The organism is Bacillus swezeyi (genome assembly GCF_030908325.1).
Lineage (GTDB): Bacteria > Bacillota > Bacilli > Bacillales > Bacillaceae > Bacillus > Bacillus swezeyi.
Window position 1 is genome coordinate 225,892 of record NZ_CP133085.1, and the last position, 57,671, is coordinate 283,562.

Below are 57,671 nucleotides of genomic sequence, written 5' to 3' on the forward strand. Positions count from 1 at the left end.
CGGGACTAAGTATAACTGCGCTCTTCACTCTCTCTGACGCACGTAAAATAAAATTCATGGTATGAAGCCCGCCAAGCGAAAGTCCAATGATGTGTGACTTTTCGATCCCTAGATTCTCAAACACATCAAGCAGCCAGTCGGCGTAACCCGTTCTCGTACCACATAAATCGGCGGGAATACTTTTGTTCTTATCACCTATGATATCAATTGCATAGGTTCGGTATTTGCTGCTCCAATCGGCAATATTGGGATGCCACATGGTGGAGCTGAATAGTGCCCCATGAAGCAATACAAGCGGCGGGGCATCCTTTGGTCCGCTTGCTATAATATGTGTTTGGCCGAAACGAGTAGGAACGTAGAATGTTTTGCAGGGGACTGGCCAAAGAGCAAGGCTTTCATCATAGGTTTGAAAATAGTGAGTGCCGCTGTCACTTAATTTTGGAATAAAAGGTGAATGGTTAGTCATAAAACTTTCCCTCCCAATCCCGTTTAAATTAATTGCCTCTGCGTGCAGGTGAGCCATTATATATTATTACAGAATTTTATTATAATATAATACAGATTTAATTAAAAGGGAAATGATCATTAAAAATAAGGGTTTAAATAAATGAAACATTATTAATGATATTAATATAACAGATTGCTAGTCTCTTGCCGCTTGCTTCTGAACAATAAATTCCATTGCTCTGTGATTGTTTTGGATTGACACAATGTATACATTTGTATACAATAAGCGTCAAATATACAAGGGAAGGTGATTCATCATGAAACATAAGGATTTTAAGAAGGAAGGACATCATCGCGGTGAGCGTCACAAAGGAAAAGGCGGGCCGAAAACGTTCCGGCGGGGGAGGGCGATTGCTTTCTTGGAGATGATAAATCTTAAGCGCTCAACCATTAAGCAGCAGTTGGATCAACCAGAGTTTCAGTCGATTCAGCCGATTTTAGTCGGTGAATTAAAAGCGATTGATATGGTCATCAACGAATTTAGTCAATTATTTGAAATGCACGAAAGCGAAGCAATGGAATTACCCGATAAGAAACATGAAGAAACGAAAGCTTTTGTATCGGAAAGTGAAGCGTCTATAGATAAAGGTGAGAATGATGAAACAAATTAACAGTTATATCGATTCGGTGTTTTCTAACCAAGATGTTCTCTTGGAGGAAGTCATTTCATCGATACAAGAAAACGGAATGCCCTCCATCTCGGTATCTCCCTCATCTGGAAAGCTTCTAACGATGCTTGTATCCATTTCAGGGGCTAAAAATATTCTTGAAATTGGCGCTCTTGGAGGCTATAGCGGGATTTGCCTTGCGAGAGGCTTCGGTAAAGAAGGAACATTAACTTCCCTTGAATTAAAAGACAGCTATGCAAAGCTGGCGCACAGCAATCTCTCTAAAGCCGGCTTGGGAGAGCAAGTATCATATATGACAGGGCCAGCTTTAGAGAGCCTTAAAAAACTGGCCGGCGATCAAAAACGATTTGATTTTTTCTTTATCGATGCTGACAAAGATAATTATGAAAATTACTTGAGGTATTGTGTTGAACTGGCGGAACCGGGCGCTTTAATCGTTGCCGACAACGTACTAGCGGGCGGCAGCGTGGCAGACCAGGGTGCTGCACCTAAACGCCATACTGAATTCATGAAGGCATTCAATAAAACTGTGGCCGGACATCCTCAATTAGAATCCCTGCTGATTCCAATCGGTGACGGGATGACCGTTTCAAAGATAAAGAAATAAAGATATATGTGAAAATCCCTTGCTAGTTGCCGATTCGTGACTAGTTTCTTTTTTACCTTTATAGATATCCTATCGAACTCCCTCAATTAAATACGATCATAATGCTCATTATGATGAACTTCATCAACTAAAGCCGGAATATAGATAGATTCAATTCATAAAATGTTGAGGAGGCCATTAAAATAATGGCCTCCTCAACATTTTGGAAAAACGAAATTGACAAAAGGTTCTTTTGTAGTAAAATTCAACTATTCATAAACGAAAGAGTTCACCAGAATAGGCTGAAGTACAAGGTTCAAGTTTGCAGAAGCTTTAGTAAAAAGTGCAAATATGTCTCCACATTTAAAACTCTTTTTCATTCAGGATTGCTGATGCTGTTTTTATACCTAATGAAAAATGTGAAAATAACCGCATATGCGGATCTAATGCCAACAAAAGCTGCATAAGGCGGCTAAAGGCATCAATGCACTGTGATGAAGAGGAGAACATCTTGAGAGAAAGGGCGGTGGAGAGATGATCAAATTTTTGATAAGAAGGTGTTTAAAGTGACGAGCTATTCTGATAGTAACGCTAAGAGTTACATAGATTCACCGGAAAAATTAAAGAAATTATATAAAAGAGTATTAATCATTGTGAGCATATCACAAATTTTTGGGGGTGCAGGGCTGGCCGCAGGGATTACAGTAGGTGCCCTTTTAGCACAGCAAATGCTTGGGACGGATGCATTTTCAGGTGTGCCTTCCGCTTTATTTACTTTAGGTTCAGCAGGAGCTGCTTTGATCGTAGGAAGATTGTCTCAACGTTATGGACGCCGTACAGGTTTAGCTGCCGGCTTTATTGCGGGGGGATTTGGCGCAATTGGGGTTGTTGCTGCAGCTATGATCAACAGCATTATTCTGTTGTTCGTTTCCCTGTTTATTTATGGAGCAGGTACAGCGACAAACTTACAAGCCCGGTATGCAGGTACAGACTTGGCTGATAAGAAACAGCGGGCTACTGCGATAAGCGTCACAATGGTGATGACAACATTTGGAGCAGTTGCAGGCCCCAACTTGGTCAATGTAATGGGGGAATTTGCTTCAATGATCGGTGTTCCGCCGCTTGCAGGACCGTTTATTTTATCAGCGTCAGCTTTTATCTTGGCAGGGCTTGTACTTTATATAATGCTTCGGCCGGATCCATTAGAAATCGCGAGTAAAATCGAAACCTATAAACAAGCAAATGAAGCAGAGGACCATTCGAAATCTGTTGGTGCTGCGGATGATAAAAAGGGTATTACAGTGGGCGCAACAGTGATGGTACTTACTCAAATTGTGATGGTTGCCATTATGACCATGACCCCGGTTCATATGCAGAACCACGGACATAGTTTAGGTGAAGTCGGGGTTGTGATAGGTTTTCATATAGGTGCAATGTATCTTCCTTCACTTGTAACAGGGGTCCTTGTTGATAAAATTGGCCGGACAGCCATGAGTATTGCTTCTGGTATTACATTGCTGCTGGCTGGTGTAGTAGCAGCACTGGCGCCGAGTGATTCAATGGTGCTTTTAATCGTTGCTCTTTCTTTGCTTGGATTAGGGTGGAATTTTGGATTAATCAGCGGTACTGCTCAAATTGTTGATTCGACAGAGCCTTCAACACGTGCAAAAGTTCAAGGAACACTTGATGTTTTTATTGCGTTAGCAGGAGCATCCGGCGGGGCTCTTTCCGGAATGGTTGTCGCTCATTCAAGCTATGCCGCATTATCTTTGACAGGAGGGCTGTTATCCTTAGCTCTTATCCCAGCTGTCATTTGGTCGCGAAGAAAGATGAGATGAAAAAAGGATAGGCAAGAGCCTACCTTTTTTGTTTTTTCTATAAAAATAGCAATAAAGTTCTTTAATAGAAGTATTTATAACCATGAAAGGAACGATTGTAGGCGGAGGACTACTGGTGCTGCGGCATCTTGTTTTGAATAACTGTTAAAAACGAGAGGAAATGAAAATTCCCTCGTTATTTTAATCTAATATGTTAAAAGGTGATGTCATATGAATAAGTTAATATTGCCTTCTGTAATCGTCATTTTTATGTTGTGGATTCTATTGCAGCTAGCATTACATATGAGCATTTTTAAAAACCCTTTAAATTACTGTATCGCAATCGTGATTTTTTTCTTATTTATAAAGTTAGCAAAAGAAAAATGACTTTGATGAAGCAGGCGAAGCCGCCTGCTTTTTTATTGATCTTGAATTCTTAAAGGCTTTCTTAATTTAAAAACGATAAAATCAGGGCACCGCAAATCTTCTTCAAATGAAGGGTATAGTTTCAGCATCTCTTTTGATGGTTTCGGTTCTATGATGCCTTCCAAATGGAAGCCTGTTTTGATGATCGTATTGATATAGCTTGTCAAGGTTCTATGGAAGAACAGCATTTTTTCCTGATCACCCAGCCTCTGTTCGTATGCATCTTCATAAAAATACTGATCTACATTCCAGTGCAGTTTTTTACCGTCGTTTGTCTTCTCCCAGCCGCTGTCTGGCGTAACAAAACAAGGGTGTAAGATTGAAAAAATAAAACATCCCCCGTCTGCTAATAGCCGATACATGTCTTGAAAGGCTTTTTCGTAATCGGCGAGGTCTTGAATGACCATATTCGATACGATCAAATCAAAGCTATTATCCTCTAAAAAATGCAGGTTCTCACAATTGCCCTCTCTGTAATGAATGGGCAAGTCATTCGGCGTTCTTTCCTTGGCGATTTCTATCATTCGCGGTGAGTAGTCCACTGCCGTTACATGAGCTTCCGATTTGGCCAGCATTCTGCTTAAATACCCTTCGCCGCACCCGGCATCCAGCACATTTTTATTCTTTACGGTTCCCATTAAGCTCAATAAAGCGGGGTTTAAAAGTACTTTCTTATGAATGTCGCCTTGTTCTGTATGAAGTGCGGAATATGTATCAGCGAATCTATCCCACCTTTTAATAGCTTCTTCCGTGCCGAGGTTTTTTCTCACATTTTTCCCTCCTTTCACGTCTGATTTGATATTAACACAATATATGTAAAAAATTGCGCATAAATATAACGCATGACGATCTGCACCAGTCAACAATCTGTTGACAAAGGGCTCATTTGTAATTATTATAGTTACATATTGGTGTAACATTTTTTGTTACAGATTGCGACAAATTATTCAGGAGGAATAAAACATGAAAATGCTAGTAACAGGGGCAACAGGAAAATTAGGTTCAAAAATTGTAGAAAGATTGCTTGAAACAGTACCTGCTGATCAATTGGCTGTCAGTGTGCGCAATCCGGAAAAAGCGGAAGGCTTAAGAGTTCGCGGGGTAGATGTGCGCCAAGGAGATTTTGATCGTCCTGAATCATTGGATTCGGCGTTTAGAGGCATCGACCGTTTGCTGATGATTTCTGCGGATGGAGACAATGAAACAAGAATCCGGCAGCACGGCAATGCGGTAGCTGCCGCAGAGCGCGCCGGGGTCAAGTTTATCGCTTATACGAGCATCGCGAATGCGCGCGAAAGCAAAAACTTCCTTGCGCCGACGCATAAGGCGACAGAAGAGGCCATTCTAAAAACAGGAATACCGTATTCTTTCTTGCGCAATAACTGGTATTTGGAAAATGAAACGTCAAGCATCCAAGGCGTTCTGGCAGGAGCTCCTTGGGTGACATCGGCAGGCAATGGAAAGGCAGGCTGGGCGCTGCAGCAGGACTATGCAGACGCAGCGGCAGCGGTGCTTTCCGGCAATGGCCACGAAAATACCGTCTATGAGCTTTCCGGCAAATTATTGACTCAAGAAGAATTCGTTTCAGCCCTTGCCGAGGTATTGGGCAAAGAAGTGCCTGTTCAACAGGTAGATGATGCTGCCTATGCCGATGTGATGAAAAACGCCGGCTTACCCGACTTCCTTATTCCAATGCTTGTTGATATCCAAAAAGGCATTCGCGAAGGCACACTCGCAGTCGAGAGCGATGATTTCGAAAAAGTCTTAGGCCGTCCATTAACACCGATTAAAGAAGGATTGGCGAAAATCGCAGATAGTATTTCTGAGAAATAAGAAAACATGAAGCGGCCTGACCAAGCGGCGCTATCATAAGCTTTCCGCCTTAGAAGAGCCTGTAAATGATTACACAATCATTCAGGCTCTTTTTGTTTATAACGGCAAAACATTCAGCCATTTTTATGTCTAAATACGATATTGACACCATATAGTTTAACGGTATAAACTATATGGCATATTAGCAAGTTTAGCGGTATAAACTAATGCAGAGGTGAAAACTGTTGGATGAAAAGAAATTGTGCCGGGCAATCGATCTCTTCGCGGAAGTATTGTTTGAAGGCACGGAGTTTGTGCAGCGTGAAATCAACCAGGATGTATTTCAACACATTTCCAGAGAACAGGCCGACTTGTTAACGATTCTAAAGATAAAAGGCCCTACTTCTCCAGGCAGCTTGGCTTTAATACAAAACGTACATAAAAGCGCTGTTTCCAACAGGCTGAAAAAGCTCTTAGAAAAAGGATTTGTGGAATGGGATGAATCCCACATCAATCATGATAAACGCTCTAAGCATATTAAAATTACGGCAAAAGGCGAACACATTATGGCAGAACTCGATTCAGCCATTTTTCAGGCTTTAAGAAAACTGATTGATGATGCCGATGAGGAGCATTTAGATTCCTTTATTGCTATTTTCACCATTTTAAAAAGAAAATTTAAAGGAGACCATACGGAATGAGATTTATCGTCAAATTTAAATGGGTCATCGCGGCGGTTGTTTTAGCATTGACGGTCATATTGAGTCTATTTTCGCCAAACTTGACTGAGCTGGCCAACGAAAAGGGGCAGGCTCAGCTTCCGGCGGATTCGATGTCGGAAAGAGCAAGTGCGATTTTAAAGGATGCAGGGGAAAACCATAATGTGATAAGCGTTGTCGTCACATTAGACCACGCTTTAAAGAAAAACGAAAAAGATCAGCTGCGCGAATTCATCACTGAAACAAAAAAAATCGATGGTGTAGAAGGTGTGACATCTCCTTTATCAGGCGATCGGGAAATTCGCGATCAACTCATGTCAAAGGATCAGAAAACAATCCTGATTCCTGTCACTGTGACGGGATCTGATCAACAAGTGGAAAAGATTGCGGATCACATTTATAAGGCTGTTCCCGATGATTTGACTGCATACATTACAGGAGCATCCCTCATCAATCAAGACTTCGCCCACAGCTCAGAGGAAGGGTTGAAGAAAACAGAAGTCATCACGGTCATTTTAATTATCGGCTTGCTGCTGGTCGTTTTCCGTTCAGTCGTCACGCCTTTCGTACCAATTATCGTTGTCGGTTTTTCCTATTTCATCAGCCAATCCTTATTAGCGATTTTAGTCCACAATGTTGGCTTTCCGATTTCGACCTTCACCCAAACGTTTCTCGTCGCCATATTGTTTGGGATAGGGACGGATTATTGCATCCTCCTCCTCACACGTTTCCGCGAAGAGCTGGCCAACGGACATAACAAGGTCGAATCGACGCTGATCGCTTACCGCACGGCGGGGAAAACACTCTTTATCAGCGGTTTTGCTGTATTAGTTGGGTTTTCTGTTCTTGGTTTTGCAAAGTTTGCTGTATTCCAATCTGCCGTAGGAGTCGCCGTCGGCGTGGGCGTATTAATGATTATTTTATACACGTTGCTGCCGTTGTTTATGGTGACGCTGGGTGAAACATTATTTTGGCCATCGAAGAAGGTTCTTTCGCATAATGATAATAAATTATGGGGTTTTCTTGGAAAGCATTCGGTGGCGCGTCCATTCTTATTTATCGTCATCACAGCCATCATTACCGTACCGTTTATTCTGACGTATGATGATCAAATTTCCTTTGATTCTACTTCAGAAATCAGCAGCAGCTATCAATCGGTCAAAGGTCTTGAGGCGATTAAAGAAGGTCTTGGCGAAGGAAAAGCTTTCCCTGTGAATGTTGTGATGAAAGGAGAAAGCAAGTTAACGACAGCTGAAACAATCCCCTATCTCGGAAATATCAGCAAAGCCATCGAGAAAGTGGAACATGTTGATTCTGTCATGACCATCACACAGCCAACTGGAAAGGAAATCGAAGGTTTATCTATTGACCATCAGCTGGGGGCGGTAGCAGACGGGTTGAATAAGACAACGAAAGGACTTGGCGATGTTCAAAGCGGTTTAACAGATGTAGAAGAAGGGCTAAGACAAATAGCCGGACAGACCGCAGGTTCAAGTGCGAATGGCGACTCCGGCGGATCGCTTGGGGATGCGGCCGATGGGCTGGGAAAAATCAATAGCCAGCTGCAGCTTGTCAGCGGGCAGATGGAACAAACGGGCAACGCTTCACAGGCGGTGCCGCAGCTGACAGCCATCAGCGGCCAGTTGGGAAAAATTCAAAGCGGACTAGAACAGGCAAATCAACAGCTTGAAGCACAGCAAAAGCAAGCCGGAACGCTTACAGAAAGTCTGGGGCAGCTTGCAGACGGTGTAAAGAGTGCGAAAGACGGGCTGGCCAAAATTTTCGACGGCATCACGGCATCCAGTGATATGCTGGAGGACATGAGCAACAGTTCAACCGTGAAAGACACGGGGATATTTATACCGAATCGTGTCATGAAAAACAAAGATTTTCAAAAATCAATTGATAACTACTCCTTTTCAGACGGCAAGGGTGTTCAATTGAGCGTGGTATTGGACATCAATCCTTATTCAGAACAAGCCATTGAGACAGTCAATAAGATAAAAAAAGCCTTAGCTGACGAAGCAGCCGGTACACCTTTGGAAGATGCGGTGATCGTGTACGGCGGGGTGACCAGCCAGAATGCAGATTTAAAAGAACTATCGACAATGGATTTATCCCGTACGATGCTGATTATGGTCATTGGTTTGTTTGCGGTGTTAACCATTTTGTTCCGTTCCATGATCATGCCTGTCTATATGATTGCATCACTATTTATCACGTATTATACGTCGATGTCGATCACGGAATTCATTTTTGTCGATATCATGGGAAATGACGGGGTGAGCTGGGCCGTTCCATTCTTCAGCTTTGTGATCTTGATTGCTTTAGGGGTGGATTATTCGATCTTCTTGCTTGACCGGTTTAAAGAAGAGGTCCACCTCGGCATCCATCAAGGCGTCGTCAGATCAATGAGCAAGATGGGCTCTGTCATCATGACAGCAGCCATCATTTTAGCCGGAACATTTGCGGCGATGATGCCTTCAGGTGTCAATACGCTGATGCAGGTCGCCACCGTTGTCATTGTCGGCTTGCTGCTTTACGGACTCGTCGTCCTTCCGCTGCTTATTCCGGCCATCATCGTCACGTTTGGAGAAGGCAACTGGTGGCCGTTTGGCAGGAAGAAGATAAAGGAATAGAAAAAGAGAGTGATGGACGATTCATCACTCTTTTTCTTGTTTGTTATAAATAAATAACTAAAAAGCTAACAACAATAACCGCACAGACTTTATAGCCCATCTCCTTTTTATTGAAAAGGTAAAATAGGGACTGGATTCCGGAGCTAATTAAAAATGCATGAAAAAAATACTCAAATGTGAATTCAAATCCCCGAAAAACAAACTGCATGAAAAGGGCGATTCCAGACAGGTAAAACCAGCCATGGTCGTCTAAAATCTTTTTCATTTCTGATTTTGCTTCATCAGCTGAAGATATAGAAACAGATTCAATCGACAACTCTCTTTTTAAAGTTAAAAAGCCAGCTGCGAGAACCGATAATCCTAAAATTAGCAGAATAATTGCTTCAAACATACAATACCTCCATTTACAGTAATTGTATTTTATGTTAAAAATAAGTATACTATAAAATTACTTGTATAAGAAAGGAGACAAAAATGAGAAGTTTAAAGAAACGTTTATTTGTGTCTTTACCATTAATTTTGTCTTTGGCACTGGTCATTTGAGTTATCCAGCCAAAAGCATCAAGTGCTAAAACAACTGAGATTCATAAGGAAATTCAGCAAACAGCCCAGGATATTGAACATGTTACAGGAATTCAAAACATAATGAAATCAAACGAAAGTACCGATACATACTCAGTCATTAAAAATGAGACTGGAATCATAAAAATACCTAAAGATTCAAAAAAAGCAATACAATTGAATAACGTATCAACAAGCATCCATTTACCAGCTGAAAAAGTAAACGCACCGGGTGTTGCAACTAAAAATGGAACAATAGTTTTTGATCATCCAAATAGCAGTGTGGGTTTTGGCGTTCAACCAACAAAAGACGGAGTAAGAAATTTAATTAAAATAAAAAATAAAACGGCTCCTAAAGAATATAAATATGATTTGCAATTGCCTGAAGGCAGCAAACTAATGACTGCAGCAGAATACCTAGGTGAAGAGTTTGACACGGGAGAAGTGTTTGTTGTTGATTCTAATAACATTGTGACAAGTGTTTTCAGTCCAGCTTGGGCAAAAGATGCGAATAAAAATGATGTTCCTTCTCATTTTAGGGTCGAGGGAAACTCATTGATTCAAGTAATAGATTTCAATGAAAACACCGCATTTCCAGTTATCGCAGATCCTGATTGGGCTAAAATCGGAGCTTGTTCTGCAGCTATAGCGTGGTTCATTGGATCAAACTTGTTTGCAGCTGCAAAAATAATAAGAGTGAAGAAATATATAAAGGAACTTGGTGGACTTAAAGAAACTGCTAAACTTCTAGCCGGTGCTACGACATGGGAAGAAAAACTAAGGGTCGGAGGCAGTGCGTTTAAGAGTTTAGCAGCTGAAATTACAGGCGTCGGCGGATTGGCAGTATGCATCAATTGGTAATATAAAACTAATGAAGAGCATTCTACAACGGAATGCTCTTTTTTAATTCAAACGATAAAGCAATAACAACGTGCAGTGATCACTTTTCACTTTTCTTTCTCAACGCAGGCAAGAGGTGCGGGAATTGAGCCATGCTATAATGATTGCGGCCTGCGATTGTAAAGCTGCGGTTTTAATCCGCTGCTTTAAAGGTGACATTGACGACTTCGATCGGCTCCATTCGTTTGCTTTTTGATGATGTTTCCAAGGAAGAGACTGTTTTAATACGAAGCGAATAGGAAAAGGGCAGGTATATTAGCTGTCCGATTTTCGTTTCCTCCGTTAATTTTCTTTAATTTGTAGAAAATAATGGGGTCTGATGGATGGTTTTAAAAATATACTGCAGGGAGTATTGTATCTTACTTTGCTGCATGATATGGATGACAACTGGAACCAAGGTACCGAGTATTGTTACAGGCGAAAACCATTTGCCAAATCCGCTTCCTCAGCCTAAAGCGTTCGATTCCGATTCAAATAATATTAGAGAAAAAATGCATTTTTTAACCGGTTGATCAGTTTTCTGCCGAGCAAGTAGAACTGTGCGTTTGTTTCATTCAGGCGCTTTGGGTAGTTGAAATCTGGGGATGCCTCTCTAAGAATTGCATGAAAAGAATGATAAATAATCCAACACCGGGCAGAATGAGAAGCTCCCATTTTGAACCCCAGCGATCTACCACACCGAATGCATTGTAATGTGCAGGCACTTTATCGGGCAGTGTACCCCATACAGCAATCAAAAAAATGATTGATCCAATATAAAACAGATAGCCAAATACATCCCAAACCGATTCGCTTTTTGTCTTCGAGTTAGATTGTCCGGCTGAATTTGACACGGGTTACCCCTCCTTTCTTCTGCATACGGTTTAAACATGAAAAAGTTCGTGATTTTTGTCAATCGGATACCGCGTATATTCGCGATGAGAGGGGGCAATGTTAAGAGAATGTAAATCCTAAGCAGTTCAATGTTAAGTTATTGTAAATTTTTAATGTGAATCGTTTACATAAGCTCTGATCTCCATCATAATCATAGTGTTTGTAGATTTATGTCGAATTAGGGGGGCACGACTTTGGAAATAGATGTGCAGCAATTGCTTTTTGAATTTATAGGAGGTCTCGGTATCTTCCTCTTAGGTATTAAGTTTATGGGGGAAGGGCTCCAAAAGTCAGCAGGAGATAAACTGAGAGACATTTTAGATCGTTTTACAAGCAACCCGCTAATGGGTGTGCTGGCAGGTATTATTGTCACGGTTTTAATTCAAAGCAGTTCTGGCACGACCGTTATCACTGTCGGTCTTGTCAGCGCCGGTTTTATGACCCTTCGCCAGGCGATCGGCGTCATTATGGGTGCAAACATCGGAACGACGGTCACGGCCTTTATTATCGGCTTTGATGTCGGTGCATATGCGCTGCCGATCATCGCTGTCGGATCGTTTTTGCTGTTTTTCTTTAAGCACAAAAAGTCTCAACACATCGGACAAGTTTTGTTTGGGTTTGGTGCGCTTTTCTATGGATTGGAATTGATGAGCAGCGGTATGAAGCCGCTCCGGACGGTTGAGGCCTTTCATGATTTAACCGTCAGCATGAGTACGAACCCTGTTCTCGGTGTGCTTGTCGGTACTCTTTTTACAGTTCTTGTTCAAAGTTCAAGTGCAACCATCGGTATCCTGCAAGGATTGTTTGCCGATTCATTAATAGATCTAAACGGTGCTCTGCCTGTATTATTCGGAGATAACATCGGTACGACGATTACAGCTGTATTGGCATCTCTCGGCGCATCTGTTGCAGCAAGACGGGCTGCCGCCGTTCACGTAATGTTTAACCTTATTGGGACAGCGATTTTCCTCATCTTGCTGAAGCCGTTCACAGCTTTAATCTTGATGCTTCAATCCTCTTTGGGACTTGATCCTAAAATGTTGATTGCGTTTGCCCACGGAATCTTTAATACGTCAAATACGCTGATTCAGCTTCCATTTGTCGGAGTATTGGCTTTGGTCGTCACGAAGCTCATCCCCGGCAAGGACACAGTTGTGGACTATAAAGCAACACATCTTGATCCGCTGTTCATTCAGCAGTCACCTTCAATTGCTCTCGGCCAGGCGAAAGAAGAAGTGTTGCGCATGGGTGAATTTGCTGTGAAAGGGCTTGAAGAAACAAAGGAATTTTTAAGCACAAAACAGGCAAAGCATGCACAAAACGCTTTTCAGATAGAAGATGCAATCAACAATTTAGACCGGAAGATTACGGATTATTTGATCGAACTGTCAGCCACAACGCTTTCTGAACAAGAATCTGAAGAACATCATAAGTTAATGGACACCGTCAGAGACGTTGAAAGAATCGGCGACCATTTTGAAAACTTGGTTGAGCTGGGCGAGTACCAGCAATCCAACCGAGTGAAAATTTCTGAAGCGGCGATGGCGGATTTAACGGAAATGCTTGATCTGACCATTTCGACAGTCAAAGAATCCTTCACCGCTCTAGCGCAAAATGATGAAGAAGCCGCAAGAAGTGTGGTCGAAAAAGAAAATCAAATTGATAAAATGGAACGCAAGCTTCGCAAAAAGCATATTCTTCGCTTAAACGACGGATTATGCAGCGGACAAGCCGGCGTAATTTTCGTTGATATCACCAGCAACCTGGAGAGAATCGGCGACCATGCCGTCAATATTGCAGAAGCTGTTTTAGGCGAAGAAAAGCATTAAAAACCGGGGGATGACCCCGGTTTTTTTATGTAGGTCTATTTTATTACAGTGTGACATATTTACTAAATTGTGTGTGAAAAGGAATATCATTCTTCTTCTGGAGATGCAAATCAAGTATAATAGTTTTATTCTTTAGGAGGTATTAAGATGCAGAAATACAGAAGAAGAAATACAACGGCATTTACGATTATGTCATATTTCACATTTTTCGCGGGTGTCTTTTTGTTCGGCATCGGCCTTTACAATGCTGACAACTTGCAGCTCAATGAAAAAGGCTATTACATCGCAGTGATGATTTTAGTGGCGGTCGGCGCGATTCTGACGCAGAAAGTGACGAGAGACAATGCTGAAGATAATGAAATCATCGCTGAGCAGGAGAGAAGACAGAATTTGTCTAGTGGTGAGTGATCGTGGAGGAAGGCATCTTTAGGGATGCCTTTTTTCTTTATAAGAAAACGGACCGCAATTTGCAGTCCGATGTTATTAAGCAGTTTGTTTTAGATATGTTTGTACTTGTTATCTAAAATAAAATCGATCATTCCTATTATTTTTGCATATTCTGCTCTTTTAGCGAAGTGTAATATAGGCTGTATAAGCCCTTTTCTTGATATAAGTAAAAGAATAACAAGCCTGAGACAAGATAAAAAAAACAAAAAAGCTATCACGTAAAGGAAATAATTTTCTGTTTGTATAAAAGGAACTTGACCGGAAAATACAGTCGCTATAAATGCGGCTAGGAGGCTGCAGACAAAGGTCCATTTAATATAAAAAGGCAAGGTGAAAGTCGGATTTGAAAAGTAGACTTTCAACCGGCTTAAAACGGAAGAATCCTGTTCGGCGAGGTAAGCGAGCAGTTTTTCATCATTTTTACTGCTAATAGAAACCACGATGTCAGCAGCTTTTTTTGTTTCCTTAAAAAGTTGTTTATCGTTTTTCATAATGCTTTTCCTTTCTATGTTATGTATCTATTTAAGATTATATTTAAAAGCATCTTTGTATTTTTTATCTAAGACATAATCAATCATTTTTGCTATTCTGGCAAATTCGGATTTACGAGTGAAGTGTGAGGTTAATTGAATAGGCTTTTTTTGTGCTTTGAAAAAATTGAAGAGAAGCCATAAAATGCACGTTAATACAAATAGTAAGAAAATTAAAACGATGAATGGCATATTTGGAAAAAGTTTTTCCGCTTGTATTAAGAAGAAGGAAGTTAACGTCATTGCGGCAACACTGCAGGCCAAACCGGTTTTCATGAACAAATTTGATGTGAACCCAGAGTCTGTATAATAAATTTTCAACTGATTTAGCGTAAGAGAGTCCTGGCTGAATAAAAAATTCAGCATTTCTTCATCACTTTTATACTGCTTAACAGCGTCAGCCATTTTCTTTGTTTTGATGAAAACTTCTTTGTCTTTGTTCATTTTTACAAACCTCCAAATGAGAAACGATCCTTCTGAACGGTTTTTTTATCTAACAGAAAAGGGAAACTACAAGAATAAAATGTTAAACATGTAGTTTCCGAATAGCTCTGGGTATCTATTAGTTGTCGGCTTTGTTTCCGAATAAAGCTCCCAGTACTCCTGCGGCTCCCGCAAGCACCAAGTCTTCCGGCAGAGTGATGACAACAACTGCAACAATAGCAACTCCGCCTACAATGATTAATGGTTTTTTAATAGAATCCCACTCAAACGAAAATTCACTTTCTGGAGAAGTAACAGGTATTCCCTTATAATTTTAAATTTTAAACGTTATTGTAGTAGAAAGTCCAGTTGTAGAGCTTCCAACTACCGGAATTTCCGGCGTATACACTGTAAATGCCAGATCTAAAGATTCGGCGGTCGGTGTGATAGATACTTGGATGAAACCGTTCCGGACGGTCAATCCAATATTTTTAATAAGGTTTTCATAAGAATCGATTTGAGATGAACTGAGTGATGTTTTTGTATCACCCAACAACTCAGTAATCGACGCCCCGACCTTACCGTTTTTAACAGTTAATGTACCCGGTGAATTTTCACTTAGATTTTTAACTATCAGTGAAGTTGACAACGTAATATCCAAGTTTAACGACTCGTAAACTGTCTCAGTTGTATCAAAAACAAACATTGTTGTAAATAGTTCTGAAATACTGCTCAGTGCCGGGATATTTGCCAAAACATTTCTCAATGTCCTTAGACGTGCGTCATACACCGGATCTGAAGACGGGGTGACGCTTGCTGTTCCTTTGTCCCTGCCTGAATAAGCGTCTTTATCAATGCCGATGGCGCCGCCGCCGGTGCCTATTGAGTGTTCATAGAATTGGTCAAAGGCCCAGTTTTGCGGCATCGTGTAGCCGAGGTTGCCGCTAAAGCCGGTCGACATGTCAGCGACGAAGCTGTATTCCGTCAATCCTGCGTCGGCTGTTCTGATACAGATATTTCTTGGTCCGTAGACGCCGATCTTATATTTAGGCGAGTTCGGTATACTTTGCATTTTGTCAAACGCTGCTCTGATTTCATTAAAATACGGGATGATTTTGTCTGTTACTTCATAATCATACGCGTCGAAATCAACGGCAAAATAAATGGTTGTGCCGGATGGGAAGCCTAATCCCTGGGCTGCGTTGAAAGCGGCGTAAGCATCTGTCGTGCCTTGGTTTTTTACAAAATAAGAAGATTCATAGCCGCCGTCCTGATAAATCGGAAACACTCTCAAGCCTTCATTAAAAATGATTGAAAGCTCAGCGGGAGTCATCGCTTTTGATTTAAGGCCGCTGCTTGACCGCACATTACCTGTTAAATATCTGCCGACCACTTTGTATCCGTTGTTACGTAAAGTTTTCGCAGTGGCTGCCGTTAGGATCGTGGCAGTGTCACAGGCCGCGGCAGCACGCGAAGTATCGCCAGAGCTTGACAGTAAGGCCTTGATCGTTGCCATATTGGCAATTCCCGTTGCCGGCAAACACATGAAGCTTTGAAAACGTGAGACGGCAGATTCTACTTCTACATCATAGAAGCCGTCAAATTCACCTGAAGAATAGCCATTGCAATATAACGCGTATTGAAGAATCAGTACGAATTTGGTTCTGGAATCACCGGGTTTGAGTGTCGGGCATTTGCTTGTTGTACCTGGTCCAAAAAAGCCGTTTGCCACACTTGTACTCATGCCTTCTTCTTTTTGCAAAGCATAAATCAGCGCCTTATTTGTCTCTCGGGAATAAACGCCGTCACAAGGCATTAATCCGAAATAATCATTGTAATCCCGATTTAGATTTTGCTGAATTTGACGAATTTTAGTATCACCGTTTCGAACCAATGTAAAAGCACTCATGTTGAGCAGTGCTTTCATGATCTGTGCAGTGACAACGCCATCCTGTTTGGCCAGGCCCGCGGCTTTCTGAAATCTTTTCACGGCATCCTCTGTACCCTCAAAGAAGTTACCTGTTAATCCACCGGGATTAAATCCACTTCCTTTAACCCAAAAAGCGCCTTGCAGAATGTAATTTAGGTTTGTAGGTTTTTCATTTTTCTCCTGTCGTTTGAGTGGAACAAACTTACTCTCTGTCGCCGGTCCAAAATTATCAGCAGGCTCCGCGATTCCGAGCTCGATCTGCAATGCTCTTGTTAAACCGTAAATCGTCTTCCAGCTTGGTTTTCCGTTCTCTTCAACCTTGTTGTAACCGTGTTTTCCGCTGTAGGTTTTGTTTAGCCATTCCTGAGTTTTCAACACCATTCGATCCATAGATGATCCCTCTTTTCTTTATTTATGCTTTCACTATTAGGTGGCAAACGTACCACATAAAAAATACGGACATTGACTCACTCGGCAAATAAAGTAGAGTCAATGTCCGTATCTTGTTTATCTCAACAATCCCAAACTCCCGGTCAGCCGGTTGACCTTCTTCTTATCCCCGCATACGCCAATGCCAAAATAGCGGTAATCGGAAGAAGCGGTGCTTTGAAATTTCTCAGTGTATGCTTCATATGTATGAATGCTTTGCGCGACATCGGTGAAATCAACTGTTAGTATATCGTTGAAGTCGTCGGTCAGAAGCTTGTTTCTTAACTCATGAAGCAACTCGGCATTTCCTTTTAATATAGGAATGGGGACTTTGACGATTCCCAAGTGTTCGATTCCCGATCCGTCTGTGACATTTTCCCCGAGCAGGCCGGGTTTGTTTTTGCCGAGCGCAGCCCCCAGGATCGCCGCTGTATTGGCGATCAGTCCGAGAGGCAGGTTTTCATCAATAATCAGTGCGCATTTTGTTTCATTCATGAGATTTGTTCCTCCTTCAGCTGAGGTTTTGCTTTCATTTCTGAAATATACAAGCCTGTTAATGTAAGAACTCCTCCAAAGAGGGCAATCCACGTCATTTTTTCATGCAGAATAATGATGGACGCGGCAATCGTAATGACGGGCACCATGTAAATGTAGGCGCTCGTTTTTACAGCTCCCAGCACCCCGACTGACCAGTTCCACGTCACAAAGCAAAGAGCCGATGCACCCGCGCCTAAGAAAATGATGTTCAACAAATTGACGGGAGAGGTGAAAGGACTGAAGGAGAAGCGGAAATCAAACAGAAACAGAGCCGGAATCATAAACAGCAGTCCGTACAGAAAGATCCGCTGTGTGCATTGGATGGTATGATATTTGAATGTGCTGATTTTCTTCATTAAAATTGCGTATATTGCCCATACCAAAGCGGCGGCTGCGGCAAGGATATCACCGAGCGGGTTCAAATGGAGCATCGCGCTGCCATTGAAAGAAATGAGCAGGAGACCGATAAAGGCTGCCGCAAATCCTATGAAAAAGTGAGGCTGCAATCTTTCACCGTCAAGCAGAAAGTGAGCAAGTACAGCGGTGATCATTGGAATGACCGCCACAATCATCCCTACATTTGAGGCATAGGAAAGGGTAAGCGCGATGTTTTCCAGCAAAAAATATAACGTCACTCCGCACAGCCCGGCTCCGGCAAAAAGAGCCTCCCGCCGCCAGCTTGCCACTTTCAAAAAACGCGGATGGACAATGATCAGCACGATCAATCCGAGCAAAAAGCGGTAAAACAAAATGTCCATTGGCGAGAAATCCTCGAGCAGCACCTTTGTCGAAACAAAGGTCGTGCCCCAGATGAGAATGGTTAAAACAGCCGCAAGATGTCCGGCGGTTTCTCGTCGAGTATTCATCCTTCAATCTCCTGTCTGTCATATTCAAAGATTTTCATATATTGCTTCGGCGTCAGTCCGACCTGCCGTTTAAAAAATTTGGTCAAGTGGCTTTGATCGCTGAAACCCGTCTGAAATGCGGTTTCGATCGGCTTTACGCCTTGTTCCAACAGCTTTTTCGCATGGTTGATGCGCACGGTTTCCAAGTAGCTGTATGGGGAAAGCCCTTTCTGCTTTGTAAACGACCGCAGGAGATGGTACTTGCTCCAGCCCGTCAATTTGCTTAGATCATCAAGGGTAATGTTTTCCGTGTAATGGGCTTCTAAATAACCGCATACCGCTTTGACCTCATCGGACGGTTCAGGCGCGTTTTCGAGAAACGTGACATCAGAATACGTCCGGATCAGCTCTTCAAGAAGGTTTAGAAACAGCTCTTCTTTCTTAAGGGCTTTTTCTTTCTGCAAAATCTGTATGTGAAGCTCCTTCAAACTGGCGTTCAGCTCATGGCGGAACAAGACATTCTGTGTGAAGTATGGGAGGCTGTCAGTCCCGGTTATCTCCATCACGAATCTCTTCATAACGTCAGGCATTACATTAATGCAGCGGTAATCAAGCGCCTCACCGTCAATTTGTTCACAGCTGTGCGTGTCATACGGATTGAAAAGCACGAGATCGCCTGGGTTGATCATGTATTCCTGCCCCTGACAAAGCAAATAGCGCTGACCCTTTTCAATAAAGCCGATTACATAATATTCATGAAAGTGATTCGGAAATTTCTGCATGATGCCTTTAAAGCGATAAGCTTCAACTTGCAGATCGAGATCAAGGAAAAGGGTGCGGGTTTCGTTTCGCATGGCGGGCCTCCTGTCGGTATGATGATTTTTTTAGTTTAGCATGTTTTTGGGGGATTTCTTGTATGATGTTGCTGTTTTCATTACAGTCAATTATTGAAAAAAACAAAAAATGTAATATTGCACTAAAAGTAACAAATGGAGGTCTTTCATGGACAAAGACTACATAACAGAGCTCATCTCATCCAAATTAAGATTAATCCGGACAGAAAGCCGCTATACCCAAGAAAAAATGGCCAATGTGCTCGGGATTTCGAAAAAGACGCTTGTGCAAATTGAAAAGGGCAGGTCGACTGCCGTTGGGCGCATGTTGTGGCTGTGTGTGCGCTATTTCGGAACAGTGAGGTTTTGCAGTCTGTGCTTGGTGATGAGCCCTTGGAGGTTATTGAGCCTGTAGCTCATCGAAGCATTGACAGGTCGAAATGAAAATGAAGAGGTTGAAGGGTGAAAAAATTAAATCTCATATTGGACATCATCAGTTTGGTACTGCTGGTAGGCCCGTATGTTGTTTTATATGTACTTGAGCACGGCAATCCGATCATGAATGCGTGGATTCGCGCGGAAGCTGAGCAACATTAGACGGACATTGATAACGATTATTTCCATACACAATATATGGCTGTCTTTAAAGATGAGCTCATGTGACGTATTATGACGGGAACAAAAAGACGGGTGACATCATTCAATTTTGTGAGAAGGATGAACGCAATGACATGCGTGTTGGAAAGTCAATGTATAGTGAAAAACATTGTGCGTCCAATACCTAAGGACGTGCTTTCCGCCGCCCTTTTTTCACTCCAAAACATCATCAAGCAGCTTCCAAATCAATTCCCGCCGGTTTCCCGCTTCAGCCTTCAAAAAAATCGACTTCAAATGGTCTTGGACGGTATAAGCTGAAATGTGCAAGTCATCAGCGATGTCTTTTGTGGAAAGTCCGCGGATGATCTGGTATGCGATGTCCTTTTCCCGTTCAGACAGGCCGTACGCGTCTGCAATGAGCGGTATCGTTTCTGCGGATGAAGCCGGTTCGAATGAAACGGCGATTTGTTCTGACGGGCCTAAGCCGTCCAAGCGGCTCGCTTTGATGGAAAGGAAGCATTGGCCCGGAATCGAGATGACGGTTTTCGCCGGACTATCCGTTTCTGCCACAGCTCGTGAACAGACGGCACGGACGGGTCTTGGCAGTACCGCGATGTCGATTTTCTCCCAGCCTCGCAGGACGTTCAGCCAGTGAAGCGCCGCTTGATTACACGATAAGGGAATGAGGTCCTCCGACAAAATCAGTATGCCTCCGACATGTTTCATGTGAAACATGTCTTTTTTTGGCCGGTTATGTCTTAATCGCTGCAAGTGCCGGCCGATGATCGGAGCCAGTGAAGCGACCAAGGTGCGCTCCTTTTCATTAAATGGAGGCTGTCCGATTTTTCGAAGCAGTGTGAGATAGCCCCAGCATTCTCCTTTATTCAAAAGGATTGCTCGCAGTTCATCTCCAAAACCGGCCGGTTCGAGAATCATGCGATACCGTTTGCTTCGTTTGAGATCTTCTTTTACGGCTTCGCTTAAAATGGCGGCCGTTTGCGAGGTTTTGATTAATGTTTCGTATTGGTTGACATCGTCATCCGTATATTCGAGCTCAAATAGCTGTGGATGTATACTTTCAATTAGATCGTCTGTGACGGCTCCGATGGACAGGAGGGTTTTGGGATCGACCGCTGTACAGCATGATGCATCAAATGGAATGGCGCTTCGCAATGCGGAGATCACCGCTTCGATGTATTGCGGGGTAGTCTCAGATGTTCGTTCAAGTTCATTGACTATATCTTTTAACGGTCGGTTCACTATGGCCCCTCCTCATTAGAAAATCCCATATTTGTGGGATGGTGCTTTTGAAAATCTCCTTTATAATTGAGAACAATTCTTAATTAATTTTACTAAAAGGAGCACGCCTTGTCATGAATATGGATTGGAATCATCCTGATGTATATCAATATGAAAAAAAGATCGCTTTGAAAATCCCTTGCTATCACATGTTATACGAAATGATGGACCGCCTGCTGACGGTTCGGCTTGATAAGGATGCGGCCAATGTGATGGTTGTTGGAGCGGGGGGCGGACAGGAATTGCTGACACTCGGCAGGAGACATCCGGATTGGTCGTTTACAGGGGTCGATACATCAGCCAATATGCTTAATTTGGCGCGGCAAAGGCTGAAAATCGCCGGTATTCAGCTCAACGCCGACTTCATTGAAGGGGAAGTGAAGCAGCTGGAGCGGAAGCATCAATATGATGCGGCGACTTGTATGCTCGTCCTGCATTTTGTGCAAGATAAGCGCAAGTTTTTGCAGCATATCGCAGACCGTTTAGCTGAGGGGGCGCCATTTTTCATTGCGGCGATTCAAGGTGATCTTGATTCTGAATCATTTTGGTGGCAGATGAGGGCCTGGAAGGAGCATATGCTGGCAAACGGAATTGCTGAACAGGAGTGGGAGCGGTTTGCGGATTCAATCGGCAGGCATTCACATCCGATTCCGGCTGAAGAGGTGGAGGCTTTGCTGAAGGAAACAGGTTTTACGAATGTGACGCGGTTTTTCAGCGCTTATTTAATCGATGGCTGGTTTGCTGTAAAAGGAGGCGGTAAATGATGAAACAGCATATTGTCGTCATTGGCGGATACGGTCATGTCGGCGGTCACATCAGCCGGATGCTCGGAGAGAAGTACCCTGGGCTTGTGTATGCGGCAGGGAGAAATCTAGACCGCGCTCAGCGGTTTTGTCGGGAAACAGGAGATAAAGTGAAGCCGATGCGTTTCAATAGAGATGCGGAGGCTGATTGGGATTGGCTTGAACAGACGAAGCTTGTGATCGTATGTATTGATCAGGAGAATACGGTTTTAGCTGAGGCCTGTTTGGCAAACGGTGTGAATTATTTAGACATTACGGCAAACGGGTCGTTTCTGACACAGCTTGAAAGACTGAATAACGGACATTGTAGAGGAACAGGCTTGCTGAGCGTCGGTTTGGCACCGGGACTAACCAATTTGCTGGCGCAGGAAGCAGCGAAGGCGTTAGATGAGACGATCCGCATCAACATAGCGATCATGCTCGGTTTGGGAGACAGCCATGGAAAAGCGGCTATTGAATGGACGGTCGATCATTTGCATTCGGTGTTTGACGTCATAGAAAAAGGTGACATCAAAAAGGTAAGCAGTTTCACAGACGGCCGGCAAACAGACTTTGGCGGCCGTTTAGGATACAGGACCGCTTATCGATTTCCTTTTTCAGATCAGGCCACACTGCCACGCACATTGGAGGTCCCTTCCGTTTCCACCCGGCTTTGTTTTGATTCCAGGTTGGCGACTTTCGTGATTGCGGGGTTGAGAAAAAGCGGTGCTGTTCGCCTTTTAAAAAACAGCGTCATCCGCGGATGGACAGTCAAGCTGCTGGAATCGCTAAAAGTCGGTTCGGCGGAGTACGCGGTCAAAGTGGATGCGGAAGGCTTGAAAGACGGCCTGCATCGAGCTATCGGTCTTTCCGTGTATGGAGAAAATGAATCATTGATCACGGCCCGGGTCGCATTTGCCGCCGCTTCTGCTTTGTTTACCTGTACGTTCCCGCAGGGGATGTATCATTTGGAGCAGCTGTTTGAGCTGGAGCGAAAAGAGGGCTCGATGTATTTAAAGCTGAAGGAAACCGGTGAACGTTATATAATTTGACATATTTTCAAAGATAGTGAGATGATGAAAATTAGAAAATAATAGAAGGAGATGGGGATCATGCAGCCTGAAGATATCGTCAGAAGCGGCCCGAACCAATACATATGCAAAGAAGGGATCGCGAAAGAGCTGCCGTCATTTTTAGAAGGGTTTGACCGTCCTGTCATTATAACCGGTGTTCAATCGTTTGCGGCTTTTACAAATCACGCGAAGCTTCCCGCTGATTGGAAAGTCGTTCAGCATAAAGGCTACAGTTCGCTCGCAGGGATACGACATGCGGCGGAGCGCGCCGGCTCAGCCGATATTATCATCGGGATCGGCGGAGGCACTGTTTTAGATACGGCGAAGGCCGTCGCTGACCTGTTAAACATTGAAGTCATGACAATTCCGACGATTCCGGGGACATGTGCAGCGAGCACACCGCTAAGTGTGATCTATGATGATGAAGGGAACTTTTCAGGGGTGCAATACCATAAGCGCTCAAGCTTTTTGACGCTTGTTGATCCGCTATTGCTTCTTTCTTCACCGATCGATTATGTGAAAAGCGGAATCGGCGATACACTGGCGAAATGGTATGAAGCGGAAGCCATCATCAGAAATACGGCTGATTCGCTTTCCATTATGGTTCAGGCGGGACTCAGGCAATCCGTCTATATTCGCGATATCCTGTTGGAAGAAAGTCTGAAGGCTGTGGAAAGCATTGAAAAAGGCCAATCATCTTCATCTTTAACAAATGTTTTGGAAGCGGTCATTGCACTTGCGGGAACGGTGGGCGGCTATGCGGGAAGGTACGGCAGAATGGCCGGTGCCCACGCGATTCACAACGGCTTAACATTTATCAAAGAAACCCATCAAGTGCTGCACGGCCAGAAGGTTGCATATGGAATATTGGTACAGCTTGCTTTGGAAGGGCGGACAGATGAAATTCAGGAGCTGCTTCCATTTTACCAAGCGCTCGGCTTTCCGGTGACATTGAGTGATTTGGGAATTGTCGAACATGTAGAGCGGGCCAAACATACCATCGCGGCACATGCCTGCAGACCGGATGAATCTTTATGTTTGATGGGATCTTTTCGTGAAGCTGATGTGATTGCGGCGATAGCATCGCTTGAATAAAACAAGAACACGCCCTTGAAGATGGCTTCAAGGGCGTTATTCGTATTTCCCCTTTCTCTTATTTCGTGAAAAAGTTCAATCAATTGCCGATATAAATAAAAATACTTTGGCTGAAGAGAAGGGGGAGCAATGTGAAGAACCCGAGATGGAGCAATATCACAATCGGCGGCAAATACGGTATCATCTTTTTTGTAATGCTAGCCGCATTTTTAGCATCTGTTTTGATTACATACGGTCTGTTAAAGGATACGAGCCAGACGGTTCAAGATACGAAATCGAAAAATGATACAGCGGTTCAATCAGCTAAGCTGATGTCGCTTTACCAAAATAAATATTTACATATTCCCGAATATATCATTGACGCTCAAGATGAAAAATTGTCGGACTACATGAAATACAGCCAAGCGTTTGCAGATACGGCAAAAAAGCTGAAAAAAGAGCTGAATTCAGCTGAACAGCTTGAGATGTTTCATCAAATTATTGAAAACAATCATTCCTTAGATGAATATTTTTTCAGCGACATTGTGCCGAATGTACAGCAGATCAACACCAAGAAGTTTTTAGAGCTTCAGAAAAAAGCGAGTCAATTAAAAGAGGAGACTTTGGCGCTCGGTGATAAATTGAAAGAAAATGCTGTCAGATCAAATGTTGAATCAATAGGGGCTGCACAGTCCAATATTTCGAAGACCATTTCCATTCTGGCGGTGTCAATTCTTGTTTCAGCGGTCGTGTCAGCAGGACTTCTCATCATCGTCAGCCGGCAGATCAAGAAAAATCTCAATCGTGTGGTCGCCGCAAGCGATGAGATTGCACAAGGTCATTTAAGTTTTGAAGCCCTTGACTATAAAGGAAAAGATGAAATCGGCCAGCTATCCCAATCGATCAATGATATGGGAAAAAGCCTGCGTGAGATGATCGTTGAAGTGTCCAGTATCGCAAATGAGGTCGACAAGCAATGTCTCACTTTTACAAACGTCTCTGCTGAAGTAAAAGAGGGCAGCGAACAGGTCGCGGTTACCGTTGAAGAACTGGCCAACGGGGCAAGCAATCAGGCCAATGAGGCGGCGAACATTTCCGAACAGACGCAAGAACTGGCCGGACAAATACAGAATGCCAATGAAAATGGCGAAACTTTGGCGAAGTTTTCTAAAGAAGTGCTGCATGTTTCTGTCGACGGTGATCAGCAAATGACGCAATCATTGCAGCAAATGCATGTTATCAATCATGTGATGGAGGCGTCTGTTGAAAAGGTCAGTGTACTTGAAGAACAAACGCAATCCATTCATCAGCTTGTCGAAGTGATTACGAGCATGGCTGAACAGACGAATTTACTCGCATTAAATGCGTCTATTGAAGCGGCGAGAGCCGGTGATGCCGGACGGGGGTTTGCGGTTGTGGCCGGTGAAGTCAAAAGGCTCGCGGAAGAAGTGAAAAACTCTGTTGGAAGCATCACCGAAATCGTCAGCACGATTCAGACGGAGACATCTTCTATGGCAGAAGATTTAAAAATCGGTTTTTCTGAAGTGAATAAAGGAAAAAACCAGATTGAAACATCAGGACAGTATTTTTCAGAGATCAAACATAAAGTGACTGATATGGCTGAGCGAGTATCGGACATTTCCGCTGCATTATCCAATTTTAGACGTTCAAGCGAAGAGATCAACGGTTCAGTCGAACACATTGCAGCGATATCTGAAGAAAGTGCAGCAGGCTCTGAAGAAATTTCTGCATCTGTTCATGAGCAGAGCGGTTCCATTGAAAAAATGGATGAAAGCGCCCAGCTGCTGGGAGAGATGGTTGAGCGGATGAACGGGATGATCAAACGGTTTAAACTCTGATGTTTCAATGAATGGGAGGTTTTCATTTTGCCAACATATTTGAAAAGAGGATTGTTTTCGCTCGCGTTGCTCGGCCTGCTGTTCGCCGCGGCAGGGTGCTCGCTCAATACGGCGGAAAAAAGTGCTCAGAAAGAAGAAAAAATAAAGCTGATTGCTGACACTGATAAATTATATGTCGGCTTTGCGATCGACACGCTGAAAGAAGAGCGCTGGTACAAAGATAAAGAGGCGTTTGAGAAAGAGGCTGAAAACCTCGGGGCATCAGTGAAGACGCTGGCGGCAAACGGAAATAAAGATGTTCAGGTCCAGCAAGCCGAGCTTTTGATCAGTGAAGGCGTTGATGTGCTCGTTGTCGTCCCGACGGATGCCGATGCAGCCGCGGAGATTGTGGAAATGGCCCATAAAGCTGATGTCAAAGTGATTTCTTATGACAGGCTGATTCGCAATGCGGATGTTGATTATTATGTTTCATTTGACAATGAAAAAGTCGGTGAATTGCAGGCTAAAGAAATTGTCAAACGAGCGAAGAAGGGCAATTTTGTCTATGTTGGCGGATCTTCTCTTGACAACAATGCCGTGTTATTTCGCAACGGCGCCATGAAGGTGCTTGAACCGCTGAAGAAGCAGGGGAAAATCGATATCGTGTTTGACGAATATACGAAAGACTGGCTTCCTGAAGAAGCGAAAAAGAATGTGAAAAAAGCGCTGAAGCAGAACAAAGATATCGATGCGGTCATCGCTGCCAATGACGGTACCGCGGGCGGAGCAATAGAGGCTCTTAAGGAAGCGGGTTTGGCCGGAAAAATTCCGGTATCCGGACAGGACGCCGAACTCGAAGGGGTTCAGCGGATCGTGAACGGCACGCAGACGATGACCGTTTATAAACCGATTGACACGATCGCCAAAAAGGCTGCTGAAACGGCCGTTCAAGCAGCCAAAGGGGAAGATATTAAAACGGACACAACCGTTGATAACGGTAAAACTAAAGTGCCTTCGATTCTGCTTGAGCCATATGCGGTCACGAAAAGCAATATTAATGAGACCGTGGTCAAAGACGGACATTTGTCAAAAGAGGATATTTATAAATAATTGAAGCAGCCATCCTCTGAAAAGGATGACAAAATCATAAAACTTTAAACCGTTTTAGGATTTTGTCAACAATCTCACCTTATTTATTTTTTAATTTGAATCCAATAAAATAGACAAGGCTGAATGCTAAAGTAAAAGCAAGAGATTCCAGAATGGTACCAGCTGATACGATTCCGGTGTTGATATATCGAATAAATATACCTGCAACAAAGATCATAACAGCGATTAAAATCGATAGTACAGACTTAGATTTCATAGATGCTAGACCTCCTGATGAGGATATTAACCACATACTCTATTTCCAGCAGTTATGCCACATCCAAGTGCACATTGTAAGTCCGGTCATTTGACTTTTTAATCACTTCCCAGATACATACGTAGTAAGCAGCAACCGCAAGCTAAAAGGCCGGATTCTATGAATCCGGCCTTTTATGTCAACGAACTGAGCAATAATCTGTTTAAACCGTCCGCTTTTGCAATGTTAAATTTCCACCTTAACATCGGCGTTTTTCTTCAATTTCTCAACTTGCTGTCCGAGCTTTTCCTGCCTTTTCTGCTGTTCAAGCAGTTCTTTAATTTGCGGTTTGACATCATCAAATTTTGGCGTATCTTTCTGTTTGTTTTCCTTTTGCTGTGCTGCATATTGGTCATAATAGTCTTTGATTTCTTTGTCTGTGACTTTATCTTTTGGCAGTTCTTTGTCGATATATTTTTCTGTTTTAATGCTGTCTGCAATGTCAGATTTGAGCGTCGTCAAGTTTAAGTTGGCTTTTTTTAGAGCTTCATTGAATGCTTTCTCATCTTTATATTGTTTTTTGCTGTTGTCCAGTTGTTTATTAATCTCTTTTTCAGAGGCTTTATAGCCTTTTTTGTCTGCTTCCTGAGTAATCAGAGCTTGTCCGACTAAGCTGTCGATTGTTTGTTTTTTGATTTGCTTTGCGGCATCATCAGAAGTCGGATCCTGTCCGGTTTGCTGATACTGCATTTGAGCAGTGGATAATAAACTGTTGAAGTCTTTGCCGGTGATTTTCTCATCGTTTACGACAGCTACGGTTTTCGTATCATCCACTTTTTGCTTATCAAGCTTCTTCTGCATGGCCTTCATTTGCTTTTCTTGGTCCTGCTGCCCGCTTTGAGCCGTTTTGCCTTGGTCATCTGCATTCGACCGAGCGTCATCATTTGAAGCGCAGGCTGCTAGCGCAACAGCCATCAATCCGACCATGAGAGAGGACATTATTTTTTTCATGATATATCTCCTTTCTTCTCATCAGAAGTGAATCTTAAAAAATGGATCTAGTGCGCATTCTAAACGAACTTTTCTTAAAAATAAACCATTTTCCATCAACTTTCCAATTTGTAATCGAATTGAAAGGAGATCGTAATGTTTTTTCGTTATTTTAAATGATTCGGATCAAAGCCGTACATGTCAAAGTCCTTCGCAAAAATGTCCTGCACCAATTCTTTTGTTTCCTTGTTGTAAAAGCTCTCATAAGTCGGAAAAACCCAATCGAATGATGACATGGTCAGCACGGCGTCTGCGAACTTTCCTTTTTTCAGCATGAGGGCTGATAAATGGTGCGGTGATTTTGACAGCTGTGACAGAGGCGATTTTAACAATCTGTATTTATTTTCGATTTCTCTAATTTGGGCGTTAAATTGTTCGAGATAGATATAGTTGTTTACAAATTCCTCTTCTCCCTCTAAATACTGGGGCCCGAGATGGCGGTCGATCGAATCAATCTCAGAACCTAGATCTCTCAGCTGATATAAAAACTCTGTAAAAGACAGTCCGGTGTCGATGTCGCGGTCAAACAGACAAATAAAATTTGGAGAGCAAATCGTTTCCAGAAATGAACTTACCGCCCTCCGGAAGGGGTTGCGTACAAGCTTGTAAGCATCCTTTTTACTCTCCAGCAAATGCTCTGAAAGGTCTTTCGTGTAATCAGGCTGTTGTGTATAGATCGTATTTCTGTAATGATGAACCTCTCCTTCGGATTGCTGCCCGACGTCTTCAAGCAGTCCATTTTGAAAAAAGAACCAGCGATTCAAGGTTGTGCAGCCGCTTTTCGGGATCCAAAACAGAATGAGAGGAAAGTCTTTTTTATAAAGCGGGGTATAGGGAAATATCAAATACTCCAGTCTCTCATCTTCAAACATATTGAACACATCCACTCCAATTTAGTTTATTGCCTGCGCTGTAAATAGGACAATGAACAGCGTCCGCCTTTATAAACAAAATATGCCGCAGTTATTGAATTGATAGGGCGAAAATGTGAGTCCCCTAAAATAATAAGATGGAATCAATAGAGCCCTTCTTCTATAAAGGTTTCATCATCCATTTTAATTCCTTATATATAAAAATAAGGAATGTGATAAAACCATCTTATTAAATGAAAGCGAGGCTGTATAGGTCATATTGATCTATACATGTTTGGGGAGGAGAAGCTATTTTGGCTTCAGCATCTGAGTCGAGCTTTGCAATGTAGGGGAATGCTGGGGCGATTCAAACAGCTGTTTATCATCAATCTCCTATTTAACTAAATGATGACGTGATATAATATGGAAAAAGTTGAAGGTGTTTTTTTGTGAACAGTCCAATCGAATCAAAAGAGCCTGAATCTCTTATGAGCAGACTGTTGTCATGACTATGGAAAGTCTGAGGGAAAGGAAGTTGACGCTTTATTTTAAGAATCAGCAGGCTTGATCCATCATTCTAAAACATACAGGGGGGCATACATGAAAATCAACATAAATGAATATCCGGTTCCTGATCTTTCCTCAGGTCCTTATGGAATCACTTCATGTGCGGACGGACATATTTGGTTTACGGAGCAAAAGGGAAATCGGATCGGCAGGATAACGGCTTCTGGAGACATCACCGAATATAATGTTCCGACTGCGAATGCGGGCGTGTCTATTATCACCCCTGGAATCAACGGCAATCTGTGGTTTACAGAATATAAAGCGGGCAAAATCGGTGCCATCACGGCAGAAGGCGCCATAACTGAATACCCTCTTCCGTCCGGAGCTGCGCCGTTTGGGATCATTGAAGGTTCAGACGGTGCCATGTGGTATACGGATATGGCAGGCCATAGCATTGGCAGAATGACATCATCAGGGAAGTTAACGGAATATGAGCTGCCAAGTCCGGGATCATTCCCATCATTTATTGCGGAAGGGTCTGACGGAGCGCTTTGGTTTACACAAAACCAAAGCAACTCGATCGGCCGAATCACTGTGAACGGAGAAATCAGTGAATACCCGATTCCCACCCCACAATCCGGTCCTGTCGGAATCACATCCGGGCCTGACGGCGCATTATGGTTTACAGAAATAAACGGAAATCAAATTGGGAGAATTACTGTATCCGGAACGATCAGCCAATTTCAGATTCCATCCGAACATGCCCGGCCTCATGCCATTGCTGCGGGCGGAGACGGAGCGCTTTGGTTTACGGAGTGGGGGACGGGACAAATCGGCCGAATCACAATTGATGGAAAAATCACGGAATATCCGATTCCGACAAAGCAATCTGAACCGCATGGCATTGCAGCTGGTCCTGACAAATCGATCTGGTTTGCAGAAGAATGCGGCAAAATCGGCCGAATCACGATTTAAAAGCACGCCCAGCCATGCTGGGCGTGCTTTTTTTCTGCAGGCCATTATTCCGTTCTTGTCTCCAATCGGCGGTGATTGGAAAAGCCGAGGTTTTTATGGATCAGATAAAAATGGAAAATGTATTCTCCCGCTGCCATCGCGGCTGCTGCAAAAAATGCAGCGAGTGCAGCCGTGTCTGCTGCCGTTCCCATAGCGAGAGACATCAGCCAAATGGTGAGAAAAGCGAAGCCTAAATCCGCAAGTGTTGCGGTGATGTTATTTGTTTTAGGCAAAATAAACAAATCACCGAGCAAATAGGAAACGGCTCCCAATACTAGCGTAATAAAAAGCGTATGTTCAAAATGAAAGCCAAATCCGAGGCCGAGTACAAGATATAGGATCACAATGGTCATGGCTCCTTTGATTGCAAGGGCTTTGACGTGTTCCATCACATTCACTCCTTTATACGAGGTGTTAGTTCACTTTTTCCTCATATTCAGAGATCCAAACGTTTTATCCCGCATCCTTTACCTTTTCCGACACCTGCAAATGACTTTTTCCGTTTTTAACATAATAAATCAAGTAGCATAAGGCCATAAACGGCACACCGCAATAAAGGGCGATTCGCTGATTCGGATCAAATGCGATCCCGATGCAGGAAGCCAGGCATAACAGGAAAGCGGCAATCGGGACCGCAGGGTAAAGCGGTGTTCGGTATTTCAAATCGGCTGTGCTGTTTCCTTCAGCCAAAAAACGTCTGCGAAACATAAACTGTGAGGCCGCAATGCTCATCCAGACGACAACCACGGCAAAGCCTGAAATCGACACAAGGACAATATAAACCGAATCTGGTGCAAACACGCTTGAAAGCAGTGACAAAATACCTCCGATCATGCTGAAGATCAACGCGTTAAAAGGTATTCCCCTGGGTGTCAGCTTTTGAAAAACGGGATGCAGCGTGTTTTCTTTGGACAGTGACCACAGCATCCGGGAGCAGGCATATAAACCCGAATTGGCCGCGGAAAGCAAGGCCGTCAGAATGACAAAGTTCATGATATCGGCGGCATAGGGCACACCGATGCGGTCAAAAACGACAACGAACGGGCTTTTGATGACCCCGGCTTCTTTTATCGGAATCAGGCATGAGAGCACAACGATTGTACCGATGAAGAACAATACGAGTCTCCAAATTGTTGTTTTGATGGCTTTCGGAATGTTTTTTTCCGGGTCGGCGCTTTCTCCGGCCGCAATCCCGATCAGTTCTGTTCCCGAAAAGGCAAAGTTAACGGAAAGCATCGCCATAAAGATGGGAAGAAAACCGTTTGGAAATAGTCCGCCTTCTCCCGCAAAGTTTGATAACAGCGGGGCAGCATCGGCATTTTTCATCGGAATCATACCAAATATTGCGGCTCCTCCTAAAATAATAAACAATATAATAGCCAGCACTTTAATGCTTGAAAACCAAAACTCCGATTCTGCGAAAAACTTCACTGAGAAAGCATTTAACAAGAAAATCAAGGCAGCGAAGACGGTGCTCCACATCCAGACCGAAGTATCTGGGAACCAGCGCTGCATCAATAAGCCGGCAGCGGTGAATTCCGAGCCTAATGCGACAGCCCAGGTCAGCCAGTAAAGCCAGGCAACCGTGAATCCCGTTCCGGGTCCGATGAATTTGGCGGCGTACATGTGAAACGATCCTGTAACAGGCATGGCCACCGATAATTCTCCAAGACAAAGCATAACAAGATAAACGATAAGGGCGCCGACCAAGTAAGCCAGAATCGTTCCGGCCGGCCCGGCTTGAGAAATCGTGTAGCCCGAGCTTAAGAAAAGCCCTGTTCCGATGACACCTCCCAATGAAAGCATGACAAGGTGTCTGCTTTGCATTTTTCTTTGAAAGTTCTGACGATTACTGTTTGATTGTTCCATCATACCTCCAACTTTCTTGACCATTCAGCTACGGCTCTAATGTCTTCGGGCTTCGTTCTGCAGCAGCCGCCGATCAGCTGAGCGCCTGAGTCGTACCAGCGGCGGGCGCTTTCTCCGAAAGACTCGCTGCATGCATCCCCATGCCATGTCTTCGTCTCTGGATCGTACGCTTCCCCGGAATTCGGATAGACGATAATCGGTTTAGCTGTCTGTTTTTTTATTTCACCGATGAGTGAAGGAATGTGCTCGATCGGTGTACAGTTGATTCCCACGGCGGCGACTTGTTCATGCTGATCAAGCCATTTAGCGCAATCGGCAGCCCGCGTACCGTCGCTGATATGGCGCCCGTCCTTTGCGCTGAAACTGATCCACGCATGCGTGTCTGGGAATTCTTTTAATAAATGAACGATTGCTTTTGCTTCTGAAAGGCACGGTATTGTCTCACACGCTAAAATATCGGCACCGGCATTGATTAAAGCGCTCATGCGGTGCCTGTGAAAATCGGCCAATTCATCTTCTGTGACCTTATAATTTCCCTGATATTCGGAACCATCGGCAAGAAAGGCGCCGTAAGGACCTACTGAAGCGGCCACAATCGGTTTAGGCCGTCCTTCCCGGCTTTCTGGAACCGCCCAAAATTCGTCGCGCGCTTTTACAGCGAGACGAACCGATTCCTGTATGAGATGGAGTGCTTCTGCTTCATTGAGGCCTCGTTTTGTGAAGCCTTCTACCGTTGACTGGTAGCTGGCTGTAATCGCACAGTCTGCTCCCGCATGGAAATAATCCAAATGAACCTGCTTGATCAGATCGGGATTTTCCATGAGGATTTTGGCAGACCACAGGCTGTCATTCAAATCACAGCCATAGCGCTCAAGCTCAGTGGCCATTGCGCCGTCAAGGATGATTAAAGGAAATTTATTCAAAATGGACTGAATTGTGTTGGTCATCTTATTAAATGAGGCTCCGCCGTTCGAGACCCCAGCCCCCTTTCAGAGTTTTTAAAAATATATGAAAAATAGTTTAAAAGACGAGATAGCTTTTGTCAATCTACCGAAAATCGATTTTATAAACGATGATTGAGTATTTTTCCTTTTTAGGACTCAGAAATGATAAAACCGTCCGCAGGCGCATATTTTGATAAGAGCGGCAGGTAAATGAAGAGATGAATCAAAAGAAGGAGAATCAGCCGATGAAAAAATTAATAATCAATGCTGATGATTTTGGCTACTCAAGAGGTGTGAATTACGGAATTATTGATGCCCATAAGCTGGGGATTTTAACATCAGCCACATTCATGACGAATATGCCGGGCGCTGGTCATGCGGCCCGTCTTGCTCGTGAGTCTCCTGAATTGGGGGTCGGCGTCCACTTGGTCCTCACATGCGGAAGGCCGCTTTTGCCGGGTCATCGGACAATTGTTGATGCGAGAGGAAACTTTCGCGATCTCGCTTTTTATAAAGGGGCATTTACGATAGATGCTGATGAAGTCTATAACGAATGGAGAGCACAGATTGAAAAGTTTCTTGCTTTTGGCTTGGAGCCCGATCATTTGGACAGCCATCATCACATCAATGCTTATCCGGAGATTTCCGACGTATTTTTGACGCTTGCAAATGAGTATCGCCTGCCGGTCAGACATAATATGGAGACCAAAATGATGACAGAAAAAAATGTGAAAACGACGGACTTTTTTTCTCCTGTCCTTGAAGGCGCTTTAAAGGATGAAGAAGCCATCTCCTCGCTCTTTAAAGAGCATGATACGGTTGAGGTCATGACACATCCCGCTTATCTCGACAAAGAGCTGTTGGCTCACTCTTCATATACTTATCCGAGAGTCGATGAACTTGAATTTTTAACCGATCCGGACGTCGTCATCCGTGTGAACACGCTCAGGGATATCCAGCTTGTATCATTTAGGAATCTGACATAAGGAGAATACCGGAATGAAACACTTTCTTCAGTTATTAGGAAAGTCATTGCTGATTCCGATTACCGTCCTCCCGATCGCAGGTTTATTGCTCCGTCTTTCTGCGGAAGACATGCTTAATATTCCGCTTTTTCAGGCGTCAGGCGTCATTTTGAACAATATGGATGTGTTGATTTCCATTGGCATCGCCATGGGCCTGGCGAATGCCAAAAATAAAGGAATACCCGCTCTTACGGGATACTTGGCGATCGCCGTATTAAAAGAAGGGCTGGGTATCATGAATCCGGAACTTGACATGAGTGTGTTCGGAGGGGTGATTGCAGGTTTAACGGCAGCTTTCATCTTTAACAAATTTCAGCATACGCAGCTTCCAAGCATGTTCTCATTTTTTGGCGGAGAGAAGTTTCCGATTACCATGATCGTTTTGGTCATGATTCCCGTGGCGGGGCTGTTTTCCGTCGTTTGGCCTTATGCCCAGGCGGCGATCGATGCTTTTAGCCAGACGCTTGTGGGGCTCGGCGCTTTCGGGGTGTTCGTTTTCGGATTTCTCAACCGATTTTTGCTTCCATTCGGGCTTCACCATGTGATGAATACGTATGTTTATTTTGGACTCGGGCGTTATGAGACGGCTTCAGGAGAGGCGTTAACAGGAGAAATTACGCGGTTTTTAAATGGAGATCCGACAGCCGGATATTTTCTCGGCGGTTTTTTTATCACGATGATGTTCGGCATTCCGGCTATCGCATTGGCCATTTCACAGGCCGCAAGAAAAAGAAAAAAAGAAACGAAAGCATTGATGTCTTCTGGAGCTGCGACATCATTTATCACCGGTATCACGGAGCCGGTTGAATTTACGTTTTTATTTACTTCACCTTTATTGTACTTTCTTCATTCGATCTATACGGGGCTTGCCGGAGCAGTGCTCTGTTTGCTGGGGATTCGGCATGGCTTCTCATGGGGAGCGGGCGCCATCGATTATATGCTGAATCTTAATTTATCAGATGGCGGATTATTGATCATACCGGTCGGCCTTGCCTTTTTTGCCCTCTATTATGTTACGTTTTACTTTGTGATTACAAAGCGAAACGTTCCATTGATCGGAAGAGAACAGGAAACGCCTGGAGAAAATCAGCCGCATCAGTCTATGGCTGCAGGCATTCTCAAGCATATCGGCGGCCGTGAGAATGTTGTGGTATGTGAAAACTGTATGACCCGTTTGCGAATGAAATTAAAAGATACGTCATTGGCCGATGAAGCAAAACTAAAGCAATTAGGAGCGCACGGTGTGATCAAGATTGATCGGCATCATATCCAGATTGTGATCGGAACGGAAGCGGGCAATGTAAAAAAAGACTTGCAGAACATGATCGAAGAGCCTCCACCGCATTAAAATGGCACAAAACCAATGGATCGGCGGTTGTTTTTTTGCAAGTACTCAAAAATGAAACAAGGCTTTATACAGACAATCAGCTTTTGAATCGAAAAGCGGGTTTTAGGTTTCAATATCGTGAGATGAATCTGGAAATGCAGCCTTTTCCTTCTTACTGGTTCAAAAGAGGCTTTATTAAAAAAACGAGATTCTCTGGAGGAATGTAAATCATCAGCAGAGGTGCTGCCGTCATTCGCAACATGAAAAAAGTTGCGCGGACAAAAAACATGACTTTAAGGCATTCCGACGGCTCCATTATAGAATATGTGGAATTTTTGAACAAATAAGCTTGCACCTCCAGCAGCGTGAGGCGCTATGATTGATATGAATCGTCAGTAGGAGGTGTCTCATATGAAAAAAGATGAGTATTATTCGATCGGCGTTTTCTCGGAAATGACTGGAATATCCATTCGGACGCTCCATTATTACGATGAAATCGGCCTATTGAAACCTGAAAAACAGCCGGGTTCCGGCCGCCGTCTCTACACAGACAGGGATGCGATGGATTTGCAGAGAATGACATGTTTTAAGTTTCTAGGGTACAGTCTTGAACAAATTCGCGCTTTCATGGATGAATCCCGCTATGATGCCAGTCTGATTGAGGCGCTGCAGAAACAGAAAAGGGTGCTTGAGGAGAAAAAGGAGCATATTGAAACAGGATTGAAAGCGATCAGCCGGGCGATCCATCTGCTGGAGGAGGAAGGGGAAATGGACAGCTCGGTTTTCATGAGCCTGATGAGCAGCATTCAAACAGAGAAGGAGCAGCGCATATGGCTTGAACAGCAGATGTCAAAAAGCTTTGCTGACCAGTTATTTAATAAACCTGAAGAAGAGATGGCCAAATTGGATCAAGCGTTTATTCGTTTATCTAAGGAAGTCAAAAGGCTTAAGGGGAAGCCGGTTGATGATCCTGAGGTGCAGGAGATGGCCGACCGGCATATGAAGGCGAGTTTGGAATTTGTCGGAGAGGGCGTGCTGTCGTCATTAGGACAGATGGAGACGATAGAATCGCAGCAGCTGGCAAACAAGTTTCCATCGCCTTATACAAAAGAAGAAGAAGAGTGGCTGCAGCAAGTGTTCGAATATTATATGATTCACAATGACTACTGTTTTGAAAACGATTGATGAAAGGAAAAATCGGTTCCGGTGTCCGCCTAAAACATGCCGGAACTTTTTAATGCAATACCTCAGGTTCAACCTTCGTCGTATCATTATCCAGCGAAAAATGCAGTTCATGATTGTCATTTACAGAAGCGAAAAAAATCTCGTCGATTCGTTTGATCCCTTTCTTTTTCAACTGGTTTTTAAGCCAGCTTTCAGTCAAATTTAATTGGTAAAGGACAGACGTATACATTTTTCCGTCAACGATCACCGGATATGAGAATCCCCCGCGGCTCTTCTGAATCCCCAGATCTTCTACCGTGACTTCTGTTTTATTTGGCTTTTTGTATACCGTTAAATTTCCGTTTGCCTCTACAAACGCCATTTCAACATCACTGACATTGAAAATGTCTTTTTCCCGCAGCATTTGCAGAATATTATCGATTGAATATCTGATTCGCTTTAAATTGCCGACGATGAATGTTCCATTTTTGATGACGATGGTCGGTTCAAATGTAATCAGACGTCCCAGCAGCTTGTTTTTTATCATGATTTTTGAAGTCAGCCTTTGCAACAGGGCGATCGCCCAAATAGCAGCGGCAGTATGCAAATGTTCAATCCTTGGATCGGCAATATCAGCTCCTACAACGGCTCCCAGTGTAAGAATGATTAAAAAATCAAAGACGGGCATTTCCCCGATCGAGCGTTTTCCCATAAACAATGTGACGATTAGTAAAAGCGGCAGAATGGTGATGATTCGTCCATAAACGAGTAAAATTTCTTTCACTGTTTCCATTGTCTTTCTTCCTTTTTATAACTTTTTGCCAATTCAAGATTGGCGGCTGTGATTTTTGCATTCAGATCATGATATGGATAGGCATCGGTTATTTCAGGAAGCTGATTGGCATCCTCCTGGTTTGCAATCACTTGCCCTGCCGGAATATATCGTTTCGGCGGGATGGTAACACCGATGACTTTTGCCCCCGGTTCGATCACTGCATCTTCTTGAACATAAGCATCAAAAACAAGACTTTGCATACCGACAAAAACGTTTCCATCAATCCGGGCAGGGCCGTGAATTTGACATTGCGGGGCAAGTGAAACTTTTTCGCCTATGTAAATGGAATACGCTTCACGGTCTTTAAAAACGGAATGCTCTGTAATGGGATTGTGGTATTCATAGTTTTTTAAACCGTGCATGACCACTCCGTCCTGGATATTGCAATCATGGCCGATGAAGATTTTCAATCCCGTGTCTCCCCTGATCGATGAAAAAGGCCCGATCAAAACGTTTCGCCCGATTGTGACACTGCCGATAACTGATGCAAAATGATGGATATATGAGGATGCATCTATGTTTGGAATATCTGAGTCTTCATTGAATGAGGTGACCGTATTGGGACTGACATTGTCTTTTATCAGCATCTTTTCAAGAAACTTGCCGGCAAGCGACGAAACCGTTAATCCCAGGATAAGTTTGTTGCTCAACTTCATATTACCCGCCTCCTTTATTCAATAGTTTGTCTCTAAAACGGGATATTATTTAAGAAATTAGCCCGAGCAGAGGGATGAATCATAAGAAAAAAGCGCTATAAAGGGATTGAGGAAATAATCTGAATTTCTCTCAGAATTTTCTGGTAATTATGGTATGATGAAGCAGCAGGAGGGAGGTGTTTGATATTCTGGCATCTTCTTCAACACTCCATTGCCTGGTCTTCTTTTTTGATTCAGGTTAAGCCCTTCACTTCCTTTTTAGAAACGAATCTAAAACGCTTTTAAAAGAAAGGGAAGTGAGACCATGAATGTAAAGAAGCCATTTCTGCTGTTGACTGTTTTTCTGATGATTTTAAGCTCGCTATTCACTTTAACATCCCCTCGGGCATTGGCCGATACATTTGCCGGCGATCCCACTACGAAAGTAACCGGCTGGGCTTTTGATTCAAGCATTGGCGGCTATTTGCCGACAGAGCAGATTAAAGCGGCGGATGATCCGACAAGGCTGGCATACTGTCTGCAGCCGGGAAAAAGCTCGCCTGATCATACCGATATGCCGTCCAACGGACAGATGAGTGATAAGGTGTATCGCATATTATCATACGGTTATCCGAACGCAGCCCCTTCTGAGCTGGGCGTATCGAGCAAGGCAAAGGCTCACTATGCGACGCAAATGGCTGTTTGGATTGCGGTCGGTGAAGTAAAACAAAGCAGCCTTACATATCGTGATGAGAGTATTGAAGAAGCAGTTCATTCCCTTTTAGAGAAAGCGGAACATACAGATGATACACAGGACATCAAGGTTTCAGTGACGCCTGACCACGCAAAAGCGTCAATTCACGGAAACCATCTGATAACAGAGCCTTATACGGTAAAAAGTACTGCAACGGGTACATATACGGTATCGTTAAAAAATGCACCGAAACAAGCTGTGGTGACGGATACCGACGGAAACAAGAAAGATTTATTTAAAACAAATGAATCATTTAAAATCCTGCTGCCGAAAAATACCCCGACGTCAAATATGGAAGTGTTCATCGATGCGGAACTGAATCAATTCGTGACGATGAAGTATCTATCTGACGGCACTTATCAAGATGTTGTCTCATTATCAAGCGTAACGAAACATATTCAGGCAACTGCGGCGGCATCATGGGAGACAAAAGGCGCCATTCAAATTGTAAAAACGGATGAGGATCATACGCCTCTTTCTGGCGTAGCGTTTGATATTAAAAATGAGAGCGGTGAAAAAATAACTTCTGTTGTGACCGATGACAATGGACAAGCTATGGTTCATGATCTGCCATTGGGCCAATATACAGCGGTTGAAACAAAAACAAAGAAAGGATTTGTATTAAACCCTGACCCCAAAACTGTGGTCGTTCATACAGATGAAACCTCTACATTGACGTTTATCAACCAAAAGGTTTCCGGGAGCGTAAAGATCAAGAAGACGGATGAAAACGGCCATGATCTGAAAGGGGCTGAATTTACCCTGTTTAGAGAGAACGGGGAAAAGCTGAAAACCGCCGTCACAAATGAGAAAGGCGAAGCCTACTTTGACAATGTCGCCTATGGGCATTACACCGTTCAAGAAACAAAGACCCCGCGAGGCTTTGTGCCGGATGCGACCAAACATCCGCTCAATATCACGGAGCACAGGCAGGCTGTAGAGTTTCATATTGAGAACAAACATATCCGGGGTCATGCAGAGCTCATCAAGGTTGATGAAGAATCCCCGGAAAAAACGTTGAAGGGTGCGGTTTTTGAGCTGAAAAACGAAGATGGCGCTCTAATCGGCGAATATGAAACAGATGAGGACGGAAGAATTTCTGTTCAAGACTTAGCGTACGGCTCTTATACATTCACAGAGAAAAAAGCGCCTGCCGGTTATGTGCTAAACCCTGAGCCGCTTCGATTTTCGGTTTCAAAACTCGGTGAGACCGTAAAGCTGAAAGCATCCAATCGAAAGATCACCGGATCGCTTGAACTGACCAAAACGGATGCAGCCGATGGAAATACCCGTTTAAAAGGTGCGGAATTTGTCATTCATAATGAAGAAGGCGCAGAAATTGCGAGAGGAAAGACAGATGAAAACGGAGTCGCTCGTTTTGACAGACTTCCTTACGGGAAGTACACATACACGGAAACGATCGCCCCGAAAGGATATATTTTAAATGAAGAGACATTCGCATTTGAAATCAAAAAAGATGGGCAAATCGTAAAGCATGCGGTAGAGAATCATAAGGAAGAGACAAATACCGCAGCTCCTCCTGCCAAAAAGGATAGAGACACTGGACATGTCGAAAAAACAGGAGGCAACCTGCTGCCGAATACAGGAAATGACGGCCTGTATCGTGCTTTACTCATTGGACCCATCCTTCTTATTATCGGACTTGTCATGTTTGTTTTAAACTGTAAAAAGGCTCAAAATCAAAGGGTGTAAATCTTCCCCAAAAAGACAGCTTTACGGCTGTCTTTTTCTTGTGTGCATCATGCGTTCAAACATGGCTCCTGCTCCTGTGCCCAGCAGATAAGCCAATAAATCGCTCCATAAAAATCCGTACCCAAGGATGAGTCCTCCGAGCGGCGCAGCTCTCAAATCGTCAATCCATGGGGCGTGGTAAAGCTGGCTGAATTCAATCAAATAGCAAAATGAGAGTGCGGCAAGTGCAACGGTCTTCGTAGCGGCCCGACTGAACAAAAATCCAAAGCCGAAGAAAATCATCAGCGCCCAAAGAGCATCCCCTGCATATGAATTCACAATGTCCGGCAGCATGCCGGCCATTTTCCTCGATAATAATCCCGCCGCCATGGCTGCCAACGTCAGTGATGCCTGCCATATGCAGCTGCGTTTCTTTGTCATTTGGAACCTCATTTCTTGCATTCTTTTGTCTAAAGCATCTCTAAATTGATCATTCCCGCCACATTTCACCTGAGAACATGGCTTCAAACAGAGCCTATTTACATCCATTTTAGCATTGATTAACTAACTCTGAAGGAGGTTATCCAATTTAAGGTTTTTAGTTGATGGCAAACTGAAACTTTTGATATGCCGGACTCGTAAAAAACTGGTGTGATACAAGCGTTTTTTATAAAAAGGAGATTTGGAAATGACAATAGACCTGCAAAAGAAAAGTCTGAATATCGTTCTGGAGAAAAAACAATTAACCAGCGTGACGGCCAGAGTCGGCTTAGTGCTGGATATCACAGGTTCAATGAGAGGCCTCTATAAAAAAGGAACCGTGCAGAAGACCGTTGAAAGGCTGCTGGCTGTCGCCGATCGATTTGATGATGACGGTGTGCTTGATGTTTGGGTATATGACCACAAATTTTCGCGGTTGACTCCGGTGACAGAAAGGGATTTTTCTGGGTATGTAAACAGGGAAATCATCGAAAATGATTCAGTGCATAAGTTTGGAAGGAATAATGAGCCGCCGGTTATGAAAGATGTTTTACAAAAATATACGGTTGAAGAGCCGAGCTCATATCCTGCTTTTATCATTTTTATCAATGACGGCGGCTGTAAAAAGTCAATCAAACCTATTATAGAAGCGTCCTCAGATCAACCATTATTCTGGCAGTTTGTCGGGATTGGGAGTGGAAACTTCGATTTTCTTAAAAAACTAGATACGATGGAGGGCCGATATGTCGACAACGCCAATTTTATCCAAATCGAAGATATTGACAGACTTTCAGATAACGAATTATATGACTCGCTTCTCAATGAATTTCCCAAATGGCTAAACGAAGCAAAACAGAAAGGTATTTTAAAAGAGGAGGCGAAGCCCAAGAAGCCGAAAAAAAGAGGGATTTTCAGCATGCTGTTTAGAAGATAAAAAAGCCGCCTTACCAGGGCGGCCTCAGCGTGTCGACAAACCCTCGCATTCGTTGTCAGGTCTGCACGTCGGTGCTCATGTTCAAGGAAGGAACGGCGGGCTAATCGCTCAGGCGTCCTGCCTGAACGCCGCCGTCATCACGTCCTGTGAAAGCCCGATGCTCGTCATTCCTAGACTGCAAGGGTTTTCAATCACGCTGAAAGGATGACAAAATCCTAAAACTTTAAACCGTTTTAGGATTTTGTCAACAATCTGAAGCCGCCTTACCAGGGCGGCCTGTTATTTACATCGCATTTTTGCGTTTAGCATCTTGGGCAGTTTCGGAGTGTTCCCAGCATTCGATGCTTTCATGGTTTTCAATGACATCTTTATAAAAGACCGGATCTTTGCCGGCTTTTCGCTGCTTTACATAGTCTTTCAAGGCGGCGAATGCCACTTTGGACAGCAGGAAAATCGCAATCAAGTTGACGATGACCATAAAGCCCATAAACAAATCGGCCAGATCCCAGACAAGCTGAACCTTTGATACAGAGCCGAAGATAACCATGGCAAGGACACAGATTCTGTAAACCATCAGCCAAGCTTTATTCGTATGCAGGAATTCAATATTTGTTTCCCCATAGTAATAATTGCCGATTAAGGTGCTGAACGAGAACAAAAACACCATGATGGCGAGAAAGCCTGATGCCCATGCGCCGATGTGGGTGCTGAGGGCTGCTTGCGTCAATTCGATGCCGCTCAGTTCCGGCTGTTTGTATGCATCGGAAAATAAGATGATAAAGGCTGTGCTTGAACAGATGACCAATGTGCTTGTAAAGACCCCCAAAGCCTGGACAAGACCCTGTTTGACCGGATGGCTCGTTGTCGCCGCCGCCGCTGCATTCGGCGCGCTCCCCATCCCTGCTTCATTTGAAAAGAGACCGCGCTTGATTCCGTTCATCAGCGCCGCACCGACGGCTCCGCCTGCGGCTTGTTCAAGGCCGAATGCATGTCCCACAATCAAAGAGATGACTTCCGGCAGTTTCGTAATGTTCATCAGCATCACGAATACGGCCACACCAATATACAAAACAGCGAGAAAAACGACAATATATTCAGATAATTTGGCGATGCGTTTGATTCCGCCAAAGGTAATGATGCCGAACGCGATGGTGATGATGATACCCAGCGTCAGGCGGTCTGTACCGAATGAATTTTCAAAGGCAACCGTTATCGTATTGGATTGGACGGCGTTAAACACGATACCGAACGACAAGGTGATGAGCACGGCAAACAGTGCACCCATCCAGCGTTTTTTGAGCCCTTTTTCCATATAATAAGCAGGGCCTCCGCGGAAGCCGTTTTTGTCCTTCACTTTATAGATCTGCGCCAGCGTGCTTTCGACAAAGCTTGAAGCCGAACCGATAATGGCGATGACCCACATCCAAAAGATGGCCCCGGGCCCGCCTAAGGCGATCGCAATCGCAATCCCCGTAATATTGCCTGTCCCCACACGGGCAGCCATGCTGATGCAAAATGCCTGGAACGGTGATATTCCATTTTTATCAGGCGCTCCTTCTCTTAGAACCCGAAACATCTCTTTCAGTAAACCTACTTGAAAGAACTTCGATTTAAACGTAAAAAATAATCCTAAAGAAAGAAGCATGATAATTAAAAGTTTTGACCAAAGAAAATCATTTGTGACACCGATGACTTCTTGAAGGAATTGCTGCATACTTTCACCTCTTTTTTCGTTTTATCTTCAAAAAATGCTAAGATCCCATTCCTGGGCCATATGTTTTAAAAGCATTCCGCCTGTTACGCTGTTGCCGCACTCATCAATGGCCGGTCCGTAGATGCCGATTCCGCATCCGGTCTGAAAAGGCTGTTCCCTTTTCAGGCTGGCAGGCACCGCACACATGATTCCGCCGGAAACGCCGCTTTTTGCGGGAATACCGACAAAGGCTGCGAATTTACCTGATGCATTGTACATGCCGCATGTCAGCATTAAAGCTTTTGTCAGTTTTGCGACATCCTTTGGAATAACTTGTTCGCCGCGGAAAGGATGATATCCGTCGTTTGATAGAATCATGCCAATCAGGGCGATATCCTCGGTGCTTCCTTCCATGGCGCATTGTTTAAGGTAAACCTCAAGCGTTTGTTCGACATCGGCTTCCAAAAACCCGGTTTCTTTCAAATAATGAGCCAAAGCTCTGTTCCGATGGGCGGTCTGCCATTCTGACTGAAAGACTTCCTCATTGATGACAGGGCGTTTTCCGATCATTTTTTCAATGGTTGAATAAAGCGAATCTGTTTTCTCCCGAGCGGTTTCTCCCGGCAGAATCGAAGCGATAGTCAGCGCTCCGGCGTTGATCATTGGATTAAACGGCTTTCCCGGTTTATGCATCTCAAGGCGGATGATGGAATTAAACGCATCTCCTGTCGGTTCTACATCGACACGGTCTAATACATACGAAATTCCCCTCGTCAAACAAGCGGCGGTAAAACTGATCACCTTAGAGATGCTTTGCAGTGTAAAGGGGACATCCCAATCCCCCGATGTGATCATGGTTTGATCAGAGCCAATGACGCAAATGCCGAGCTGACTCGAATCGATTTTTCCTAAAGCAGGGATATATTCGGCGTTGCGTCCGCTGACGGAAAAAGGACGATAGTGTTCGACTAAATTCTCAAGGCGTGATTGCCAGAAATCGGCGTCATAACGTTCTTTTACAGCTTCATTCATCGAAATTCCTCCAATCTGACCTTTGATAAAGTCGCAAGCTTACTGAAAAATACGGGACTCTGTTAGCGGCGATTTAGGCATGGCGGCAGCGAGCAAAAGGGGTATTGCCGCTGCCGCGATGATTGATTCAGAGTCTGTTCTTTCCTGGGTAAAAGGGGTTTGGATAAACACAAGGGAGTGATTTGCGGGAAAATATAAGCGTTTTCAAATTGAGAAAATATAAATTCAATTTATAATAGAACCTACAAGATCATACAAAAAACGACAAAGTTAATTAAAAAATAAGCCGATGGATTTAAAAATCGAATGGACAGTGGGTAAAATGGGAGTTGCGAATAATGTTCAATTAACGTCAAAATAAAGCAACACAGTATAATGGGGGATCAGCATGTTTGGTGAAAAATGGGGAAATTTGATTAAGAAGGTCGGCCAGCTTGTCAAAAAAGACGGCTATATTTTGTTGTTGATGCTTTTAACGGTGCCGCTTGCAGGTGAACTGAAGTTCTACCCCCTGAATGAGACCTTTCGCATTAGTTTTGGCGTACCGACATTTTTCTTTTTTTTGCTGCTGTTAAGAAATGTACCGGCTGTGCTGCCTGGTCTGTTAACCGGTGCGGCGATTGTCGCCTTTCGGGTGCTGCTTGACGTTCTCGGCCGGGAAAATGCCGATTGGCTGTCAGCCTTTTATCACCATTATCCAACTTTTTTCTTTTATTTCACGTATGCTTTTCTGTTTTATTTGGCAAAGGTGAAACGATTTCAATATCGGCCGATTTTCATTGGGTTTCTCGGTTTTGCCATTGAAATCATTGCAGACGGAGCGGAATTAACCGTTCAATATTTGACATTCGCATCCACCGTCACACCGGAGAAAATACGCGATATCATGGCGATTGCCTTTTCCCACAGTTTTATCGTGTTGAGCTTTTTTAATGTTATGAAGCTGTATGAGTCACAATCAAGGGAAAAGCAAATCCGTGAACAAAATGAGCATATGCTGATGATCATTTCAAACTTATATGAAGAAACCATTCATTTAAAAAAAACGCTGAAAAACACAGAGCAGATCACAAATGATTCCTATCAGCTGTACCGGCTCCTGAATAAACGCAGCCGGGAAAATCCTTTAGAGCAATCGCTCAGCCAGAAGGTGTTGAGGCTTGCAGGTGAAATTCACGAAGTCAAAAAGGATAATCAGCGTATTTTTGCCGGACTTTCCAAATTAATCTCTAATGAAAACTTCAGAGATTATATGAATGCGGATGATTTGGTCCGCCTTGTGATTGGAATTAATCACAAGTATGCCGAATCGCTTGGAAAGGATATAGACTTTCAATATACAATTTCGGGAGAACATCCGAAATACCATGTTTATACAATATTGTCGATGATCAATAATGTAATGGCCAATGCAGTGGAGGCTATTGAAGAAACCGGCTGCATCCGTCTCAGCCTCTATCGGAGCGGCGAAGGAATGATGGAATGCCAAGTGGAGGATGACGGACCCGGCATTCCCGAGAAAATCGGAGATGTGGTGTTTGAGCCTGGATATACTTCAAAGTATGATGAGTTTGGCACCCCTTCAACAGGAATCGGACTTTCTTATGTAAAGGAAGCTGTCGAAGAGCTTGGAGGCGGAATCGCATTCCGCAGTCATCCGAACGGTGTCGTTTTTTCGATCAGACTTCCCATTCAACCATTGATTCAGAAAGGGTGAACCACCTTATGCGTTTTTTTATCGCTGATGATGACCGTGCTGTACGATCCATTTTAAAGCAAATTATTGAAGACGAAGATTTGGGAGAGGCAGCCGGTGAAGCGGAGGACGGCTGTCAATTAGAAGGACATGTTTTAAATTTGCAGCAAATTGACATTTTATTTGTCGATCTTTTAATGCCGATTCGTGACGGGATCGAGACGATCCGCCATTTACAGGGGTCTTTTTCAGGAAAAATCATCATGATCTCCCAGGTCGAATCAAAAGAAATGATCGGTGAGGCGTACTCTCTCGGGATCGAATATTATATCCATAAACCGATTAACAGAATTGAAATTTTAAATGTCATTCAAAAAGTCAAGGAACGGATTGACCTTGAACGATCGATTCAAGATATACAGTCTTCTTTAAATCGTCTCGTCAATGTGAATGGCGGACGAAGAAACGCGCTGAGAGAAAAAAGCATTCAGGAAACGGGGGAATTTCTCCTTTCTGAGCTTGGCATCGTCGGTGAAAGCGGATCTAAAGATTTAATTGCCATCCTTCAATATTTATTTGATGATGAACAAACATCACTATACGAAAAGAATTTTCCTCCGCTTAAACACATTTTTATCAAGATCGCAGAGGAAAAGCTTGGACCAGCCGCTTCCCCCGTAGATATCAACCGGGAGGTCAAAGCGTCTGAGCAGCGGATACGGCGGGCTATCAGCCATTCGTTAAATCACTTTGCATCACTCGGTTTAACAGACTTTTCAAATCCGAAGTTTGAAAGCTATGCTTCAAGGTTTTTTGACTTTACAGTCATCAGCAAAAAAATGAAAGAGCTGCAAAAAGACTCCGCTGCTGCAATGACGTCCGCACGAGTCAATACAAAAAAATTCATTCAAGTCTTCTTTTTAGAAGCCAAGCGCTTGAATGAGAGCGCCGGAAAAAGAGGCTGAAGAAAAAGGCTTCCTCGAACCTCGAGGAAGCCTTTATTTATTCATGTGTTATCTGAGAGTCTCTTCCTCCGCATATTCTTTCTTGAGCAGCGAAAACATGTACACATCTATCAGCACACCTTTCGCTCTCTCATACTCTCTTAAAAGACCTTCCTTCTGAAAGGATAATTGCTGAAGAAGCTTGATTGAAGGCGTGTTTTCAGGCTCTACTTTCGCTTCAATCCGGTTGAGGCCCATCTCTGTGAAGCCATGATGAATCAGCTCTTTGACGGCTTCAGAAGCAAAGCCTTTTCCCCAATGGCTCCTTCCTAAATCATAGCCGATCTCAGCCCTGCTGTTTTCTTGATCAATCATGTTAAAACCGCATGTTCCGATTACCTCATTCGTTTCTTTTGATACGATTGAAAAGCGGTTTGCCTGCCCTTCTAGGCTTAAATCGCTGATCATTTTGATCATCTCTCTCGCTTGGGCGGCGCTTGTGAAAGGTGAGATGTTCATATATTTAGTGACTTCACGGTCTGACCAGTAATGATAGAGGATCTCCGCATCCTCGATTATCATTTCTCTCAACATCAATCTTTCAGTATAAAGCGTTTCCATGGTCTTGCCTCCTAAAGTTATCGATTTTGTATGTTTAGGAATAGTTAAAAGACCATTTATCTATCTGCGCATTGTTCATTCCCTTCTATGACTTGATTACTTTATTTTACCATGATGCGCATTTTTTTGTTGTCTCTCTTTAAAGAAAATGTGAAGAAAAACGGGAGAATAGATCTGCGGGAAACGACCGGGTTTTTGTCGAAATCATAGGCGGAACGATTGGTTTTCGACAAATTTTGATATGGTCCAAGGCGATGTGACTTGATCATCCATGTATCTCGTCTTATCTTCGATTTACAATACTTTACAGTATATTAACAAACACTCCCTATAATAGAACCCGATCAATCATTTGTATAGAGAGGGGTAATACGAATGACACAAGAAGGGCCGCTGGAGGACTGGATCAAGAAGCTGAATGAGGAAAATTTGAAAGAAAATACGTTTGACCGCCGCCGTTTTATTCAGGGAGCCGGCAAAATCGCCGGGCTTTCGCTCGGGCTTGCGATCGCACAATCGATGGGAGCAATGGAAGTCAATGCGGCACCGAGATTTTCTGAGTATCCTTTCACACTTGGTGTTGCATCTGGAGATCCACTTTCAGACAGTGTCGTTTTGTGGACAAGATTGGCGCCTGATCCGCTTAATGGGGGCGGTATGCCGAACGAAGCCGTATCTGTGAAATGGGAGATTGCAAATGATGAACGCTTCCGCCATATCGTCAAACACGGGACGGAAAAGGCGACACCGCATCTTGCCCATTCGGTCCATGCCGAGGTATCGGGGCTGAAGCCTGACCATATATACTATTACCGCTTTAAATGCGGCAACCAGATAAGCCCGGTTGGAAAAACAAAAACGCTTCCGGCGCCGGGATCGGATGTGTCTAAATTAACATTCGCTTTCGCTTCATGCCAGCAGTATGAACACGGCTACTATACCGCCTATAAGCATATGGCAAAAGAAAAGCTCGATCTCGTATTTCATCTCGGAGACTATATTTATGAATACGGCCCGAATGAATATGTATCGAAAACCGGTAATGTCAGAACACATAGCGGTCCGGAAATTATGTCGCTTCTTGATTACCGCAACCGCCATGCCCAATACCGTTCCGATGCGAACTTGAAAGCGGCTCATGCCGCATTCCCTTGGGTTGTGACATGGGATGACCATGAAGTGGAAAACAACTATGCAAATGTGATCCCTGAAAAAGGCCAATCTGTTGAAGCATTTATCAAACGCCGTGCGGCTGCATATCAAGCTTACTATGAGCATATGCCGCTCCGCCGCAAATCTCTGCCAAACGGTCCTGATATGCAATTATACCGGAATTTTTCTTATGGCAATTTGGCTGATATCAATGTTCTTGATACCCGCCAATATCGTGATGACCAGGCAAATGGCGATGGAAACAAACCCCCTTCCGATGAATCAAATGATCCGAAGCGGACGCTGCTTGGAGCCGAACAGGAGGCTTGGCTGTTTGACAATCTAGGCCGTTCTCAAGCACATTGGAATATTCTTGCGCAGCAGATTTTCTTTGCCCAATGGAATTTTGGGACGAGCTCGGCACCGGTTTACAGTATGGATTCATGGGACGGATATCCTGCTCAGCGCAAACGAATCATCGACTTTATCAAAGCTAAAAACATGAATAACATTGTCGTCCTGACCGGCGATGTTCATGCAAGCTGGGCAAACAATCTGCTTATCGATTTTGACGATTCGAAATCAGCCATCTTTGGAGCGGAATTCGTCGGTACATCGATTACATCGGGAGGAAACGGCGCGGATAAAAGGGCGGATACCGATAAGATTTTATCGAATAATCCCCACATTCAATTTTTCAATGACTACCGCGGCTATGTGCGCTGTACGGTTACACCTGAGGAGTGGCGGGCCGACTACCGCGTCGTTCCATTTGTGACAGAGCCGGGCGCTGCGATTTCGACAAGGGCTTCATATGTTTACCATAAAGACCATACAGGTTTAAAACGGACAGCTTCCAATATCGTCCCGGGAGGCGTGAAAAAATCGAACGAAGTCGAAGAAGACCGCTTTACGGAACACACTAGAGCCCATCAAAAACAAATGAAGCAACAGCAGAAAAAAGTAACCCAGTAATCTATGAAAGGATGACGGCAAATGCTTTCTAATATCGGTATTCCGGGTCTCATTTTGGTGCTTGTGATTGCATTGATCATTTTCGGCCCTTCAAAGCTCCCCGAGATCGGCCGGGCTTTTGGCAAAACGCTGACCGAATTTAAAAGTGCGACCAAATCTTTGGTATCTTCTGATGACAATGAAACCGGAGAGGCACCTGAGCTAAAAAAGAAGCGAGATCAATCGGCAGGATGAATGAAGGCGGGCGGGTGATCCCGTCTGCTTCTTTTTCTAATTAGACATGTAAAGATAAGCGGGAGGCATCAAAAGATGAAAAGCGGGGAAACACATTTGATCGACCATCTCGAAGAACTTCGGCAGCGGATCATCAAAACGCTGCTGACATTTATTCTGTTTCTCATCACGGGTTTTTTGTTTGTACAGGACGTTTATGACTGGCTGATCAGAGACCTTGACGCCAAGCTTGCCGTCTTGGGGCCTGGGGATATTTTGTGGGTATATATGATGATATCTGGGGTTTTGGCGATTGCGGCAACGATACCTGTCGCTGCCTTTCAGACATGGCGGTTTGTGGCCCCGGCGCTGAGCGAACACGAGCGGAGGGTGGCTTTATTTTATATCCCCGGACTGTTGATCTTTTTTATTCTGGGGGTTTTGTTCGGTTATTTCGTACTGTTTCCGCTCGTTCTTCAATTTTTGATCAATCTTTCTGCCGGCCATTTTCAAACGGTGTTTACGGCGGAACGTTATTTCCGTTTTATGATCAATCTGACGCTGCCATTTGGCTTTTTATTTGAAATGCCCCTCATCGTCATGTTTTTAACGAGTTTGGGGATCTTAAATCCGACCAGGCTTGCAAAAATGAGAAAAATCTCCTATTTTGCGCTAATCGTCATATCGGTTGTGATCACGCCCCCGGATTTTATTTCAGACGTCTTGGTGATCGTGCCGCTTCTTGTTTTATATGAATTAAGCATTTCTTTATCAGCATTTATTTACAGGAAAAAAATCGCTGGAGAAACAGGGGCTGAGGCCCGAGGCTGAAGGACAGGTTGTCTTCAGTCTCTTTTTTTTTGCCATAATTTGAAAAATCAGAAAATAAAGATATTGACAATTTGTTCATTTGTCTTACAATTAAACAAAAAGATAAATGAAGGAGGTTAGGATGCAGATTAATTGGCGTTTCAGCTAAATAACAACGCTTTCGTAAACATGGAAAATGACGACAGGGAGATGACGTATATGGGTCAAATTCGAAAGGCGCCGGAAGGAATATTGGGTTTTCCTGTAGCGCCCTTTAATGGGCAGGGGAAATTGGAGGAAGAAGCGCTTTATCAGAACATCCAATTTTTGTTGGATGAAGGGCTTGAAGCGATTTTCATCGCTTGCGGCTCAGGGGAATTCCACTCTCTCAGCGGGAAGGAATATGAACAAATGGTCGAAATCGCCGTGTCGGCAGCAGGCGGAAAGGTGCCGGTATACACCGGGGTGGGCGGAAATTTGAGCACCGCGTTGGAATGGACGCGAATTTCCGAGGATAAAGGGGCTGACGGCTATTTGATTCTGCCGCCGTATTTAATTCACGGCGAGCAGGAAGGCCTTTACCAGTATACGAAAACGATCATTGAAAGCACAGACTTAAATGCGATTATTTATCAGCGCGATAATGCAGTCCTGACGCTAGAACAGATACAGCGCCTCACAGAACTCGAGCAGCTTGTCGGGCTTAAAGACGGGATAGGAGATATGGCCTTGAATATCAGCTTGTCCTATACACTGGGAGACCGGCTGGGCTGGCTCAACGGAATGCCGATGGCTGAGGTCACGATGCCGGCATATGCTCCGATTGGCTTTACATCATACTCTTCAGCGATTTCCAACTATATTCCCCATATTTCAAGAATGTTTTACGAGGCATTATTAAACGGAAATGTTCAGCTGGTGAGGGAGATTTATCAGCATGTCATTATGCCAATCAATGAAATCCGCAAACAGCGAAAGGGCTATGCCGTGTCCCTGATTAAAGCAGGCATGGAAATCATGGGGCTTCATGCGAAAAACACCGCGAGGCCGCCGATTGTTCCGGTAGAAAAAGAACATTGCCGGCAGCTCGAAAACATATTGGAAAGCGCAATGGGGCGTTTTCCGAAAAAAACCGCTGCCATATAAACAAAAGGAGGTATGGAGATGTCTGTTGCAACTGAAAACAAAACTTATTTCAATTTTATCAATGGCCGATGGGTGAAGGCCGAATCAGGCGGTATGGAACAGAGTGTGAATCCGGCTGATATACGCGATGTCGTCGGACTTGTGCAAAAATCCTCGGAACAAGACGTTGACAGGGCAGTTGAGGCTGCGATGCAAGCGAAAACAGATTGGAGAAAGCTGTCGGGAGCGGAGCGGGGACAATACCTATACAAAACAGCCGACATCATGGAACAGCGCCTTGATGAAATTGCGGAATGTGCGACACGGGAAATGGGAAAACCGCTGCCTGAAGCAAAAGGAGAAACAGCCCGGGGGATCGCCATTCTCCGATACTATGCCGGAGAAGGCATGCGTAAAACAGGCGATGTCATTCCGTCGACTGACAAATCCGCTTTCATGTACACCGACAGGGTTCCGCTCGGAGTCGTCGGCGTGATCTCGCCTTGGAATTTTCCGGTCGCGATCCCCATTTGGAAAATGGCACCGGCTCTGATCTATGGAAACACAATTGTCATCAAGCCGGCAACGGAAACAGCGGTCACTTGTCTAAAGGTCATATCCTGTTTTGAAGAAGCCGGAATTCCCTTTGGAGTCGTCAATGCGGTGACAGGTCCGGGGTCTGCAGCCGGCCGTCGGCTTGCAGAGCACCCTGATGTGAACGGCATTACATTTACGGGGTCTAATCAAACAGGAAAAACAATCGGACGGACGGCTTTTGAACGCGGGGCGAAGTACCAGCTTGAAATGGGAGGCAAAAACCCTGTGATCATAGCAAATGATGCCGATCTTGATCTTGCGGTTGAAGCTGTGATCAGCGGTGCGTTTCGCTCAACAGGCCAAAAATGTACGGCAACGAGCCGCATCATTGTATTAAGCGATATTTATGACCTTTTTAAAGAAAAGCTGCTCCAGCAAACAAAAAAGATTACAATCGGCGACAGCTTAAAGGAGGATGTGTGGATGGGACCGATCGCCAGCAAACAGCAGCTCGACAACTGTCTGTCCTATATTGAAAAAGGCAAACAAGAAGGAGCAGATCTTATTTTCGGCGGTGAAAGGCTGACCGCCGGGAAATATGAAAACGGCTATTATATCCGGCCTGCCATTTTTGATCATGTCACATCCCGCATGTCCATCGCGCAAGAGGAAATATTCGGTCCTGTCATCGCTTTAATCAAAACGGATACACTGCCGGAAGCTTTGGAGACAGCCAATGACGTCGAATTTGGTTTGAGCGCCTCCATTTTCACGCAAAACATCGGCCATATGCTGTCATTCATAGAGGATATTGAAGCCGGGCTCATTCGGGTGAACGCAGAAAGCGCAGGCGTCGAACTTCAGGCGCCATTTGGCGGTGTCAAACGATCCAGTTCACATTCACGGGAACAGGGTGAGGCAGCCAAAGAATTTTTCACAGCTGTAAAAACCGTGTTTATCAAATCGTAATTTAATCGGAAAGAGGGCCCCCTCTTTCCGGAGTCTTGAACTTGAAAACCTCCTTCCGTACAAATGAATAAAGGAGAAGATGCTATGAAAAAAAATCGTGCAGCCTTGTCCCAAACCGCGGGGAAAAAGAGTTCAGTCCGCTGGTTTATCGTATCTATGCTGTTTTTCGTCACATCTATTAATTATGCCGACCGCGCGACACTATCGATTGTCGGCGATTCTGTGCAGCATGAGCTTGGGTTGAGTTCGGTTGCGATGGGGTATGTTTTTTCCGCATTTGGCTGGGCCTATGTGATCGGCCAAATTCCCGGAGGCTGGCTGCTTGACCGGTTTGGATCGAAAATCGTCATTGCCGCCAGTATCTTCTTTTGGTCTTTATTTACCTTTTTGCAGGGAATGTTAGGTTTTTTTGCTGCCGGAACGGCCATCATCCTCTTATTCGCCCTTCGTTTTCTCGTCGGGCTGTCAGAAGCGCCGTCATTTCCGGGAAACGGCAGGGTAGTTGCTTCCTGGTTTCCCAGTTCTGAGCGCGGAACGGCTTCGGCGATCTTTAATTCGGCTCAGTATTTTGCCTTGGTTATTTTTTCACCGCTGATGGGGTGGCTCGTTCATTCTTTCAGCTGGCATACGGTTTTTATTATCATGGGAGCTTTGGGGATTGTCATGTCTGTTGTTTGGCTGAAAACCGTTTACGAACCTAAAAAACACCCAAAAATCAATGCTGCCGAATTGGCGTACATCGAAAAAGGCGGCGGGCTTGTTTCAATGGATGAAGGAAAGATAGCGGAAAAGAAAGTCAGGGAATCGCAATGGCCCTATATTAAACAGCTTTTAAGCAGCCGAATGCTGATTGGGGTATATATTGCCCAATACTGTATCACAACTCTGACTTATTTCTTTCTGACGTGGTTTCCGGTCTATTTGGTTCAAGCGCGCGGCATGTCGATCCTTGAAGCGGGATTCGTCGCTTCACTGCCTGCAATATGCGGATTCTTAGGAGGATTATTGGGCGGATTTGTATCAGACCTGCTCCTGAAAAAAGGCTGTTCCTTAACGACTGCCAGAAAAACGCCGATCATCCTCGGCATGCTGATGTCCTGCACTATGATCATTTGCAATTATGCAGACTCGGCTTGGCTTGTCGTCTTCATTATGTCGCTGGCTTTTTTTGGAAAAGGTTTCGGTGCATTGGGCTGGGCCGTTGTTTCGGATACTTCTCCAAAGGAGTGTGCGGGGCTGAGCGGCGGCATTTTCAACACCTTCGGAAATATCGCATCTATCACGACTCCGATTATGATCGGCTATATTGTTAATGCGACAGGCTCGTTTAACGGAGCGCTTGTTTTTGTCGGCGCCAACGCGATTGCCGCGGTATTGAGCTATTTATTTCTCGTAGGACCGATCAAGCGCGTGAAGCTGAAGAAAGAAGAAGACGCATCAGATCCATCTTTGTCCATCTGAAATGTAAGCGCTTTATCAGAAGGGGGCTAAATTAATATGAATTCACATATTCGCCAGCAAGTAAAAGAGGAGAAAACATCAAACACTCCATCCGTTATTGATATGCAGGTCATTCCTGTGGCCGGGCATGACAGCATGCTTTTGAATTTAAGCGGGGCTCACGGACCGTATTTCACCCGGAATATCGTCATCTTAAAAGATTCATCCGGAGCTGTCGGCGTCGGCGAGGTGCCGGGCGGAGAGCGGATTCGCCATACTTTGGAGCAAGCGAAGCCGCTGGTCATCGATCAATCAATCGGTGCGTTTCACTCTATGTTACAGTCTGTCAAACGGCGGTTTAAAGATCGGGATGCAGGAGGCCGCGGGATGCAGACCTTTGACCAGCGGACGGCAATTCATGCAGTAACGGCATTGGAAGCGGCGTTGCTTGATTTGCTGGGAAAGTTTCTCGGCGTCCCTGTTGCGGCGCTGTTAGGTGAAGGCCGGCAGCGGGATAAAGTGAAGATGCTCGGATATTTGTTCTACATCGGCGACCGAAATCGCACGACACTGCCATATATCAGTGAACAAGAAGCACATGATGAATGGTTCCGTCTGCGGCGGGAAGAAGCGCTGACACCCGAAGCGATCGTCCGCCTGGCTGAAGCAGCCCATGATCGCTATGGTTTTCATGATTTTAAATTAAAAGGCGGCGTCTTGGCGGGAGAAGAAGAGATCGAAGCAGCCGCAGCTTTGGCCAAACGGTTTCCTGATGCAAGGATCACACTTGATCCAAATGGTGCGTGGTCATTGGCTGAAGCGATTGAGCTTTGTAAAGACAAACACGATGTGCTTGCATATGCAGAAGACCCTTGCGGAGCGGAAGCGGGGTATTCCGCACGGGAAATCATGGCTGAATTCCGCCGTGCGACATGTCTTCAGACTGCCACCAACATGATGGCCACCGACTGGCGGCAAATGGGGCATGCGATACAATTGCACGCTGTGGATATTCCGCTGGCAGACCCGCATTTTTGGACGATGCAAGGTTCTGTGCGGGTTGCTCAAATGTGCCATGAATCGGGACTGACTTGGGGCTCTCACTCAAATAATCATTTTGATATCTCACTGGCGATGTTCATCCATGTTGCAGCGGCAGCTCCAGGCGAGATCACGGCGATTGATACACATTGGATTTGGCAGGATGGCCAGCGCCTCACAAAACAGCCTTTTTCAATCATTGACGGACACGTCCATGTCTCTGAGAAACCGGGACTCGGCGTTGAAATTGATATGGAACAGGTTGAAGAGGCGAATGAACTGTATGAAAAAATGAATCTAGGAGCGAGAGACGATGCCGCCGCCATGCAATTTTTAATTGAAAATTGGCGGTTTGACCAGAAACGCCCGTGCCTTGTTCGATAAAAAGGGATCAGCGGTTTTCGGTGACTCGAGCGCCCCCAATTCGACATTGTCATATGTTGTATTTTGTCTTACAATATGAACAACTGGAAGGGGGCCACATCCATGGAAGAAGATATGGAAACATTGCAAGTTGAATCAGTCAATCGAAAAACATTGGCAAAGCAGGTTGTTGAACGAATCGTTCATTTATTATCAAGCGGCCAGCTGAAGCCTGGTGATAAATTACCGACGGAAATCGAACTGATGGAGAAATTGAATGTCAGCAGACCCGTTCTAAGGGAAGCTTTAATATCACTCGAAACCCTCGGAATCATCAAAAGAAAAACACGCGATGGCACGTATTTTAATGATAAAATCGGCATCCAGCCGTTTTCTGTCATGCTGGCTTTGGCGGTCGATAATTTGCCGGCCATTATCGAGGCACGCATGGCGCTTGAACTCGGACTGGTCACGATTGCCGCCGAAAAGATCAATGACAGCCAGCTGGCAAGGCTGCAGGAAACGATCGATGTCATTGCAAACAGCACGGATAATAATTACGGAGAAGCGGATAAGGAATTTCACCGGATTATCGCCTTGAGCGCGAACAACCCGGTGCTGGAAGGCATGATTCAATCACTCTTGATCACACACGCCAAAATCGACAGCCAGATTCCGTACAGAGAAAGGGATCGAACT

General features: G+C 44.3%; 53 protein-coding genes and 3 pseudogenes (2 of these 56 only partly in view). 33 read left to right on the forward strand and 23 right to left on the reverse strand.

What is annotated here, in order from left to right; all coding sequences use genetic code 11:
• Positions 1–466, reverse strand: partial view of a carboxylesterase gene (locus RBH91_RS01325; RefSeq protein ID WP_307893185.1) — the 5' portion only. Its footprint begins 419 nt before the window's first position; 466 of the gene's 885 nt are visible here — the first part of the coding sequence; the start codon lies at positions 464–466; its stop codon lies off the left edge, out of view.
• Positions 467–764: 298 nt separating this feature from the next.
• Here RBH91_RS01325 and RBH91_RS01330 point away from each other — a divergent pair, with 298 nt between their 5' ends.
• From RBH91_RS01330 to RBH91_RS01345, 4 genes are all read left to right on the forward strand, one after another.
• On the forward strand, positions 765–1,118 hold the full coding sequence (locus RBH91_RS01330; protein ID WP_307893186.1) for a hypothetical protein: 354 nt from the start codon (positions 765–767) through the stop codon (positions 1,116–1,118).
• Entirely contained in the window at positions 1,105–1,743 is a 639-nt protein-coding gene (locus tag RBH91_RS01335) for an O-methyltransferase (protein WP_076757888.1), read from the forward strand. Before RBH91_RS01330 ends, RBH91_RS01335 begins: the two co-directional genes overlap by 14 nt.
• 545 nt (positions 1,744–2,288) lie before the next feature.
• Complete coding sequence (locus RBH91_RS01340; protein ID WP_307893187.1) at positions 2,289–3,560, forward strand: MFS transporter; 1,272 nt, start codon at positions 2,289–2,291, stop codon at positions 3,558–3,560.
• Positions 3,561–3,770: 210 nt separating this feature from the next.
• The gene (locus RBH91_RS01345) at positions 3,771–3,926 is read left to right on the forward strand and encodes a hypothetical protein (RefSeq protein WP_094777256.1); all 156 of its coding nucleotides are present in this window, start codon (positions 3,771–3,773) and stop codon (positions 3,924–3,926) included.
• Positions 3,927–3,958: 32 nt separating this feature from the next.
• On the opposite strand, the gene RBH91_RS01350 is transcribed toward RBH91_RS01345, so the two are convergent.
• Positions 3,959–4,735 (reverse strand): class I SAM-dependent methyltransferase, encoded by a 777-nt coding sequence (locus tag RBH91_RS01350; RefSeq protein WP_076757895.1) that lies wholly within the window; start codon positions 4,733–4,735, stop codon positions 3,959–3,961.
• Between the two features lie 193 nt (positions 4,736–4,928).
• Here RBH91_RS01350 and RBH91_RS01355 point away from each other — a divergent pair, with 193 nt between their 5' ends.
• The 3 genes from RBH91_RS01355 (at position 4,929) to RBH91_RS01365 (ending at position 9,135) form a co-directional block, all read left to right on the forward strand.
• Positions 4,929–5,798, forward strand: a complete 870-nt coding sequence (locus tag RBH91_RS01355) for an SDR family oxidoreductase (protein WP_076757897.1) — start codon at positions 4,929–4,931, stop codon at positions 5,796–5,798.
• A 224-nt stretch (positions 5,799–6,022) separates the two neighbouring features.
• On the forward strand, positions 6,023–6,478 hold the full coding sequence (locus RBH91_RS01360) for a MarR family winged helix-turn-helix transcriptional regulator (RefSeq protein ID WP_076757900.1): 456 nt from the start codon (positions 6,023–6,025) through the stop codon (positions 6,476–6,478).
• Positions 6,475–9,135, forward strand: coding sequence for an MMPL family transporter (locus RBH91_RS01365; protein WP_307893188.1), 2,661 nt, complete (start codon positions 6,475–6,477; stop codon positions 9,133–9,135). Before RBH91_RS01360 ends, RBH91_RS01365 begins: the two co-directional genes overlap by 4 nt.
• Before the next feature lie 43 nt (positions 9,136–9,178).
• Here the strand turns inward: RBH91_RS01365 and RBH91_RS01370 are convergent, their stop codons facing one another.
• Positions 9,179–9,526, reverse strand: coding sequence for a hypothetical protein (locus tag RBH91_RS01370; RefSeq protein WP_076757904.1), 348 nt, complete (start codon positions 9,524–9,526; stop codon positions 9,179–9,181).
• A gap of 254 nt (positions 9,527–9,780) precedes the next feature.
• Between RBH91_RS01370 and RBH91_RS01375 the strand changes: the two genes are divergently transcribed.
• The gene (locus RBH91_RS01375; RefSeq protein WP_307893189.1) at positions 9,781–10,557 is read left to right on the forward strand and encodes a hypothetical protein; all 777 of its coding nucleotides are present in this window, start codon (positions 9,781–9,783) and stop codon (positions 10,555–10,557) included.
• A gap of 391 nt (positions 10,558–10,948) precedes the next feature.
• On the opposite strand, the pseudogene RBH91_RS01380 reads toward RBH91_RS01375, so the two are convergent.
• Positions 10,949–11,360 (reverse strand): annotated as a pseudogene (locus tag RBH91_RS01380) (DUF1648 domain-containing protein); the annotation flags it as partial.
• 303 nt (positions 11,361–11,663) lie between these two features.
• Here RBH91_RS01380 and RBH91_RS01385 point away from each other — a divergent pair.
• Positions 11,664–13,298, forward strand: coding sequence for a Na/Pi cotransporter family protein (locus RBH91_RS01385; protein ID WP_307893190.1), 1,635 nt, complete (start codon positions 11,664–11,666; stop codon positions 13,296–13,298).
• A gap of 147 nt (positions 13,299–13,445) precedes the next feature.
• Entirely contained in the window at positions 13,446–13,706 is a 261-nt protein-coding gene (locus tag RBH91_RS01390) for a YiaA/YiaB family inner membrane protein (RefSeq protein ID WP_148958634.1), read from the forward strand.
• Between the two features lie 89 nt (positions 13,707–13,795).
• Here the strand turns inward: RBH91_RS01390 and RBH91_RS01395 are convergent, their stop codons facing one another.
• From RBH91_RS01395 to RBH91_RS01420, 6 genes and pseudogenes are all read right to left on the reverse strand, one after another.
• Entirely contained in the window at positions 13,796–14,236 is a 441-nt protein-coding gene (locus RBH91_RS01395) for a hypothetical protein (protein ID WP_307893191.1), read from the reverse strand.
• A 27-nt stretch (positions 14,237–14,263) separates the two neighbouring features.
• On the reverse strand, positions 14,264–14,719 hold the full coding sequence (locus RBH91_RS01400; RefSeq protein ID WP_307893192.1) for a hypothetical protein: 456 nt from the start codon (positions 14,717–14,719) through the stop codon (positions 14,264–14,266).
• Between the two features lie 118 nt (positions 14,720–14,837).
• Positions 14,838–17,018 (reverse strand): annotated as a pseudogene (locus RBH91_RS01405) (glycoside hydrolase domain-containing protein).
• Between the two features lie 117 nt (positions 17,019–17,135).
• Positions 17,136–17,552, reverse strand: coding sequence for a DUF2000 domain-containing protein (locus RBH91_RS01410; RefSeq protein ID WP_307893193.1), 417 nt, complete (start codon positions 17,550–17,552; stop codon positions 17,136–17,138).
• Positions 17,549–18,460, reverse strand: a complete 912-nt coding sequence (locus tag RBH91_RS01415) for a DMT family transporter (RefSeq protein ID WP_307893194.1) — start codon at positions 18,458–18,460, stop codon at positions 17,549–17,551. Before RBH91_RS01415 ends, RBH91_RS01410 begins: the two co-directional genes overlap by 4 nt.
• A complete protein-coding gene (locus tag RBH91_RS01420) occupies positions 18,457–19,293 on the reverse strand; it encodes an AraC family ligand binding domain-containing protein (RefSeq protein ID WP_307893195.1) in 837 nt (278 codons plus the stop codon). The genes RBH91_RS01415 and RBH91_RS01420 overlap by 4 nt, the downstream gene beginning before the upstream one ends.
• A gap of 148 nt (positions 19,294–19,441) precedes the next feature.
• Between RBH91_RS01420 and RBH91_RS01425 the strand changes: the two are divergent.
• Both RBH91_RS01425 and RBH91_RS01430 read left to right on the forward strand, forming a co-directional pair.
• Positions 19,442–19,713: pseudogene (locus RBH91_RS01425) on the forward strand (helix-turn-helix transcriptional regulator); the annotation flags it as partial.
• A gap of 21 nt (positions 19,714–19,734) precedes the next feature.
• Complete coding sequence (locus tag RBH91_RS01430; protein WP_307893196.1) at positions 19,735–19,869, forward strand: hypothetical protein; 135 nt, start codon at positions 19,735–19,737, stop codon at positions 19,867–19,869.
• 213 nt (positions 19,870–20,082) lie between these two features.
• Here the strand turns inward: RBH91_RS01430 and RBH91_RS01435 are convergent, their stop codons facing one another.
• Complete coding sequence (locus RBH91_RS01435; protein WP_307893197.1) at positions 20,083–21,129, reverse strand: LuxR C-terminal-related transcriptional regulator; 1,047 nt, start codon at positions 21,127–21,129, stop codon at positions 20,083–20,085.
• A 113-nt stretch (positions 21,130–21,242) separates the two neighbouring features.
• Between RBH91_RS01435 and RBH91_RS01440 the strand changes: the two genes are divergently transcribed.
• From RBH91_RS01440 to RBH91_RS01460, 5 genes are all read left to right on the forward strand, one after another.
• The gene (locus RBH91_RS01440; RefSeq protein ID WP_307893198.1) at positions 21,243–21,932 is read left to right on the forward strand and encodes a class I SAM-dependent methyltransferase; all 690 of its coding nucleotides are present in this window, start codon (positions 21,243–21,245) and stop codon (positions 21,930–21,932) included.
• On the forward strand, positions 21,929–23,002 hold the full coding sequence (locus RBH91_RS01445) for a saccharopine dehydrogenase family protein (protein WP_307893199.1): 1,074 nt from the start codon (positions 21,929–21,931) through the stop codon (positions 23,000–23,002). The genes RBH91_RS01440 and RBH91_RS01445 overlap by 4 nt, the downstream gene beginning before the upstream one ends.
• 60 nt (positions 23,003–23,062) lie before the next feature.
• Positions 23,063–24,118: an iron-containing alcohol dehydrogenase family protein gene (locus RBH91_RS01450; RefSeq protein ID WP_307893200.1), complete on the forward strand. Its 1,056-nt coding sequence runs from the start codon at positions 23,063–23,065 to the stop codon at positions 24,116–24,118.
• Positions 24,119–24,249: 131 nt separating this feature from the next.
• Positions 24,250–25,956, forward strand: a complete 1,707-nt coding sequence (locus RBH91_RS01455; protein WP_307893201.1) for a methyl-accepting chemotaxis protein — start codon at positions 24,250–24,252, stop codon at positions 25,954–25,956.
• Between the two features lie 27 nt (positions 25,957–25,983).
• Complete coding sequence (locus tag RBH91_RS01460; protein WP_404802460.1) at positions 25,984–27,045, forward strand: sugar ABC transporter substrate-binding protein; 1,062 nt, start codon at positions 25,984–25,986, stop codon at positions 27,043–27,045.
• Positions 27,046–27,124: 79 nt separating this feature from the next.
• On the opposite strand, the gene RBH91_RS01465 is transcribed toward RBH91_RS01460, so the two are convergent.
• From RBH91_RS01465 to RBH91_RS01475, 3 genes are all read right to left on the reverse strand, one after another.
• Positions 27,125–27,301 carry a hypothetical protein gene (locus RBH91_RS01465; RefSeq protein ID WP_307893202.1) on the reverse strand — a complete coding sequence of 59 codons (177 nt, stop codon included), beginning with the start codon at positions 27,299–27,301 and terminating at the stop codon, positions 27,125–27,127.
• 225 nt (positions 27,302–27,526) lie between these two features.
• Positions 27,527–28,291 (reverse strand): SurA N-terminal domain-containing protein, encoded by a 765-nt coding sequence (locus RBH91_RS01470; protein WP_307893203.1) that lies wholly within the window; start codon positions 28,289–28,291, stop codon positions 27,527–27,529.
• A 146-nt stretch (positions 28,292–28,437) separates the two neighbouring features.
• Positions 28,438–29,202, reverse strand: a complete 765-nt coding sequence (locus tag RBH91_RS01475; RefSeq protein ID WP_307893204.1) for a sulfotransferase family 2 domain-containing protein — start codon at positions 29,200–29,202, stop codon at positions 28,438–28,440.
• A 579-nt stretch (positions 29,203–29,781) separates the two neighbouring features.
• Between RBH91_RS01475 and RBH91_RS01480 the strand changes: the two genes are divergently transcribed.
• Positions 29,782–30,663 (forward strand): Vgb family protein, encoded by an 882-nt coding sequence (locus tag RBH91_RS01480; protein WP_307893205.1) that lies wholly within the window; start codon positions 29,782–29,784, stop codon positions 30,661–30,663.
• Between the two features lie 44 nt (positions 30,664–30,707).
• Here RBH91_RS01480 and RBH91_RS01485 read toward each other — a convergent pair whose 3' ends face one another.
• From RBH91_RS01485 to mmuM, 3 genes are all read right to left on the reverse strand, one after another.
• A complete protein-coding gene (locus RBH91_RS01485; RefSeq protein WP_307893206.1) occupies positions 30,708–31,091 on the reverse strand; it encodes a DUF2512 family protein in 384 nt (127 codons plus the stop codon).
• A 64-nt stretch (positions 31,092–31,155) separates the two neighbouring features.
• On the reverse strand, positions 31,156–32,571 hold the full coding sequence (gene mmuP / locus RBH91_RS01490) for an S-methylmethionine permease (RefSeq protein ID WP_076757938.1): 1,416 nt from the start codon (positions 32,569–32,571) through the stop codon (positions 31,156–31,158).
• Complete coding sequence (mmuM, locus tag RBH91_RS01495) at positions 32,571–33,518, reverse strand: homocysteine S-methyltransferase (RefSeq protein ID WP_307893207.1); 948 nt, start codon at positions 33,516–33,518, stop codon at positions 32,571–32,573. Before mmuM ends, mmuP begins: the two co-directional genes overlap by 1 nt.
• Positions 33,519–33,760: 242 nt before the next feature.
• Between mmuM and chbG the strand changes: the two genes are divergently transcribed.
• From chbG to RBH91_RS01510, 3 genes are all read left to right on the forward strand, one after another.
• The gene (gene chbG, locus RBH91_RS01500; protein WP_076757944.1) at positions 33,761–34,501 is read left to right on the forward strand and encodes a chitin disaccharide deacetylase; all 741 of its coding nucleotides are present in this window, start codon (positions 33,761–33,763) and stop codon (positions 34,499–34,501) included.
• Positions 34,502–34,514: 13 nt separating this feature from the next.
• Complete coding sequence (locus tag RBH91_RS01505) at positions 34,515–35,888, forward strand: PTS transporter subunit EIIC (RefSeq protein WP_307893208.1); 1,374 nt, start codon at positions 34,515–34,517, stop codon at positions 35,886–35,888.
• Between the two features lie 390 nt (positions 35,889–36,278).
• Complete coding sequence (locus RBH91_RS01510; protein WP_307893209.1) at positions 36,279–37,052, forward strand: MerR family transcriptional regulator; 774 nt, start codon at positions 36,279–36,281, stop codon at positions 37,050–37,052.
• Between the two features lie 49 nt (positions 37,053–37,101).
• Here the strand turns inward: RBH91_RS01510 and RBH91_RS01515 are convergent, their stop codons facing one another.
• Positions 37,102–37,824: a DUF421 domain-containing protein gene (locus RBH91_RS01515; RefSeq protein WP_307893210.1), complete on the reverse strand. Its 723-nt coding sequence runs from the start codon at positions 37,822–37,824 to the stop codon at positions 37,102–37,104.
• Complete coding sequence (locus tag RBH91_RS01520) at positions 37,812–38,522, reverse strand: gamma carbonic anhydrase family protein (protein WP_076757949.1); 711 nt, start codon at positions 38,520–38,522, stop codon at positions 37,812–37,814. Before RBH91_RS01520 ends, RBH91_RS01515 begins: the two co-directional genes overlap by 13 nt.
• A gap of 304 nt (positions 38,523–38,826) precedes the next feature.
• On the opposite strand from RBH91_RS01520, the gene RBH91_RS01525 reads away from it, so the two are divergent.
• Positions 38,827–40,968 carry a SpaA isopeptide-forming pilin-related protein gene (locus RBH91_RS01525; RefSeq protein ID WP_307893212.1) on the forward strand — a complete coding sequence of 714 codons (2,142 nt, stop codon included), beginning with the start codon at positions 38,827–38,829 and terminating at the stop codon, positions 40,966–40,968.
• Positions 40,969–40,989: 21 nt separating this feature from the next.
• Here the strand turns inward: RBH91_RS01525 and RBH91_RS01530 are convergent, their stop codons facing one another.
• Positions 40,990–41,388, reverse strand: a complete 399-nt coding sequence (locus RBH91_RS01530) for a ribosomal maturation YjgA family protein (RefSeq protein ID WP_307893214.1) — start codon at positions 41,386–41,388, stop codon at positions 40,990–40,992.
• A 247-nt stretch (positions 41,389–41,635) separates the two neighbouring features.
• Here RBH91_RS01530 and RBH91_RS01535 point away from each other — a divergent pair, with 247 nt between their 5' ends.
• Positions 41,636–42,361 (forward strand): vWA domain-containing protein, encoded by a 726-nt coding sequence (locus RBH91_RS01535; RefSeq protein WP_076757952.1) that lies wholly within the window; start codon positions 41,636–41,638, stop codon positions 42,359–42,361.
• Between the two features lie 283 nt (positions 42,362–42,644).
• Here RBH91_RS01535 and RBH91_RS01540 read toward each other — a convergent pair whose 3' ends face one another.
• Positions 42,645–44,075 carry an alanine/glycine:cation symporter family protein gene (locus RBH91_RS01540; RefSeq protein WP_076757953.1) on the reverse strand — a complete coding sequence of 477 codons (1,431 nt, stop codon included), beginning with the start codon at positions 44,073–44,075 and terminating at the stop codon, positions 42,645–42,647.
• 27 nt (positions 44,076–44,102) lie between these two features.
• Positions 44,103–45,086, reverse strand: a complete 984-nt coding sequence (locus RBH91_RS01545; RefSeq protein WP_307893215.1) for a glutaminase — start codon at positions 45,084–45,086, stop codon at positions 44,103–44,105.
• Positions 45,087–45,474: 388 nt separating this feature from the next.
• Here RBH91_RS01545 and RBH91_RS01550 point away from each other — a divergent pair, with 388 nt between their 5' ends.
• Positions 45,475–46,803 (forward strand): sensor histidine kinase, encoded by a 1,329-nt coding sequence (locus tag RBH91_RS01550; RefSeq protein ID WP_307893216.1) that lies wholly within the window; start codon positions 45,475–45,477, stop codon positions 46,801–46,803.
• 8 nt (positions 46,804–46,811) lie between these two features.
• Complete coding sequence (locus RBH91_RS01555; protein ID WP_307893217.1) at positions 46,812–47,747, forward strand: response regulator; 936 nt, start codon at positions 46,812–46,814, stop codon at positions 47,745–47,747.
• A 48-nt stretch (positions 47,748–47,795) separates the two neighbouring features.
• Here RBH91_RS01555 and RBH91_RS01560 read toward each other — a convergent pair whose 3' ends face one another.
• On the reverse strand, positions 47,796–48,347 hold the full coding sequence (locus tag RBH91_RS01560; protein ID WP_307893218.1) for a GNAT family N-acetyltransferase: 552 nt from the start codon (positions 48,345–48,347) through the stop codon (positions 47,796–47,798).
• Positions 48,348–48,722: 375 nt separating this feature from the next.
• On the opposite strand from RBH91_RS01560, the gene RBH91_RS01565 reads away from it, so the two are divergent.
• From RBH91_RS01565 to RBH91_RS01600, 8 genes are all read left to right on the forward strand, one after another.
• A complete protein-coding gene (locus RBH91_RS01565; RefSeq protein WP_307893219.1) occupies positions 48,723–50,474 on the forward strand; it encodes an alkaline phosphatase PhoD in 1,752 nt (583 codons plus the stop codon).
• A 21-nt stretch (positions 50,475–50,495) separates the two neighbouring features.
• Positions 50,496–50,708: a twin-arginine translocase TatA/TatE family subunit gene (locus RBH91_RS01570; RefSeq protein ID WP_076757963.1), complete on the forward strand. Its 213-nt coding sequence runs from the start codon at positions 50,496–50,498 to the stop codon at positions 50,706–50,708.
• A 75-nt stretch (positions 50,709–50,783) separates the two neighbouring features.
• Entirely contained in the window at positions 50,784–51,518 is a 735-nt protein-coding gene (gene tatC, locus RBH91_RS01575; protein WP_307893220.1) for a twin-arginine translocase subunit TatC, read from the forward strand.
• Between the two features lie 198 nt (positions 51,519–51,716).
• Positions 51,717–52,643, forward strand: coding sequence for a 5-dehydro-4-deoxyglucarate dehydratase (kdgD, locus tag RBH91_RS01580; protein ID WP_307894614.1), 927 nt, complete (start codon positions 51,717–51,719; stop codon positions 52,641–52,643).
• A gap of 18 nt (positions 52,644–52,661) precedes the next feature.
• Positions 52,662–54,128: an alpha-ketoglutaric semialdehyde dehydrogenase GucD gene (gucD, locus tag RBH91_RS01585; protein WP_307893222.1), complete on the forward strand. Its 1,467-nt coding sequence runs from the start codon at positions 52,662–52,664 to the stop codon at positions 54,126–54,128.
• Between the two features lie 84 nt (positions 54,129–54,212).
• Positions 54,213–55,589: an MFS transporter gene (locus RBH91_RS01590; RefSeq protein WP_076757970.1), complete on the forward strand. Its 1,377-nt coding sequence runs from the start codon at positions 54,213–54,215 to the stop codon at positions 55,587–55,589.
• 36 nt (positions 55,590–55,625) lie between these two features.
• Positions 55,626–56,993, forward strand: a complete 1,368-nt coding sequence (gudD, locus tag RBH91_RS01595; RefSeq protein WP_307893223.1) for a glucarate dehydratase — start codon at positions 55,626–55,628, stop codon at positions 56,991–56,993.
• A 102-nt stretch (positions 56,994–57,095) separates the two neighbouring features.
• Positions 57,096–57,671: the 5' portion of a FadR/GntR family transcriptional regulator gene (locus RBH91_RS01600; RefSeq protein ID WP_307893224.1), read on the forward strand. Its footprint extends 138 nt past the window's final position; only the first 576 of its 714 coding nucleotides appear in the window; it begins with the start codon at positions 57,096–57,098; its stop codon lies off the right edge, out of view.

Excerpts from the sequence above, each read along its gene's own strand:
- RBH91_RS01330 (WP_307893186.1), top strand. The coding sequence starts at position 765 with ATGAAACATAAGGATTTTAAGAAGGAAGGACATCATCGCGGTGAGCGT.
- RBH91_RS01335 (WP_076757888.1), top strand. The coding sequence starts at position 1,105 with ATGAAACAAATTAACAGTTATATCGATTCGGTGTTTTCTAACCAAGAT.
- RBH91_RS01345 (WP_094777256.1), top strand. The coding sequence starts at position 3,771 with ATGAATAAGTTAATATTGCCTTCTGTAATCGTCATTTTTATGTTGTGG.
- RBH91_RS01355 (WP_076757897.1), top strand. The coding sequence starts at position 4,929 with ATGAAAATGCTAGTAACAGGGGCAACAGGAAAATTAGGTTCAAAAATT.
- RBH91_RS01365 (WP_307893188.1), top strand. The coding sequence starts at position 6,475 with ATGAGATTTATCGTCAAATTTAAATGGGTCATCGCGGCGGTTGTTTTA.
- RBH91_RS01370 (WP_076757904.1), bottom strand. The coding sequence starts at position 9,526 with ATGTTTGAAGCAATTATTCTGCTAATTTTAGGATTATCGGTTCTCGCA.
- RBH91_RS01375 (WP_307893189.1), top strand. The coding sequence starts at position 9,781 with ATGAAATCAAACGAAAGTACCGATACATACTCAGTCATTAAAAATGAG.
- RBH91_RS01390 (WP_148958634.1), top strand. The coding sequence starts at position 13,446 with ATGCAGAAATACAGAAGAAGAAATACAACGGCATTTACGATTATGTCA.
- RBH91_RS01395 (WP_307893191.1), bottom strand. The coding sequence starts at position 14,236 with ATGAAAAACGATAAACAACTTTTTAAGGAAACAAAAAAAGCTGCTGAC.
- RBH91_RS01400 (WP_307893192.1), bottom strand. The coding sequence starts at position 14,719 with ATGAACAAAGACAAAGAAGTTTTCATCAAAACAAAGAAAATGGCTGAC.
- RBH91_RS01410 (WP_307893193.1), bottom strand. The coding sequence starts at position 17,552 with ATGAATGAAACAAAATGCGCACTGATTATTGATGAAAACCTGCCTCTC.
- RBH91_RS01415 (WP_307893194.1), bottom strand. The coding sequence starts at position 18,460 with ATGAATACTCGACGAGAAACCGCCGGACATCTTGCGGCTGTTTTAACC.
- RBH91_RS01420 (WP_307893195.1), bottom strand. The coding sequence starts at position 19,293 with ATGCGAAACGAAACCCGCACCCTTTTCCTTGATCTCGATCTGCAAGTT.
- RBH91_RS01440 (WP_307893198.1), top strand. The coding sequence starts at position 21,243 with ATGAATATGGATTGGAATCATCCTGATGTATATCAATATGAAAAAAAG.
- RBH91_RS01445 (WP_307893199.1), top strand. The coding sequence starts at position 21,929 with ATGATGAAACAGCATATTGTCGTCATTGGCGGATACGGTCATGTCGGC.
- RBH91_RS01450 (WP_307893200.1), top strand. The coding sequence starts at position 23,063 with ATGCAGCCTGAAGATATCGTCAGAAGCGGCCCGAACCAATACATATGC.
- RBH91_RS01465 (WP_307893202.1), bottom strand. The coding sequence starts at position 27,301 with ATGAAATCTAAGTCTGTACTATCGATTTTAATCGCTGTTATGATCTTT.
- RBH91_RS01470 (WP_307893203.1), bottom strand. The coding sequence starts at position 28,291 with ATGAAAAAAATAATGTCCTCTCTCATGGTCGGATTGATGGCTGTTGCG.
- RBH91_RS01475 (WP_307893204.1), bottom strand. The coding sequence starts at position 29,202 with ATGTTTGAAGATGAGAGACTGGAGTATTTGATATTTCCCTATACCCCG.
- RBH91_RS01480 (WP_307893205.1), top strand. The coding sequence starts at position 29,782 with ATGAAAATCAACATAAATGAATATCCGGTTCCTGATCTTTCCTCAGGT.
- RBH91_RS01485 (WP_307893206.1), bottom strand. The coding sequence starts at position 31,091 with ATGGAACACGTCAAAGCCCTTGCAATCAAAGGAGCCATGACCATTGTG.
- mmuP (WP_076757938.1), bottom strand. The coding sequence starts at position 32,571 with ATGGAACAATCAAACAGTAATCGTCAGAACTTTCAAAGAAAAATGCAA.
- mmuM (WP_307893207.1), bottom strand. The coding sequence starts at position 33,518 with ATGACCAACACAATTCAGTCCATTTTGAATAAATTTCCTTTAATCATC.
- chbG (WP_076757944.1), top strand. The coding sequence starts at position 33,761 with ATGAAAAAATTAATAATCAATGCTGATGATTTTGGCTACTCAAGAGGT.
- RBH91_RS01505 (WP_307893208.1), top strand. The coding sequence starts at position 34,515 with ATGAAACACTTTCTTCAGTTATTAGGAAAGTCATTGCTGATTCCGATT.
- RBH91_RS01510 (WP_307893209.1), top strand. The coding sequence starts at position 36,279 with ATGAAAAAAGATGAGTATTATTCGATCGGCGTTTTCTCGGAAATGACT.
- RBH91_RS01515 (WP_307893210.1), bottom strand. The coding sequence starts at position 37,824 with ATGGAAACAGTGAAAGAAATTTTACTCGTTTATGGACGAATCATCACC.
- RBH91_RS01520 (WP_076757949.1), bottom strand. The coding sequence starts at position 38,522 with ATGAAGTTGAGCAACAAACTTATCCTGGGATTAACGGTTTCGTCGCTT.
- RBH91_RS01525 (WP_307893212.1), top strand. The coding sequence starts at position 38,827 with ATGAATGTAAAGAAGCCATTTCTGCTGTTGACTGTTTTTCTGATGATT.
- RBH91_RS01530 (WP_307893214.1), bottom strand. The coding sequence starts at position 41,388 with ATGACAAAGAAACGCAGCTGCATATGGCAGGCATCACTGACGTTGGCA.
- RBH91_RS01535 (WP_076757952.1), top strand. The coding sequence starts at position 41,636 with ATGACAATAGACCTGCAAAAGAAAAGTCTGAATATCGTTCTGGAGAAA.
- RBH91_RS01540 (WP_076757953.1), bottom strand. The coding sequence starts at position 44,075 with ATGCAGCAATTCCTTCAAGAAGTCATCGGTGTCACAAATGATTTTCTT.
- RBH91_RS01545 (WP_307893215.1), bottom strand. The coding sequence starts at position 45,086 with ATGAATGAAGCTGTAAAAGAACGTTATGACGCCGATTTCTGGCAATCA.
- RBH91_RS01550 (WP_307893216.1), top strand. The coding sequence starts at position 45,475 with ATGTTTGGTGAAAAATGGGGAAATTTGATTAAGAAGGTCGGCCAGCTT.
- RBH91_RS01555 (WP_307893217.1), top strand. The coding sequence starts at position 46,812 with ATGCGTTTTTTTATCGCTGATGATGACCGTGCTGTACGATCCATTTTA.
- RBH91_RS01560 (WP_307893218.1), bottom strand. The coding sequence starts at position 48,347 with ATGGAAACGCTTTATACTGAAAGATTGATGTTGAGAGAAATGATAATC.
- RBH91_RS01565 (WP_307893219.1), top strand. The coding sequence starts at position 48,723 with ATGACACAAGAAGGGCCGCTGGAGGACTGGATCAAGAAGCTGAATGAG.
- RBH91_RS01570 (WP_076757963.1), top strand. The coding sequence starts at position 50,496 with ATGCTTTCTAATATCGGTATTCCGGGTCTCATTTTGGTGCTTGTGATT.
- tatC (WP_307893220.1), top strand. The coding sequence starts at position 50,784 with ATGAAAAGCGGGGAAACACATTTGATCGACCATCTCGAAGAACTTCGG.
- kdgD (WP_307894614.1), top strand. The coding sequence starts at position 51,717 with ATGGGTCAAATTCGAAAGGCGCCGGAAGGAATATTGGGTTTTCCTGTA.
- gucD (WP_307893222.1), top strand. The coding sequence starts at position 52,662 with ATGTCTGTTGCAACTGAAAACAAAACTTATTTCAATTTTATCAATGGC.
- RBH91_RS01590 (WP_076757970.1), top strand. The coding sequence starts at position 54,213 with ATGAAAAAAAATCGTGCAGCCTTGTCCCAAACCGCGGGGAAAAAGAGT.
- gudD (WP_307893223.1), top strand. The coding sequence starts at position 55,626 with ATGAATTCACATATTCGCCAGCAAGTAAAAGAGGAGAAAACATCAAAC.